The sequence below is a fragment of the Neorhizobium sp. SHOUNA12A genome (assembly GCF_023006505.1).
Lineage (GTDB): Bacteria > Pseudomonadota > Alphaproteobacteria > Rhizobiales > Rhizobiaceae > Neorhizobium.
In genome coordinates, this window is sequence record NZ_JALBGV010000012.1 from 1 (window position 1) to 57671 (window position 57671).

Here is a 57671-nt window from a genome sequence, read left to right on the forward strand (position 1 = left end):
CGGCACGCTTTCCGGCGGCGAGCGGCAGATGCTGGCACTCGCCCGCGCCCTGATGAGCCGGCCGCGGCTGCTGCTGCTCGACGAACCGAGCCTCGGCCTCGCGCCGAAGATCGTCATCGACATCCTCAACATGGTCTCGGAACTGCGAAAGACCGGCGTCTCCATCCTGCTCGTCGAGCAGAATGCCCGCGCCGCGCTCGAAATCGCCGACGAGGGTTACCTGGTCGAACTGGGCGAGGTCCGCCTTTCCGGCCCGGCAAGCGAAATGGCGGTCAATCCGGCGCTGATGGAAAGTTATCTCGGCACCCATTCCTGATGAGGCAACTCGGCCTGACACGGTCGATCAATCGAAACTCTCGACGAGCTTCCGGCGGAATTCGTCCATGCGATAGACCGAGGTGGATGGCAGCGGGATCATGCCCTTCTGCCAGTTCCAGCCGTCGAGGCGTTTCAGGAGGTCCGGGTTGCCGCTGACGATATGCATCGGCACGTCGCGCGAGGCCCCTTCACCGGTAACGATAGACGCCGGCTGGTGGTCGCCGAGCAGGATGAACAGCGTGTTCTTGCCGTAACGCGCCATGTAGGAGCCAAGCGTCTCGATCGTGTAGTCGATCGAGGTGAGATATTGCGCCCGGACGCGATCGGGATCGGCCCAGACGATTGAAGGCGGATCGCCGCTTTCCGCCTGCGCGTTAAAGACGGCGCCATCGCCGATCCGGTCCCAGTCGACCAACGAGGGAAGCGGCGTCCAGGGTGCGTGGCTGGAGATCAGGGCCATTTCCGCCATGACCGGTTTATGGCCGGGCTCGTCACGTGCCTGCCGCTCCAGCCTCTCGAAGGCCTCGAGCGTAAACTGATCCGGCATCGTCACCCAGTTGAAGGGTTTGCCGCGATAGCCGAGCCCCGCGGCGGCATGGATGCTGTCGTAGCCGAAATAATCGGCTTCCGGCCAGTCGAGCGTGATCGCTGGCATCACCGCCGTGGTGCGCCAGCCGGAGGAGCGGAAGAGGTTGTTGAGGCTCATCCGCTCGCTGGTAATCAGCCGGTCGTAACGACCCTGATTGTCGACCCAGAGGCCGGAGAGCAGCGTGCCATGCGCCAGCCAGCTGATGCCGCCGACCGTCGGCGAAGTCAGCCACCCGCTGCGCGCCTCCAGCCCCGCCGCCTTGATCTCCTTCTCCACCGAGGTCAGCCGACTGCCGGTGCGTGCCGCGTAACGCGGATCTTCGATCGCGCTGCGGCCATAGGATTCGACGAACACCAGCACGACATCGGTGCCGGCAAGCGCCGAGAAATGCGGCCCGGCGGCGACCGGATCCTGCTTCAGTTCGTCCTCGAACCGGGCGAGATCGGCAATCGAATCCTTCACCATGGCGATGCGGTTGACGAAATAGGAAGCGGCATCAGCCTCGACGCCGAGGCTGCGTCGATCGTCATTTTGGACCGCAAGCGCCACCAGGCCGATCAACAGAACCACACCGGAGACGAGAGCGGACTTGCGCCGGGCTCCCCCCGAAAGGCGCCGGAAACCGCCAAGCGACCAATAGAGGACGGCGGCGACAACCAGCCATGCCAGAAGACCCGCACAGATGATTCCGGCCGCCTCCGTAAGGCCGGCGGAACCGCTTAGGAGATTCCAGCCGTCGGTGAGGATCTTGAGGTCGAGATAAGGATTGAACGGTCGCTGGAAGGCGGTGCCAGTGCCAATATCTGCAAGCTTCAGGAACAGCATTGCCGCCAGCAGCAGGGTGACTGCAATGCGCAGAAGGGAAAACCCGAGACCTGCCAGCACGGAAGCCAGCAAAGCAACTGCGGCCACTTCCAGCGGAAACCTGATCTCGGAAAAATCGGTGAAATCGGAAGGAAGCGCCAGGATTGCAGCAACGATCGCCAGCGCAATCGTGATCCTCAGAAATGGCAGTCTATTTGCCTTGCGTTGCGCGATATGCCCTATTCTGTCGGTGTCACTCTGGCGAAAAGGCCGAAACTCGTTCATGCGCTGCTCCTGCAAAACCTTCGGCCCATGCGTTTTCTGAAACTTATAGGCTTATCTGCGGCCTTCGCACTTCTCATTGCCGTGATCCTGCGCTTCGATCCGCAGCGGATCGCCACAGGCCTCGCCTCAGCGGACCCAAGCCACGTAGGCGCCGGACTTCTTCTGGCGCAGGTGCAGATCGTTCTTTCCGCGCTCCGCTGGCGGTTCACGGCGGCGCGGCTGGGCCAGCACTTGGGCGTCGGCCAGGCGATCGGCGATTATTATCTCGGAACGTTGATCAACCAGCTTCTGCCGGGGGGTGTGGCCGGCGATGCCGTGCGCGCCATCCGCAACCGGGCTCATGGTGATGGCGGCTGGAAAGTGCCGGCGCAGGCCGTGATCTTCGAGCGGATCGCGGGGCAAGGTGTATTTTTTCTCATAGCCACCATCGGCGTCATGCTCTGGCCGCTTCTCGGCGGAGCGATGATTCCGGAGGAGCTGCGCCACCTTCTCTCCTGTTTCGCGTTTATCGTCGCCGGGTTGGTCTTCGTGTGTCTGTTGCTACTCCGCTTCCCGCCGCGCCGCATCCGACCTCAGCTTGGAAGGCTGAGGTCCGCGCTGGCGCAAGTCTTCCTGCAGGACGGAGCCTGGATAATGCAGACGCTATTCAGCATTGTCATCGTCGCAAGCTATATCGCCATGTTCATGCTCGCTTCAGCAGCCGTCGGCTCGCCTTTGCCGGCGCTCGCGGCGGTTACCGCAATTCCGCTCTGTCTGCTGATGATGCTGATCCCTGCGACCATTGCCGGCTGGGGCGCCAGGGAGGCGGCAGCGGCGGCGCTCTGGCCGCTCTTCGGTTACCCCGCCTCCAATGGCGTCGCCGCCAGCATCCTCTACGGCATTCTGGCGCTTGTCGGCGCAGCACCCGGCCTGGCGTTCATTTTCGCCGCGCTGCTCAAGAGGCGAAAACGCTGAAATCGTTAAGACTTCAGCCGTGCATAGATATCGCCGGAAGACGTCTGGCCGGAAAGGCCGGCAATCTCCGCCAGCATCGCGTCGGCGGTAATCCATTCGTGATGGACGAGCCGATGCCGCTCGCCCTCGACACGGTTGAAGCGATAGGGACCAAGCTTCCGCAGATGCCCGACTGCCTCCTCGGCGATTTCCATCGTCGCGGGGATATACTCGAAGGCGATCAGTGGGATGGGATGATGCAGCCCGGCGATGATATCCGCTTCCGCGCCCTCCACATCAATCTTGCAGAAGGCCGGCAGCCCGTATTCTTCGATCAGCGCATCGAGCGTCGTCATCTCCACACGTTCGACCCTATCCCAGGTGACATTGCGAAAACCGGAGGTCTTTCCGACTTTCGAAATCCAGGACGAGGAGATGCTCGTCACGGTCGGGTGGCGGCTGGAAATATGCAGGTCGACATTGCCTGGTTCCTTGCCGACTGCCTTGCGCAACAACGTCAATTCTTCGCCGGCAAAGGATCTGGCGATGAAGTCCGCAAACAACGGCTGCGGCTCCAGCGCGACGATCCTGGCACCGAGCGACAGAAGCGTGCGGCTTCGGCTGCCGGCATGGGCGCCGATATCGAACACCAGATCGCCCTTGCGGATAAGGTCCGCATAAAGCCGCTTCAGTGAAGAACGCCGCCAAGGCTGGCCGTAATAGATCAACAGCGAGCGCGTGAGGCCAAGGAAAGCGGAAAAATCAGGTCGCGGCATGGTGGTTCTTGCTTGCACTCACCAGGAAGATCACGTCGACGGCGAAGGAATAGGTGAGCGAGGCAAGAGCCCCGGCCGCAAGCAGTGTGGAGACCGGCATCGTAACGACCGGAAACAACATCAGACAGAGCGCCACGCCCTGCACGACGCAGATCGCCTTGCGGCGCATCGAATGAGGCAGTTCGCCCTTGAGCGCCGGAAACACCGCCTGCGCCCCGACATAGGCATAACGCATCAGGCCGATCAGCAGGACCCAAAGTCCCGCCTTGCCCAGCAACACTGCCGCGAGCGAGAGAAAAAAGATCAGCAGCGCATCCACTTCCATGTCGAAACGGGCACCGAATTGCGAGGCCGTGCCGGTCTGGCGGGCGAGAAAACCGTCGACGCCATCCAGCGCCAACGCGAAGGCAACCACGAAGCCGAGCAGCCACAGTGCGCTCTGGTCGAGATCCACGCCGAATTGCGGCGACGCCAGCACCATACCGCCCAATACTGCCGTGAGCGCGGCACGGATCGTCGTCACGATGTTGGCAAAACCGAAACGGCCATGGCTGTGGGCGTGGAGATTGCCGAGAGCGATGGCGGAAATCACTGCATAGACGATGAAGGCGCAGCCGGCAGCGGCCGTGTCGATGCCGAGCCAGTCGCCGAGGAAATGCATCGCCGCAACGAGCGCGGCAGCGACGGTCATGGTCACCGCATAGGCATCCAGGGAGAGCAAGCGATAAGCCCTGCGCGCCGCCTGGCGATCCAGCGGCCCGGCATTCATCCAGTCAGCCATCGGACATGCCTTCCTCGTCCCAGGGATGATATGAAACATTCATGACGCTCTCCTCACAGGCACTACATGGAGAAGAATACGGAGCGCAGCAAAGGCCGGATCCGCAAAACCGGTGTCAAATAAACGTGATAGCGATGTCGACCTCTCGCACAACGACTCCCTTGCCGTCATCGTTGAAGCCTCTAGGTCTGGATTGTTGTGGCGTGAAAGGTGTGATGCGTGACAAGGCGTGAGACAGCCCCCAATGCGGCAACGCAAAAGGACGGAAGAGCCCTCTGGATCGAGGAGACAGGCCGTTGCGCGCTTCGGCAGGAGAAATTGCCGGCGGAGTGCGAAGGCGAGGTTGTCGTCCGCACGCTTTATAGCGGCATCAGCCGCGGCACCGAATCGCTGGTCTTCGCCGGACAGGTGCCGGAAAGCGAATACGAGCGCATGCGCGCACCGCATCAGGCAGGCCGGTTTCCCTTCCCGGTGAAATACGGCTATGCCGCCGTCGGAATTGTCGAAGAAGGGCCGGAACGTCTCGTCGGCAGAACTATCTTCTGCCTGCATCCCCATCAGGACCGTTTTCGGGTGCCCGTTTCGGCTATTCACCCGCTTGCCGACGATTTACCCCCGCACCGTGCCGTGCTGGCTGCCAATATGGAAACCGCGCTCAATATCACCTGGGACGCGGGCATCCAGCCGGGTGACCGCGTGGTCATTTTCGGCGCCGGCGTCGTGGGGCTTCTGGTCGCCTACCTTGCGTCGCGGATCATCGGCACTGAAGTGGTGATCTCCGATATCGAACCGGAGCGTGCCGAAACCGCTAAGGCTCTCGGTCTTCGATTTGCGTCTGCCGATGATGTGCCCCATGATTGCGACGTGCTGGTCAATGCTTCCGCTTCGGCCGACGCTCTGGCAACGGCGCTCGATCATGCCGGTTTCGAAGCCCGGGTTATCGAAGCGAGCTGGTATGGAGAAAAGCACGTGGAGATCCCGCTTGGGCATGCTTTTCATGCCAAGCGCCTGTCCATCGTCAGCTCGCAGGTCGCCTCGCTGCCGCCCGGGCGGCGCGCCCGCTGGGACACGAGGCGCCGCATGAGCAAGGCACTCCAGCTTCTCGGCGACGACCGGCTCGACCATCTGATTTCGGGCGAAACACCGTTCGAAACCATCGCCGCCGATTATGCCGACATTATCGGCTCGGCCGCCACGCTCTGCCATCGCATCAAATACTGAAGGAAATCCCGCATGTTCGCCGTTGAAGTCCGTGATCACATCATGATCGCGCATAGTCTTCCCCGCCCGGTTTTCGGCCCCGCCCAAGGCATGCATGGGGCAACCTTCGTGGTCGACGCCGCCTTCTTCACCAGCGATCTGGACGAGAACGGGCTTGCGGTGGATATCGGGCTGGCGTCCGAGGTGCTGAAGGACGTGCTGGCGCCGCTCAACTATCAGAACCTCGACACGCTGGAGATTTTCGCCGGCAAGGTGACGACGACAGAATTCCTCGCCAAGCACATTTTCGACCGCATCGCCGATGCCATCCGGAACGGCCGGCTCGGTGAGGGCGGTGCGCGCATCCGCAAACTGCGGGTCATGCTGCACGAATCACACACCGCCCGCGGCTGGTTCGAGGCCGAGCTGTGAGCCGCGATCTTGTCCTTGCCTATCCCGGCGACCTCGAAACCCGCACCGGTGGTTATGGCTATGATCGGCGTGTCGTCGCGGCCCTTACCGATCTCGGCTGGAATGTCGAACTGATCTCCCTCGGCGACGGCTTTCCAGATCCGAACGCGAAACAGCTCGACGATGCCGGGCGGATGCTCTCCGGCCTTGCCGATGACAGCCTCGTGCTGATCGACGGCCTGGCCTTCGGCGTGATGGACGAATGGGCCGGGCGCGAGGCGAAACGCCTGAAAATCACGGCGCTCGTGCATCACCCACTGGCCCTGGAGACGGGGCTCGACGGCGAACGACGACAGGCTTTAGCCGCCCGCGAAAAGGCCGCGCTGGCGCAGACCCGCGGTGTTGTCGTCACATCGCATGCCACCGCCGCCGAACTCGCCGCCAATTACGCCATTCCTGCGGAAAAGATCACGGTCGCCATCCCGGGCATGGATCCGGCGCCGCTGGCTGTCGGTGGCGGCGATCCGCCTCTGATCCTCAGCATCGGCACGCTGACCCACCGCAAAGGCCACGACATACTGATCTCTGCGCTCGAAAAGCTCCGCGATCTGCCATGGACCTGCCGCATCGTCGGCAGCAAGGTGCTCAATCCCGGCGTCGCCGCGGAACTCGAACGCCAGGTTGCCCAATCCGGGCTCGGTGACCGCATCGAGCTCGCCGGCCAGATCGACGACACACGCCTGGAATTCGCCAAGGCCGACATCTTTGCGCTGGCGAGCCGCTACGAGGGTTACGGCATGGTGTTTGCCGAGGCGCTCGCCCAAGGGCTGCCGATCGTCGGCTGCGCGGCGGGGGCTGTGCCGGATGTCGTGCCGGAAAGCGCCGGCTTTCTTGTGCCACCGGACGATCCGGACGCTTTTGCCGCCGCTCTGCGACGGCTGCTGCAGGAGCCCGAAACCCGCATTTCGATGGCCGATGCCGCCGCAATCGCCGGTGCCAGGCTTCCCTCCTGGCGGGACACCGCCGCCGTCATCTCCGATTTTCTGGAACGAGCGTCATGAGCGGCTTCGACAGGGATTGGCTGGCGCTGCGCGAACCTGTGGATGGTCGCGCACGGGACGCGGATTTGCTGGCAGCGACGATCCAATCCCTCCAAAGCGTCTCTGCCCCGACGATCCTCGATATCGGCTGCGGTACCGGCTCGACCTTCCGCGCGCTTTCGCCAAAACTTCAAAAACCGGTGCGGTTTCGGCTTTTCGACGACGATCAGCGGCTTCTGGACGAAGCAAATCGCCTGCATGGCGAGGCCATCGAGATTGTTCGGGGCGACCTCAACGAGATCGAAGCTCTGCCGCTCGCCGATGTCGGCCTCGTGACCGCCTCCGCTCTCTTCGATCTCTGTTCCGAGCAGTTCATTCGCCGTTTCGTCGCCCACATTTCGCAAAGAGGCGCCAGCCTCTATGCCGCGCTCAACTATGACGGCCGGATACGCTGGTCGAAACCACACCCGCTTGACGAGACCGTGGTTGCGAACTTCAACGCACACCAGTTGAGCGACAAGGGTTTTGGACTTTCGCTTGGGCCCCGGGCGTGGGCGACGCTGGCCGATTGTCTCGGGGAGAGCGGGTATACGGTGACGACGGCTGAAAGCCCTTGGGCAATGACCGCAGGCGACCGCGACCTACAGGGTCTGTTCCTCGACGGTGTGGTGCGCGCGGTCTATGAATACGGCCAGCTCGACGAGAGCGAACTCCGCGACTGGGCCGATTTCCGGCGAAAAATGGTTGATCGCGATGGCAGCCTATGCCAGGTCGGCCATCAGGACATCCTCGCGATCCGCTGAGGCGGCCACTTCAATGCGGAAATTGCAGTCGAATACGATATCCGTGCCTATATTGTAGACCTGAACCTCCGGACGGCGGGCCTCCGACAACCGGTCGATCGGCGAAAGCCGGATACCCGCGGGGCCCGAGCCGATGATGATCGGCGCGACCGAGACATGCAGCCGGTCGATCAGGTGTGCATCGACGAAGCGGGAAATCGTAGTTGCGCCGCCTTCGACCAAAACGGTCGTCAGGCCGCGTTCGGCGAGCGCGGCAAGAATATCCCGCGGAGCAAGTCCTCCATCCGCCTGGCGCGGCAGCCGGATGGTCCGATACCGGGCGTTGCGGAGAGGAACGTCGTCGGCCTGCATGACGTGCACGGGCGCGCCGCCGTCATGCAGCATCTTGGCCCGCTCGGGCATGCGGCCATTGCAATCCACCACGATGCGCACCGGGTTCCTGCCGCTGACGGCACGAACCGAAAGACTGGGATTGTCGGCAACGACCGTCCCGACCCCGATGATCACTGCATCCACCAGCGCCCGGCACCGGTGCAGATGGGCAATCCCATCACAGCCGGACACATCCTGGGCGTCGCCGGTCGGCGTTGCGACGCGGCCGTCCAGAGACTGGCCGACCTGGGCCAGAACCAGCGGCCCGCCACGGACCGCGATCGGCCTGTAGAGCGAGAGACCGGAACCATCGACATCGGCGGAAAGCGCCACCGGGCGCAGGGATCCTTCGCGAAGCGAAAGCAGATGCTGCCACAGTTCCTCGGTCATCCTCACTGATCGCATGTCCGCCTCGTCTTCCGGCCGAAAATGAAGAATGCCGGCACCTTCAAAAGGTTCCCCGCCCGCCCATTCTCCCGTAACTGTAATACGGCGAAAAATTTCACCGGATCAACATTCCGTCAATGCTCCGCTGAAAATTGCTGCCACCATGATCGATAGCCTCTCGAGAGAGCTTTTGGAGGCTTCCGTTATTCCTGGATTGCCGCCGCCTGATCCGATCTTGCCCAACAAAAAACCGCCGGATCCTTCGACCCGGCGGTTCCTCCGTCCCCATGTATGGGTCCATGTGTGGGATTGGCGTCAGCTGGCGCGGCGCATCTTCTGTGCGACGCGGTTGAGGCTGCCGGCGCCGGCATTGTAGCCGGTGTCCTGATGGGCGTTGATGCGGAAGCTGCTGATCAGGTTCAAGAGTTCGTCGGTATCGGCGGCAAGCGCCTCGGCCGAGGCGGTGGTCTCTTCCGCCATCGCCGCATTGTGCTGGGTCGCCGCGTCGAGCTGGTTCAGCGACGACGAGATCGAGCGCAGCGTGGTGTCCTGTTCGGAGGCCGAATGGGCGATCTTGCCGACGATGTCGCTCGCCGCCTTCACCTGGTTGGAGATCCGCTTCAGCGCTTCGCCGGCCTCGCCGACAAGGCGCACGCCGTTCTGCACCTGGCCGGAAGAGCGCGAGATCTGATCCTTGATCTCCTTGGCGGCTGCGGCGGAGCGCTGGGCCAGTTCGCGCACTTCCTGGGCGACGACCGCAAAACCCTTGCCGGATTCCCCGGCGCGGGCCGCTTCCACGCCGGCATTCAAGGCCAGCAGGTTGGTCTGGAAGGCGATGTCGTCGATCACTCCGATGATCTTGGAGATCTCTTCCGACGAATGTTCGATACCGCCCATCGCGTCGATCGCCTGGGCGACGATCTGGTCGGAGCGGTTGGCCTCGGCACTGACCGAGGTGACCCGCTGGGCGGCCTCATGCGCACCTTCTGCCGTCTGGCGGACGGCGACGGCGAGTTCGTCGAGGGCGGCCGACGTCTCTTCGAGATTGGCGGCCTGGCGTTCGGTGCGCTGCGACAGCTCGTTCGAGGCGCGGCGGATTTCCTCCTTGGAACCGCCGATATCGATGCCCTTGGCATTGACCTTGCTCATCGCGGCCTCGAGGTGGACGAGCGCCTCGTTGAAGTTGTGGCGCAGCGTTTCGTAGCGCGCCCCGAGATCGGCGCAGCGAACCGTGAGGTCGCCATGGGCCAGCGCTTCGAGCGCTTCGCCGATGGTGGAGACGACGCGGGTCTGCAGCGCTGCTTCCTGCTGCTGCATGTCGAGGTTCTGCTGGCGCTCGCGGTCGAGCTCGGTCTTCTGCTTTTCCTCGCGGGCGGCCATCGCATGCCGTTCGCGGATCTTTTCCTGCAGCGCCTGGGTGGCCTTCGCCATCATCCCCACTTCGTTCGACATGTCCGTATGCGGGATCGTCGCGGTGACATTTTCGTCGGCGACGGCTTCCAGCGCACCATGCACGGCAGCAAGCGGTTTGGTAATCCCGCGGATCACCACATAGGCACCGGCAAGGGCGATGATCAACGCAAGTGCGCCGATAGCGAGCGCGTCCAGCACCATTCCGCGGATCTGCGCCTGCAGGTCGTCGGTGTAAACGCCGGTCGCAAGGACCATCTGCCAGGGTTCGAATGCCTTCGCATAGGAGCTCTTCGAAAAATTGCCATCAGGCAGGCCGGGCTTGGTCGTGCTCATATAGTCGACAATTCCGCCGCCGGATTTGCCAACGGAGACCATTTCGTCGCGGAACAGTTTTCCGGCGGAATCAGGTTTGCCCTTGCCGCTCTCGCCGACCTTCTTCGGATCGGGATGCATCAGCATCTTCACGTCGTAGTCATAGGCAAAGAGATAGCCGTCGGGCTGGAAGCTCATGGCGGAGACTGCGACGAAGGCCTGTTTCTGGGCTTCTGCGCGCGTCAGCTCACCGGCCGCCTCACGCTGCTGAAACTTCTTGAGGATGCCAATGCCCGACTCCACCTGGGTTCGCAGCATTCCATACCGTTCGGCATAGATAGCCCGCGTCGAGGCCTGGAGTTCGAAATAGGTCACGACGGCGAATCCCGTGATCAGAGCCAGAACCAGCAGCACGAGTTGGTTTGAAATCCTCAGATTTTTCATGTTCGTTCCAAGGGTGAGTGAGACGCATCAAGCGACCGGGAGAAATGATTCTGAATGAAAAAGCGCGTCCTGCGCGTGGAAATGTGCGGCACTGCACACTTGCTAGAATGCGGGACAATATTTGAATAAAAATTTAATAAATGATCACGCGCATTTAAAAATTAATAACAATTGGTAGTTGCGAATACTTCATGTGGCCCGAATATTAATCCCGGCGCATGAAAGTAAGTTTATGGAAATACGCCATCTACGCAATGGTCCCTGCAGTCTACCCGATCCGGAATGCAAACGGGCGATCAGCTAAGAGGAGCCCGCGCTCAGGGAAAGGGTGATCCAGAACGGGCACTGGAAGGATTGACGGATCGCTCGCGGCGTCCTTAACGGCGCGCTTCGCAAGCCGCATTCAGTCCTAGCGTACTATGACAAGGTCTAAAAAAGGTTGGACCTAAGCGAGGATTCGGCACCCCGTCCCCCACTTGAAAAAGTGCTGCAGAAATATGGCTTTTCCTCTATTTATGGTTGAAATGTACTTCCCGTCCACGCAAATTCCTGCGAAGTTATAAGCTGTCATGGAGGAAGCGTTTTGGACATTGACGAGGCCATCGAAGAGCATTTGTTCCCGGGAAACCAAGCCGCATTCTCGGCGCTGTGTGCGTCAATCGCTGGTGATGAAATTTGCGCGTTTGTCGGGGCAGGCGTTAGTATACCACTCGCGCCATCTTGGTCCGGCTTGTTAAACGGATTAATAAGCGATGCGTTGAATCAAGGAATAATTTCTGTAGAGGATGGCGCAGAGCTAAAGGCGCAGGTATATACAGACCCACTTGAAGTAGCGTCCGCCTTAGAAGAAGCAAACAGTTCGTTAATTTTTAGGTCGTCACTTTCAAAATTGTTCGATGTCGGAGATGAATTTACCGATAGCCACGGCCTAATACTTGATCTTCCTCTCAGGGGAGTGGTCACAACAAACTATGATGCGGGGTTATCCAACGCGTTTGTATCAAAATTCAGTAAGATGCCAAATATCTTGACCTCTGCCAGTTCGGCAGATTTGGTCAAATGGGCACAGGGTGAACACTACGCTTTGGAGAAGAAGCCTGTTCTCCACCTTCATGGGCAAGCGTCGCATCCCGACGCGATGGTTCTTACTGCTGAAGATTACAATCGATTTTACTCAGATAGTGCCAGAGTAAATTTTGTGAGAAATCTTTGGGAGAGCAACCGCCTGCTGTCTATAGGGTTCAGCTTTACCGACCCCTTTCTTGTTAGAGCTGCCGAGGCAGCGCTTCGTACGCTTCCCACTGAAAGTCGTCATTTTGGGTTGATTTCGCACCGGGGGGAGGTGCCTGTTTCGACCCTGAGAAGGCGTCAGAGCGCGAAAAAATTCAGATTAACACCCATTTTTTACCGCGTCCGCCTTCTTGCAACAGGGGCCGAGGACCATTCTGCGTTAACAGTAATCCTGCGAGAGCTCACTGCGCGTACCAAGCGTGTCGGGACAACGGTGGCAATCAGTACGTCTTCAGTCAAAGTTCCGGCTGGTGGAGAGACAGCAACTCAACTTGCGAAACACATTTTCGAAAGCTCTCTTTTTCAGAGTTCAAGCGGAGCGCTGCTTTACGCTGAACCAAAGCTTTACGTCCCAGAGGCGCAAGAAGCGCCTGTCGACAATCGCCCCCCTCCGTTTTCATCAGTGCAAGAATTGGTTGATTCGCCCGCCTCTTTTCTTATTACGGCTCCTCACGAGTATGGGACGACGTCACTTGGACGACGGTTAGCCTACCTTTTTTCCGAGCAAGGCTTCACAGCGAGGATCGAAGATGCGTCTTCACTTCCGAACTACCAAAAGAAATTGCAGCAGCATTTTGCTGGCACTTTACATCCTGAAGTATCTAAAAATATACTGATAGTAGATAACTTCACTCCCGAAACGGATGAGCGGCTGATCAAGGAGCTTACAGGGCTAAACCTTTTCAGTCGTATTATTTTGTTTAACCGCGGCGCAAGAGCACATATTTCAAACAGCTACGACTGGGGCGGCGTTTCGTTCCAGACATTGTCGCTCGCAAATTTTGACCGAACCGACATTCGTACTCTAGCGCGACAATTTTATGAAACGGCTGATGAGGATCTGATCTCAGCGGCAGTTGATAAAATTTACGGCGACTTGCTTTCTCTGTCTATCCCGCTTACGCCAACAAATATTATTATGTATATGTCCGTCATGCATCGTGAAGGGGGGTTCATACCGCTGAGTCGCCTTCAGATTATAGATCGCTATATACACGAATTGATGAGGAGGCCGGGCGATCTATATCTAGATTCATTTAACAGTATTAATAGAATCGACGTAATTTCTGCGTTTTCTCTATTTTTATACCGTAAAAAGACGGCTGAATTTAGCGAGGCTGACTGGGCAAACTTCTGCTCGTCGTATATGGACTACGGACTTTTGCACTTTAATTCGGCAGAATTACTTACGGACCTTACTCAGGTTCGGATATTTCAGAAATTCGGCAGCAGATTCACTTTCAAATATCGTCTGTTTTTTTGCTACTTTCTTGGAAGATACATCGCAAACAGGCCAGACGAACTCACCCACTTTTTGCAAAATGAGGAGCATCTTGCGGTAGAGGGCCTAGTTGAAGTCATAAGCGGGTTGGCCACGAGCAGCAATCAAATTGTGGAAGACCTCGTTGGTAGGCTGGAGACGTCAATCGCTGAATTTTACAAGGAGTACGCGATAAAAGATTTCGATCCATACAAGAAGCTGCCTTGGCTATCTAGCAAAGAGGAAGAAGCCAGGATTTGGCAGCCGGTGGCAGAGGCCCTAGATCAGGGGCCTGCAAAAGTCGAGGAGATCGACAAAGTCAAAAGGTCGTATCAAGCGGAAAAGCGATCAGAATCCCAGTTAATAATAATCCAGAACTTTGAGCAGATCGAAAGATCTATCACTCAGAATACAAGGTTTTTGGTTGGCGCCGTGGCGAATGCCAACGAACTTCAGGGAACGATTAAGCTGAGGTCCTTACGGGCATTAATTGAGTCCACATCGGTAGTATTTCGGATAGGCGTGATATTTTCATCTTTTATTGCTAGCTCGAAATACTTCGTTTGGAATGACATTGTGTTTACGAATATGCTTAAGTATTCCGAGGAAGAGAAGGTGGATTCGATGCGAGCTACTCAAGTAGTTCTTCAAGCGCTGCCACCTTCCATCGCGTCGAAGACGGTTGAGCGTCTTGGCTCGAAGAAGCTGGGCGAAGCCTATAAAGTCCTCGCTAAAGAAGATCCCTCCGGTTTTCAGGAATATCTGCTGTTTTCACTTATCATTCGCAGCAAGCCGTCCGGATGGGATGATGTTGCTCGAAAACTAGTAGGCGCCGCGGACCGCCAATCAGTTTACCTGTTCTACATGACAATGGCTGCGCTAGACGAGTTCAAGAACGAAATTAACACGTCATCGGAGAAAGGTTCTCTGAAGCATATTATAGCCACCATTCGCGCGAAACGTGATAATAATAAGGATAAGCCTAGCAGTCAGTCCGTCCTAGAGACCCTCAAGTTTCTGGAGAAGGGCAGGTATTTTGAAAGGCAAGTTGAGCTTACCGATAAAGAATAACGCTAATTTAATAGGCCGCGTCGGCCTGTAGCCGACTTACCCAAAATCCCGCGTCTTTCCCCGATCTGCCGATGTCACCGTAGGGATCAACGATGTCGCGCACCTTTGGCATTCCCCTCGGATCAGGCAGGCGCGGGGCTTCCATGATAAAGCTGATCGCCTTGGCCATGCGTTAACGGAAACGCCGCATCTCGCTCGCCGTTGCCTTGCCGATGGACCGGAACGTGTTTTCGGCGAGTGGTGGAAGCGCGACAAGGAGTTCGTTGCCGCTCAGTGATTATTTTGCCGTCGAGAACGAGCAGGCGAACGGTTTTGGATCTACCGGCACATCTCACCACGTGGCGAACACCTCGCCACGTGAAGTTGACTGGCCGGTGGTTTCGTAGCAAAGCCAAGCACTGAATAGGAACGGGCGCGAAGGCGCGGCGCACCTCGATAGCGTCCGGCGGGCGAATAGGACCGATTGGTTCAAAACCGCGGCCCAAAGGGCAGCGCGAGCGGACCCGCTGCGCCTTGCTACCCCCAATAAATTTAGGCACAGCTAAATGTGGGGTAATTTGAGGGACGGCTAAGGCGCTAAAGCCAAAACAAAAAATAAAACAATAGCTTGCGAAATTTAATGGCGGAGAGGGTGGGATTCGAACCCACGATACGGTTGCCCGTATGCCGCATTTCGAGTGCGGTGCTTTCGACCACTCAGCCACCTCTCCGCTTAAGACGTGATGACGCGTTGGTCAGCGCGGGCGTTCTCATAGCGGGCAAACATGGGGCTGGCAAGGGGCGAATATCAAGTCTTTATATCCTTTCGTCTTGACAGTTTTTTGCCGCTCGCGTATGTCCGCTCGCGATCAGGCGTGGAAAAGTATCCATGCCTCTTTGTTTGTGTGGAGGTTGTTGGAACAGCCACACGAATTCCACCGGCAGCAAGTTCCAGAAGATCGTCTCTTTCGAAACCCTGCTAGAGCCCGACTGATAAAAAGACGGCCGCCTTTTATGAAGGCAGAGCCGGAACGAACATGAAAGGATAAAAAATGTTCGCAGTCATCAAGACCGGCGGTAAACAGTACCGCGTGGCAGCCAACGACGTGCTCACCATCGAAAAGCTGGAAGCCGAAGCTGGTTCTGTCGTAGAATTCAACGAAATCCTGGTTGTCGGCGTTGGCGCCGATGCCAAGTTCGGCGCTCCCTTTGTTACGGGTGCGACGGTCAAGGCCGAAGTGGTCGAGCATAATCGCGGCAAGAAGGTTCTTTCCTTCAAGAAGCGTCGCCGTCAGAATTCCAAGCGGATTCGCGGCCATCGCCAGCATCACACGGTCGTCCGCATCACGGACATCTTGGCTTAACAACGGGTTTCGAAGGGTAAAGGAGAACTCCAATGGCACATAAAAAAGCTGGCGGTTCGTCGCGCAACGGTCGCGATTCGAATTCCAAGCGCCTTGGCGTGAAGAAGTTCGGCGGCGAAGCCGTCATTCCGGGCAACATTATCGTGCGCCAGCGCGGTACGCAGTGGCATCCGGGCCAGAACGTCGGCCTCGGTAAGGACCACACCATTTTTGCGCTTACCGCCGGCAACGTGAATTACCGAACCAAGGCCAATGGTCGCGTGTTCGTGTCCGTAATGCCGAAAGCCGAAGCAGCAGAATAAAGCCGGTAAGCGTTTTAAGCAGCCGGTGTCACATCGACCCGGCTGAACGCCCAAAGGTTCAGTCAGAAAAAGGGAAGATGGGACACCACCATCTTCCCTTTTTCTTTTCCCTAATAGGAGGACTGAACATGCAAGGCGAACTACTGAGGGCGAGCCAATCCCGGCCGCCAGAGGAACGGTTAAGGCCCGACCGGCCGAGAAGCGATTGCCCCGTCTTACTGTCGCAGAGATTAGTTCTGCGCACGCCCCACGAAGAAGACATCGACGCACTTGCCCATCTCGCCAACAATGCGAATATCGCGACCATGGTGTCGCGTATGCCGCATCCCTATACGGCTAAAGACGCAGCCGATTTCGTGCGACGCACGAAGGCCGGCGAGATTGGCAAATGCGTCTACGCCATCACGCGAGGAGACAACGGCGCCTTTCTCGGTTGCTGCGCGCTCGAACCGCAACAGGACGAAAGAACGCTCGAACTCGGCTATTGGCTGGGCGAACCCTATTGGAACAGGGGTTATGCCACGGAAGCCGCCCATGCCCTGATCGACATGGCCTTCCGCACCCGCAACAACATCGACCATATCGATGCCCGCTGCCGGGTGACCAACATCGCCTCCCGGCGGGTGATCCAGAAATGCGGTTTCCAGTTCCAGGGCACCGGCATGATCGATTGCCTGGCGCTCGGCGGCATGGTCGCCGTCGAGTGGTTCCGGCTCGACCGCAAGACCTGGATGTCCTTGAGAAGCTGGGGAGAACTGCGATGAACGCCGCCGTCCTCCAGAAGACCAGCACGACCGTCACGATGCCGGGCCCTTGCCCGGTCATCACCACCGAAAGGCTGGTGCTTCGCCCGCACAAGATCACCGATGCGACGGCGATTGCCGAATCGCTCGGCGATTTCAAGGTGGCCCGCATGCTGGCGCGGGTGCCGCAGCCCTATGACCGTCAGGACGCGCTGGATTGGTTGGTTCCGAACGCGTCGGGCATCCTGCCGGACTGGACGCTGGCGATCACCACCGGCGACGACGCCCATATCGGCGTCGTCAGCCTGGAATTGAGGCGGGGCCGGTGGCATCTCGGCTACTGGCTGAACCGGCTTTACTGGGACCGGGGTTATATGACGGAAGCGGCGGCCGGGACGCTGGAGCGTTTCTTCCGGCGTATGCCGGAGGCGCAGGTGTTTTCCGGCGCCTTTGCGGACAACCTTGCTTCGCTGAACGTCCAGAAGAAGCTCGGTTTCACCATCGTTGATGCGAACCAGCTCTTCAGCCTGTCCCGCAATAGGATGGCGCCGCATATCGAGACCATGCTGCTGCCCGAGGATTTCCGGCGGCCGGCCCGACCGTGACGCTCCCATAACAAAGGCCCGGCGGAGGAAACTCCGCCGGATCATTCACTCGACCTCGACCCAGAGCGGAAAGTGGTCTGAACCAGGCGCCTCGTTATCGACCCAGGCGTTTTTCAGCCGCGGCACCAGCCCGGCATTCACGAAGCAATGATCGAGATGCATCTTTATCGGCCCGTCGCCCGGCGGCTTCGCCCAGGTATAGCTCTCCGGCGTCAACGATCCGGAGCGGTCCAGCACGTCGACGGGTTCGTTGGCGCGCAGGATGCGGCCGTAATAACGGTCCCGCTGGCCGGCCATGGCGATATACTCGGTCGATTCCGGCTCCATGTTGAAATCGCCCATCAGCAGGAAATCCTCCGGCAGCGGCAGATCGGGGAAACCCTCTTCGGCGCCGCCGGTCAACGAGCCGCCCTCGGAGACGAAGTTCAGCACCCGCTCCTTGAGATAACGGATCTGGCCGAACCGTTCATCGGCAGAAACATGATCGAGGTGGACGGAATAGACCCGAAGCGGCCCGCCGGGTGCGACGATGACCGCTTCCAGCGCGCCGCGCTGCAGGTTGAGCATCTCGACGGTGCGGCTGCGGGGCAGCAGAAGATGGCGGGTGGCAAGGATCGGCCAGCGCGACAGGATCATGTTGCCGAACTGGGAACGGCGCTCGATGCGGCGGCCGTTCTCGATAGATACGTCGAGCAGCAGGTCGCAAGGTGCGCCATAGACATGGAAGTGGTCCGGAAACAGATCCGAGAAACGGGTAACGAGATCGACATGGCCATTCCTGGGGAAACCGCGGGTCACTTCCTGAAGCGCGATGACATCCGCTCCCTCGATACTCGCGGCGATGCGTTCGGGATCGAACACACCATCCATGCCGATCCCGTATTGAATGTTATAGCTGACGAACTTCATGATATTCTTTGACCTCCGCCCCAACCGACGATATCGAAACCCCTATCGACATGCACTGAGCGCCCGACCTGAAGCGACAGGCATCCCGACTAACACAAGACTGACGGCGACAAGATGAAATTTCTCGACGAGGCAAAAGTCTATATCCGCTCCGGCGACGGCGGCGCGGGCGCGGTCTCGTTCCGGCGGGAAAAGTTCGTCGAGTTCGGCGGACCTGATGGCGGTGATGGCGGGCGCGGCGGCGATGTCTGGGTGGAGGCCGTCAACGGCCTCAACACCCTGATCGATTTCCGCTTCCAGCAGCATTTCAAGGGCCAGACCGGCACCCACGGCATGGGCCGCAACCGCACCGGCGCCAATGGCGGCGAGGTGACGTTGAAAGTGCCGGTCGGCACCCAGATCTTCGAGGAAGACAACGAGACGCTGATTATCGACCTGACCCGCGAAGGCCAGAGGTTCCGGCTCGCCAAAGGCGGCAATGGCGGCTTCGGCAACACCCATTTCAAGAGCGCCACCAACCAGGCGCCGAACTGGGCCAATCCCGGTCTCGAGGGCGAGGAAAAAACCATCTGGCTGCGGCTGAAGCTGATCGCCGATGCCGGCCTCGTCGGAATGCCGAATGCAGGCAAGTCGACCTTCCTTGCCAGCGTCACCCGCGCGCGCCCGAAGATCGCCAACTACCCGTTCACGACGCTGCATCCCAATCTCGGCGTCGCCACCATCGACGGCCGGGAATTTATTCTGGCGGATATTCCGGGCCTGATCGAAGGCGCCCATGAGGGTGTCGGCATCGGCGACCGGTTCCTCGGCCATGTCGAACGCACCCGCGTGCTCCTGCATCTGGTCTCCTCCGTCGAGGAAAAGGTCGGAAAGGCCTACAAGACCGTCAAGCACGAACTCGAGGCCTATGGCGGTGGCCTGATCGACAAGCCGGTCATCGTGGCCCTGTCGCAGATCGACGTGCTCGACGACAAGGAACTGAAGAAGAAGGCGAAGGAACTGGAAAAGGCCTGCGGCCAGACACCGTTCCTGATCTCCGCCGTCACCGGCAAGGGGATGACCGAGGTGCTGCGCGCGCTGCGCGACGTCATCGTCGAGGCGAGCGGCGTCAACGAAACCGCGCTGCCCGATCGCTCGACCCCCATCCAGGATTTCGATGAGGGTGAGGATGCATGACGGCTACCCGTAAACCGCTCGCCAGTCATCGCCGCATCGTCATCAAGATCGGCTCGGCGCTGCTCGTCGACCGCAAGACGGGCCTGAAATCGCAATGGCTCGACGCCATCTGCGCCGATATCGCCGCATTGAAAGCGAGGGGCATCGACGTTCTGGTCGTCTCTTCGGGCGCCATCGCCATGGGCCGCACCGTGCTCGACCTGCCCTCCGGCGCATTGAAGCTCGAAGAGAGCCAGGCGGCGGCAGCGGTCGGCCAGATCGCGCTTGCCCGCGCCTGGTCGGAAAGCCTGTCGCGCGATGGCATCGTGGCCGGCCAGATCCTGCTGACGCTCGGCGACACGGAAGAGCGTCGCCGTTACCTCAACGCCCGTGCCACCATCAACCAGCTTCTGAAGATCGGCGCCGTGCCGATCATCAATGAGAATGATACGGTCGCCACGACCGAAATCCGCTATGGCGACAACGATCGCCTCGCCGCCCGCGTCGCCACCATGACCAGCGCCGATCTGCTCGTGCTGCTGTCCGATATCGACGGCCTTTATACCGCCCCTCCGCATCTCGATCCCGACGCGAAATTCCTGGAAACCGTCCCGGCGATCACGCCGGAGATCGAGGCCATGGCCGGCGGCGCTGCGTCCGAATTGTCGCGCGGCGGCATGCGCACCAAGATCGATGCCGGCAAGATCGCCACCGGCGCCGGCTGCGCCATGATCATCGCCTCCGGCAAGGCGGATCATCCGCTGCGCGCCATCGAGCAAGGCACTCGCTCCTCCTGGTTCGCGCCCTCCGGCACGCCGGTCACGGCGCGAAAAACCTGGATCGCGGGCCAGCTTCAGCCGGCCGGCGAACTCTTCGTCGACGAGGGCGCCGAAACCGCGCTCGGCACCGGCAAGAGCCTTCTGCCGGCCGGCGTGCGCCGCATCGACGGCCAGTTCCATCGCGGCGACACAGTCGCGATCATTGGCGTCGACGGTCGCGAGATCGCCCGAGGCCTTGTGAGCTATGACGCAGAAGAGGCCCGCCAGATCACCGGCCGCAAGTCCGGCGAGATCGAGGCGATCCTCGGTTATGCCGGCCGCGCCGCCATGGTCCATCGCGACGACCTGGTGATGACCGGGCCGGCGAAACGTAAAGACAAAAAAGAAGATCGCAAGGAGGATGCCGCCCATGCTTGATATGGTTGCGAAGACCGGCGACATCGCCGTTGTGATGGACCAGATCGGCCGCAATGCAAGGGCTGCGGCACGCCAGCTTGCAACGGCTTCGACCGACGCGAAGAACAAGGCGCTCCACGCCATGGCGGACGCGATCCTTGCCGCCAAGGACAGGATCCTTGCCGCCAATGCCGCTGACCTGAAAGGCGTCGAGGGCAAAGACCTGCTGCCGTCCTTCATCGACCGGCTGACGCTCACCGAAAAATCGATTGCCGGCATGGCGCAGGCGCTTCGCGAGATCGCCGAGTTCAAGGATCCGGTTGGCGAAGTCATCGCTGCCTGGGACCGCCCGAATGGCCTTCATATCGAGCGCGTCCGCACGCCGCTCGGCGTCATCGGCGTGATCTATGAAAGCCGCCCGAACGTCACCGCCGATGCCGGCGCGCTCTGCCTCAAGGCCGGCAATGCCGTGATCCTGCGGGGCGGTTCGGATTCGGCCCGGTCGTCGGAAGCGATCCATGATTGCCTTGTGGCTGGTCTGAAAGCTGCCGGACTTCCGGAACATGCAATCCAGATCGTGCCCACTACCGACCGCGCCGCCGTCGGCGCTATGCTGTCGGGCCTGAACGGCGCGATCGATGTAATCGTGCCGCGCGGCGGCAAGAGCCTCGTCGCGCGTGTCCAGAACGAGGCGCGTGTGCCGGTCTTCGCCCATCTCGAAGGCCTCTGCCATATCTATGTGGACGCCTCCGCGGACTTGGAGATGGCGAAAAAGATCATCGTCAACGCCAAGATGCGCCGCACCGGCGTCTGCGGCGCGGCCGAGACGCTGCTGATCGACAGTGCCGGGATCGGCACGCATCTGATGCCGATCCTCGAAGCGCTGACGGAAGCCGGCTGCGAAATCCGCGGCTCGGCCACCGTTCTCAAGGTGTTTCCGGGCTTCAAGCCTGCAACGGAGGAAGACTGGCGCACCGAATATCTCGACGCGGTGATCTCGGTTGCGATCGTCGACGGTATTTCCGGCGCCATCCGCCACATCAACACCTATTCCTCGAACCATACGGAGGCGGTGATCGCCGAAGATCCCGAGGTCGTCTCCCGTTTCTTCAACGAACTCGATTCGGCCATCCTGCTGCACAATGCCTCCACCCAGTTTGCTGACGGCGGCGAGTTCGGCATGGGCGGCGAAATCGGCATTTCGACCGGCAAGATGCATGCGCGCGGCCCGGTTGGCGTCGAGCAATTGACCTCGTTCAAATACCGGGTGCACGGCACCGGCCAGATCCGGCCCTGACCGCGCGTGACGGAAGAGACGATCGATCGCCGATATCGGGTCATGCCGCATGCCGAACGGGGCATGGCCGTCGGCCTGTTCGGCGGTTCGTTCAATCCGCCGCATGAGGGCCATCTCCTGGTCGCCGAGATCGCGCTTCGCCGGCTCGGCCTCGACCAGCTCTGGTGGATGGTGACCCCCGGCAACCCGCTGAAAAGCCGCTCCGAACTTGCTTCGCTCGACGACCGGCTGGCGATGAGCGAAAAGCTGATCGACGACCCCCGCATCAAGATCACAGCCTTCGAAAAGACGCTCGGCGGCTCCTATACCGCCGATACGCTTTCCTTCGTGAAGGCCAAGAACCCGCTCGTGCACTTCGTCTGGGTGATGGGCGCCGACAGCCTGAAGACCTTTCACTTGTGGCAGAAGTGGCAGTCGATCGCCTCGACCTTCCCGATTGCCGTCATCGACCGTCCCGGGGCGACATTGTCGTTCCTGTCATCGAAAATGGCCCGCACCTTCGATTACGCCCGGGTGGACGAGGATGACGCGGGTACGCTCTGGAAGAGGCGCGCGCCGGCCTGGACCTTCATCCACGGTCCGCGTTCGGCACTGAGCTCCACGGCGATCCGCGCCGCAAACGATCGGAAATCGGACTGACATCGGCCAAGCCGTTGCGACCAAAGGGGTCTATATCTTTCTATCACCTTTTCGGGCGCTCTCTTGAAAGATTAAGAATTCGATGCCACCTTAAACCCAGCGGCCGAGCGTGAATCGGATTCGCTTCAAGTGCCTGTTGCTGTTACCCGGATGAAAGGACAAACCCTGACAACAGTACACGCCAAGGGCAGAACGGCCTCCGTTCTCCCGCAGAGCCTGGAACGTGGCGCCGATGCCGCCGCCCGTGCTCTCGAACTGGTCCTCGCAAGTCTCGAGGACTCCAAAGCTGAAGACATCGTCACCATCAACATTGCTGGAAAATCAGCGCTCGGGGATTACATGGTCGTTGTCTCCGGACGATCGAACCGGCATGTCATGGCCATCAGCGATCACCTGATTTCCGACCTGAAGGACGAGGGGCTTGGCAACGCCCGCGTCGAAGGGCAGGAGACCGGCGACTGGGTGCTCATTGACACCGGTGACATCATCGTCCACGTGTTCCGGCCTGAAATCCGCGCGTTCTACAACATCGAAAAGATGTGGGCGACGCCGGATATCGAAGAAGGCACGCTGCTGCACTGACGGGTTCGGGCATGTTCTGAACCGGTCGGACTGAGGTCGAAATCACGCGGCTGAGTGCCAACTCGCCGCAGGGTGAAATTTTCGGCCGCAAAATCAACGGATCAGGACATGCGAATAAGCCTTTTCGCCGTGGGACGGCTGAAGACCGGACCAGAGAAGGAGCTTGCGTCCCGATATCTCGACCGCTTCGCCAAGACTGGCCCGGCGGTGGGTCTTGAATTGTCGAAACTGATCGAGATCCCGGAAAGCCGGGCGGCGAATGCCGATACCCGCAAGCGCGAGGAAGCCGGTGCACTCGAAAAGGCGCTTCCCGAAGGCGCGGTTCTCATTCTTCTCGACGAACGCGGCAAGGCACTCGACAGCGAGGCTTTTGCCGGAATGATCGGCCGATATCGCGACAGCGGCAAACGTGACCTGATGCTGGCGATCGGCGGTGCCGACGGGCTGGATCCGCAACTCCGCGACCGGGCCGACATGGTGCTGAACCTCGGCTCAATGACTTGGCCGCATCAGCTGGTGCGCATTCTGATTGCCGAACAGCTTTACCGCGCGGTCACTATTCTTTCGGGCCATCCCTATCACAGAGCTTAAGCGATCGTTTACCTTCAAACACGATGTTGTTTGTGGCCTCGTCGGGCAAATCAGCTTAGGCTTTCTCGATCCGACGATGAGCGGAGCGGGAATGCGGACAATCAGGATCACATCGTACCGGCGCGCGCTGCTTCTGGCGGCAGCTCTCGGTTTTGCGCTGGTCCCGCCCTTGCAGATCTCCAATACCGCCCGCGCCCAGAGCGCAACGTCGCCAATGGCGCCCCAGGCCGCCCCTTCAGCCGCAGTCGATCCGACAGCCGATCTGCAGCGCCGACGCAACGAAACCCGCGGCGAGCTTGAAGTTCTGACCAAGAGCATGAAGATTTCGGGCGACCGTGCTGCCGCCATTGAAAAAAACATCGCCGATATCAGGAAGAACACCGCCGATGTCCGCCAGGCGCTGATCGATTCGGCGGCACGCCGCAGAGGTCTGGAAACCAAGATCCTCGGCAGCGAAAAGAAGATCACCGAACTGAAGCTCAAGGAGGACGGTATCCGCACCTCCCTGCGTGGTCGCCGCGCGGTGCTGGCCGAGGTGCTCGCAGCCCTGCAACGCATGGGCCGCAACCCTCCTCCGGCACTTCTGGTGACGCCCGACGATGCACTCGCCTCGGTTCGAAGCGCGATCCTGCTCGGCGCCGTCGTTCCCGGCATGCGCCACGAGGCGGACAAGCTCGTTACCGACCTTCAGTCGCTGGCCTCCCTACAGGCTTCGGCGATGACCGAGAAGACGACCGTTTCCAGCACCATCGCCGCGAGCCTCGAAGAGGACCGGCGCATGGATCTTCTGCTTGCCGAAAACGAAAAGTTGAACAAGCGCAACGCGGCCGATCTCGACGCCGAGCGCCGCCGCTCCGAGGAGCTTGCCGGCCGCGCTACCACGCTTGAAAACCTCATTCAGACGTTCGAAGGCGACATCGCCTCGGTGCGCGAGGCCATCGACCGGACGCGCGCCGAGGAAGAGCGCCAGCGCATGATGTCTGACGCCGAGCGCGAAAAGGCAAAGCAGCTGGCCCAAAGCGGCGTGCCCGACAAAAACCGCATTGCGCCCGCATACGCGTTTTCAAGCCTCAAGCAGAAGCTGGAGCTTCCGGTTGCCGGAGATGTATTGCGGTGGTTCGGCGACGCCGATGGGACGGGGCACACGGCGAGAGGCATGACTGTTGCTTCGAATGCGGGGGCAGTGGTGACGGCGCCGGCTGACGGCCTGGTGGTCTTCGCCGGAGCCTTCCGGAGTTACGGCCAAATGATCATCCTCAATGCCGGAGACGGATACCATCTGGTTCTGACCGGCATGGATGTAGTGAATGCGCGGCAGGGCAAGTTCGTTTTCGCAGGCGAACCCATCGCCGTGATGGGTGAGAAAAGAGTGGCAAGCGCAACTGCATTGGCGCTGGAAACAGATCGTCCAACGCTTTACATTGAATTCCGAAAAGATGGCACACCGGTCGATTCCAAACCGTGGTGGACCTCGAAAGAAACTGGAAGGGCACGAAATGATTCGTAGGGCTTCTCTTGTCATCGTCGGTGCACTCTTGGGTGCGACCGCGATGAGCGTGATTTATTCGGCCGGTGTGCCGGCGCAGGCCGCCGGCCCTTCGACCTACAGGGAATTGTCGATCTTCGGCGACGTCTTCGAGCGGGTCCGCGCCCAGTACGTGACGCCGCCGGATGAAGAAAAGCTGGTCGAGAACGCCATCAATGGCATGCTGACCTCGCTCGATCCCCATTCGAGCTTCATGAATGCCAAGGATGCCGAAGACATGCGCACGCAGACGCGTGGCGAGTTCGGCGGCCTCGGCATCGAAGTCACGATGGAAAACGAGCTCGTCAAGGTCATCGCGCCGATCGACGACACGCCCGCCTCCAAGGCCGGCATTCTGGCAGGCGACCTCATCTCCGAGATCGACGGCGCACCGGTGCGCGGTCTGAAGCTCGAAGACGCCGTCGAAAAGATGCGCGGCGGCATCAACACCCCCATCAAGCTGACCATCATCCGCCAGGGCGCCGATAAGCCGCTCGACATCACCGTGGTACGCGACATCATTGCGGTCCGCGCCGTGAAGTCCCGCGTCGAAGGCGGCGATGTCGGTTATGTCCGCGTCATCTCCTTCACCGAGAAGACCTATGACGACCTCGAAAAGGCGATCAAGAAGATCAAGGCGGATGTCCCGGCCGACAAGCTGAAGGGTTACGTGCTCGACCTGCGCCTCAACCCGGGCGGTCTGCTCGATCAGGCGATCAATGTTTCGGACGCCTTCCTCGAACGGGGCGAAGTGGTTTCCACCCGCGGCCGCAATGCCGAAGAAACCCGCCGCTTCAATGCCGGCCCGGGCGACCTGACCGATGGCAAGCCGGTCATCGTGCTCGTCAACGGCGGTTCGGCTTCCGCTTCGGAGATCGTCGCCGGCGCGCTCCAGGATCTGCGTCGTGCGACGGTTCTCGGCACGCGATCCTTCGGCAAGGGTTCGGTTCAGACAATCATCCCGCTCGGCGATGCCGGCGCGCTGCGTCTGACGACCGCGCTCTATTACACGCCGTCGGGCAAGTCGATCCAGGGCACCGGCATCCAGCCGGATATCAAGGTCGATCAGCCGCTGCCACCGGAACTGCAGGGTAAAATCAGGGCTGAAGGCGAATCCAGCCTACGCGGCCACATCCAGGGTTCTGCCGAGACCGACGAAGGTTCCGGTTCCGCAGCCTATGTGCCGCCGGAAGCCAAGGACGATATCCAGCTCAACTATGCGCTCGACCTCTTCCGCGGCGTGAAGAAGGATCCGTCCTTCCCGCCGAGCCCGGATAAGGCCGCCGCCGCCACGATCAAGAAGTAAAGACATCATCGGGCCGGCCAGCGTGACGCGTCGAAAAGACGCCGCGCTGGCCGGTTCTTCGTATCTGCAGGAAAAGCGCGGACTAGACCTTGGGCACCGATCTCCATGCACCGCTCGGACAGAACCGGCCGGCCGCTCGACGACGGAGCCGAAAGTTTTCCTTCGCAATCGTTTTTGCCGCTTTCGCGGTTGCCGGCATCCTGGGACTTTCGCTCTACGCCATGCGCGGCGATGATGCCCTGAAGCAGGTTGCTTCCAACGTTCCACCCGCCTCCAAGCCCGAACAGACCCAGCCTCCTTCGAAACCCGACCAGAACGCGGCGCAGCAATCTGCCGGCATGCCTCGATCGGATCCCAATTCCGGCGCTAATATCGAGCGGACGCTCACCGATGATGGGTCGGTCGTGACCAAATATACGCCCCGCTCACGCGATGGCAGCGGGCCGGTGATGATCGGCACTCAGCGGATCGGCCAGGATCCCCGCATGGCTGCCCAACCCAATGATGCGCTTCTGGAGAATTCTCCCCATGGCCGGCTGCCGATTGTCGGTCCCGGCGGGCAGCGTCCGATGGACCAGTACGCGCGCCCCTGGTCCGGCGCGCGCGGCACCCGCATCGCAATCGTCGTCGGCGGTCTTGGCCTTAGCCAGACAGGCACCCAGCGGGCGATCCGCGACCTGCCGCCCACGGTGACGCTCGCCTTTGCCGTCAGCGGCAACAGCCTGCAGCGCTGGATGCAGGATGCCCGCCGTGCTGGTCACGAAATCCTGATCCAGGTGCCATTTGAACCGTTCGATTATCCGGCAAACGATCCGGGCCCCGGCACTTTGCTGACCAAGATGTCCCCCAAGGATAATCTCGGCCGCCTCCATCAGGCCATGGGTGAGATCACTAACTATACCGGCGTCATGAACTATCTCGGCGGCCGCTATCTCTCGGATGCCGGCGCGCTGGAACCGGTGCTGCGCGATATTTCAAAACGCGGGCTGCTTTTCCTCGACGACGGGACATCGGCGCAGTCGAAGACTGCGGTCGTTGCCAAGGCGATCGAACTGCCCCATGCCTTCGGCGATCTGACCCTTGATGGACAATTGCAGAAGGACGCGATCCTCAAGAAACTCGATGAACTGGAGCGCATCGCCGGCCGCAAGGGAACGGCAATCGGCATCGCCTCGGCTTTCGACGAAAGCATCGATGCGATAAGGCAATGGAGCGAAGAAGTCTCGCAGCGCGGGATCGAGATTGTCGGCGTCTCGTCGCTTGCAAGCGAAAGCGTCGAACCGTGATCGATCGGAGTTATCCATGAGCAAGAAAGACAAACGCTCGGTCGTCGCCGAGGAACTTCCCTATCGCCCCTGCGTCGGCATCATGGTTCTGAACCGCGCGGGCCTTGTCTGGGCCGGTCGGCGCATCAGCGAAGGCAATAGCGAATATGATGGGTCGCCACAGCTTTGGCAGATGCCGCAGGGCGGCATAGACAAGGGCGAGGCCCCCCTTCCCGCCGCCTATCGCGAGCTTTACGAGGAGACGGGGATGCGCTCCGTCACCTTGCTTGCCGAGGCGCAGGATTGGATCAATTACGATCTGCCCGCGCATCTGATCGGCATCGGGCTGAAGGGAAAATATCGCGGCCAGACCCAGCGCTGGTTCGCCTTCCGCTTTGATGGCGACGAGAGCGAGATCGCCATCAACCCGCCGCCTGGCGGACACGCGCCGGAGTTCGATGCCTGGGAGTGGAAGCCGATGGCGGACCTTCCCGACCTGATCGTGCCCTTCAAGCGTGCCGTCTACGATCGGGTTGTCGCCGAGTTCACCCATCTGGCCAAGGTGGCGATCGAACGGCTCTGACTATCGGGGCAGCTGCCATCTGAAATGGCTTTGTGGCTGCAATGAAAAAACCCGGCGAAGCGGATGCTTCGCCGGGTTTTTATGTTCAGGTACAGCTGATTATTCGGCGGAGTCGGCGGATTCCGCGTTGAGGAGGCCGTAGCGTTCCTCGCCGATCTTCGCCAGCAGGTCGAGTTGGGTTTCGAGGAAGTCGATATGGCCCTCCTCGTCCATCAGAAGCTCTTCGAAGAGCTTCATCGACACGTAATCGCCGGCCGCGTGACAGATATCGCGAGAGGCTTTGTAGGCTGTGCGGGCATCATATTCGCCGGCAAGATCGGCCTCAAGGACTTCCTTGACGTTCTGGCCGATGCGCAGCGGGGCAAGCGTCTGAAGGTTGGGGTGGCCTTCGAGAAAGATGATGCGATCGATAAGACGATCGGCATGGTGCATTTCCTCGATCGACTCCGCCCGCTCTTTTTTCGCGAGCTTCTTGAATCCCCAATCCTCCAGCAGGCGATAATGCAGCCAGTACTGGTTGACGGCGCCTAGCTCGAGAAACAATGCCTCGTTAAGCCGCTCGATGACCTTTGAGTCGCCTTTCAATGTCCGCTCTCCTGTTTTCTTCATGGAACTGTCTCAGGCGGGACATATATACGACCACTTCGTCTTCCGTCGAGTGGTGGTGGGCGTGATATTCTTCGGTCGTGCGGATGATCAGGTCGACAACGCTTGGGAAGCAGCCGCAGCAGCGGCCGCGTTTCGCCATGGCATGATAGACCTTGGATGGTACGATGAGCTGCCAACAGTCTTCATCAAGGAGCTGCGTGATGACGTCCTTGATTTCCCTGTCGGTGATGTAATTGCAACTGCAAACCAGCATTCTCGGTCGACCTGCCAAACATGACCTGTAACATCTTCTTTTTGCGAAAGCGGACAGGCGATGTCAAGAAAGAATCGACATATATGAGTCACTTCTTAAGGGAGGCTGCCATAGCCACGACTTCTTCCTTTGTATCATGGCATCGGTAATTAGTGGAAATTGCGGCCCTTCGGCATGACGCTCCCTGGTCCGGCTTCGTAGGAACCGCCAGGCACCGCCTCTTTTGCACTTCCCCTTCCTGCCTCCTCCATACCATTCGAACGCCTCTTCTGCCGGTGGTCTCCGCTCGATTGCAGCGCCTCGTCCGAGCGGGCCGACACGCCGAACCGTCTCGCCTCTTTCTGCAGCAGACCCAGCATCGGGGTAATGTCCTCGATATGCTCGACCACGGTATGGATGACGCCGCTCTGGCTTTGCAGTCTCCCCCGGATTTTCACCAGCCGCGCGCCCATCACGACCGGCCGATAACGTTCGAAAATCTTCGACCAGACGATCGCATTGGCAACGCCGGTCTCGTCTTCCAGCGTCATGAAGATAACGCCCTTGGCCGAGCCCGGCCGCTGCCGGACAAGAACGATCCCGCCGATCGTCACCCTCTGCCCGTTCGGGACCGCCAAGAGATCGACGCTGCGGGTAATCCCCATCGCCTTGAATTCTTCGCGCAGAAACGAAACCGGATGCGCCTTCAGCGAAAGCGAGAGATAGCGGTAATCCTCGATCACCTGTTCGCCGGGCAGCATTTCCGGCAGCGTCGCTTTCGCCTCGGGCCGGAGATCCGCATTGTCCCCAACGTCAAATAGAGATCGGCTCTCGGTCGTCTTTTTTGCATCGAGACCACGAACTGCCCAAAGTGCTTGTCGGCGCGATAACGCAATATCTCCAAAGGCATCAGCATCAGCCAGCCGCTCGATAACCGATTTGTCGAGACCAGACCGGATCCTTAGATCGTGGACGGACTCATATCCCTGCCCGCGATTGGCGATCAATTTCTTGATCATGTCCTCTTCTGCCAAACCTTTGACCTGGCGGAAACCCAGTCGCACAGCATATCTCGTCCTGATGACATCCCGCATGGATTCGTGACGCTTATCGATCGCGGTTTTGTCGAAGGCGGTTTCTTCCAAGGTACAGTCCCATTCTGACCTGTTGACGTCGACGGGAAGAATCCTGACACCGTGCTCGCGTGCATCCCGTATCAGCTGGGCCGGCGCATAAAATCCCATTGGCTGGGAGTTCATCATCGCCGTGCAGAAGACATCCGGGTAATAGGCCTTGATCCAGGAGGATACGTAGACAAGCAAAGCGAATGACGCCGCATGACTTTCTGGAAAACCGTATTCGGCAAAGCCCTGTATCTGGCTGAAGCAGCTTTCTGCAAATTCCTTGGAATAACGCTCGTTTTTTAGCATACCTGCAACAAAATCGTTCTTAAATTCCTCCACTCTTCCCGATCGCTTGAACGTTGCCATCGATCGACGTAGCTTGTCCGCTTTTTCAGGAGAAAAACCGGCTGCAGTTATTGCAATCTGCATTGCCTGCTCTTGAAAGAGAGGTACGCCTAGCGTGCGTTCAAGAACCTTTTCCAATTCAGGACTGGGATATTCGATCGGCTGTTTGTTCCGTTGGGCTTCGCGCCGTTTTAGATACGGATGGACCATGTTTCCTTGGATAGGGCCAGGTCTGACAATCGCCACTTCGACAACAAGGTCATAGAACTTTTCGGGTCTCAGCCTCGGCAGCATGCTCATCTGCGCCCGGCTCTCGATCTGGAAAACCCCGATCGTGTCCGCACGGCAGATCATGTCGTAAACCGCCGTCTCAGGCTGCTTCTGCAATCCCGCCAATGTCTCATTGACCTGATAATGCCGCTGCATCAGATCGAACGCTTTTTTGAGGCAGGTCAGCATGCCGAGCGCCAGCACGTCTATCTTCAGGAGCTTCAGGGTGTCGAGATCGTCCTTGTCCCATTCAATCATGTAACGGCCCGGCATGGCCGTTTTCATGATCGGCACGATTTCGTCAAGCCGGTCGCGCGTGATCAGGAAACCGCCGACATGCTGGGTGAGATGGCGCGGGAAACCCATAAGTTCCTGCGCATGCGAAAGAACCTGTTTTGTCACAAAGTCGGCAGTGTCGAGACCCGCGGCTTTTGCGTCTCTTTCCGACGTGCCTTCATCCGACCAACCCCACACCGTGCTCGAAAGTGCCGCCTGTACATCCTCTGAGAGCCCAAAAGCCTTGGCAACCTCACGGCCGGCCATTCGGGTCCGATAACTCGTAACCGCCGCCGTCAGGCCGGCATGGCGAAAGCCATAATGCTGATAAATGTACTGGATCACTTCCTCGCGCCGCGCATGTTCAAAATCGACATCGATATCCGGCGGTTCGTTTCGTTCGGTCGAAATGAAGCGTTCAAAGAGCAGTGTCGTGGATGTCGGATCGACTTCGGTAATACCGAGACAATAACAGACGCTGGAATTGGCCGCTGAGCCACGCCCCTGGCAGAGGATCTTCAACTCATAGCGGGCATGCCAGACGATGTGGCGAACCGTCAGGAAATAAGGCTCGTATTGCATCTCCTTGATGAGATTGAGCTCATACCTGATCTGCTTGGAAACCTTCTCAGGGATCTTATCCGGATAACGCCACCTGGCGCCCTCCCAGGTAAGACGCTCCAAGGTTTCCGATACGGTTTCACCCGGAACGCTCTCATCCGGATAATTATGGCTGAGTTCATCGAGCGAAAACTTCAGCCGGCTGAAGAACTTTCCCGTATTGTCGATCGCGTCGGGATACGCGCGGAAGAGCCGCGCCATTTCGGCAGGTTGCTTGATATGCCTTTCTCCATTCGGCGCGAGCCGGAATCCGGCTTCCTGGATCGTCACATGTTCGCGGATTGCCGTGACCACATCCGACAGGGATCGCCGATAAGGGAGATGGAAAAGAGGCAGGTTGGTCGCGACCAAGGGCACCCGGTTGCGCGCGGCAATCCGGGCAAGCAAGTTGAAAACAAAGACATCTCGTCCATCATAGGTCGGCGACAGAACCAGATAGATGTTCTTTTTGAACCGCTCTCTGTATTTACCGAGACAGGCTCCGAGGTGTCGCTGATAGGCCATCTCTTCCACGCGGGAAAAATCCGGCACGACCGCCAGCATCATCTCGTCGCACCATTCCAGAAGATCCCATTCTTCCAGAATGCAGGACCCTTTGTTGGCCCTGAGATTTCCACGGCTCAGCAGGCGGCAGAGATTGGCCCAGCCCTTCCGGTTCTGCGGATAGGCGAGAATATCCGGCGTGTTGTCGGAAAAAACGAGCCGCGCTCCCGGATAAAACGCACAAGGGAGGATGGCTGCTTCCTCGTCTTTCTTTCTGCCCTGCTTCTGCTGAAGCTCGTAGGTTTCCTTCATGTTTCTGACTTGGCTATGCGCTCTCACCACGCCGGCAACGGAATTCCTGTCGGCTATACCAAGGCCGGATAGGCCGAGCACGCTTGCCGCCAAGATCATCTCCTCCGGTTTGGCAGCCCCTTCCAGGAAAGAGAAATTGGTCTTCGCGCCGATCTCGAAAAAAACGGGGGCATCCGTCATGCGAAAATCCCATGCACGCGCCAGGTCGGCGCAGTTTTGCCGGCAACGTAATGACCGGCGCGGAAAATCCAGAAGCGGCGGCCCGCCTCACTCTCAAGCCTGAAATAGTCGCGCTCCTCGACATCCTCCTCGTCATTCCACCATTCGGGCGAAATCCGCTCCGGCCCCTCCGCACGGATGACTTCATGGACGATGCGGCGCCAGCGGAAACGCTGCGGAGGGCCATCCGGCACCGTTGCCGCAAAAGCCTCCATCAGTTCCGGATGACGGAAGAGCCGCAAGGGGCGGTCACTTTTCGGCGCGAAGGTAAAAATCTCCTCGGTCTTTTCCCGGACGATCCGCGAGGCAATCGCCGGCACGAACACTTCCGCGCGCTCCGGCACGTGGCTCTGCTTCGGTTCGGCGATCTGTAGACAATCGGCCCCGAGCCGGGCCGAAACCCGATCGACAAAATCGGCAAGCGAGATTTCGCTATCGCCATTGCCGGTGAAATCACCCTGGGAAATCCTGAAGACATCGTATTGCAACACGTTGAGGCGCAGGAGCTCGAAACCAAAGCCTGCATCGAGGTCATCGTGCACGGCGTTCAGGCGCTCGGAAAACAGCAAAGAGATCCGTTTCGGATCCTGCAATGGCTGCGAGGCACCGGCGGCGATGCGAAACACCCGGCCATCGACCCGGAAAAGCACCAGTTCGAAAACACGCCCCCCGACACCACGGGCTTCCAGTTCCGATTTCAACGAAATGGCAATCTGGCCGGCCAGCTGCAGAATATGTTCTTCCGCCTGGATCGGTTCGGCGAGCCGTCGCTCGGCGGAAAGGGCCGCCACGGGACGGCGAGGCGAGATGACTTCCTCATTGTGCCCGAGCGCCTGATCCAGCCGAAGCAATAGATGAATGCCAAAACGGCGAGCCAACGGCGCACGCGGCATCGGCAGAAGGTCGCCGATCCTTTTCAGTCCGAGCTTGTAGAGCGCTGCGATGGTGGCCTCATCGATACGCAGAGCGTTGACCGGCAGCGGCGCCAGTACCGCCTCCGTCACCTGGTCGGCAATCACGCCGCCGCGGCCGAAGCGACAGGCGGCCCAGGACAGGCCTGGCGACGAGGAGATCGCCCCTTTGACATCGAATCCCATCTGCAAAAGTCGGCCAAGGATGTCCTTGAGCAGAGCCTCCTCGCCACCGAAGAGGTGGGTGCAGCCGGTTATGTCGAGAAACAGACCTTCGCGGCCGTCCAGCGCCACCAGCGGGGTGTAACGGTCGCACCAATCGGCGATCGCCTCAAGAAGGCCCTGGTCCGCCGCGCCATCCTCGTCCACCACGTCGATCTTCGGAAACATGGCGCGCGCTTCCGCCAACCCCTGCCCACGCTTCAGCCCGAGACGTTCGGAAACCTCGTCGAGCGCTGTGAGCCGCATGGCGTTTTCGCGCCGGCCGGCACAAAGGATCGGCGGATGATGTTCAGGACGCCCTTTCGAACGCCACGACAGTCCCCAGAGCCGGCGCGCGATCCTGTCGGTCGGCAGATGCGGGAAGACGAGCGCCAGGATGCGCTGGCGGGTTGCGGAAAGAGAAAGCCTCTCCTGCCTCTCGGCCGAGGGAAAATTGACGGTCATGGGGATTCCACTCCAGAAGTAGGGATAGCGGAGCCGGGATACGGCTCTTCTCCAGGGTCAGCCTGAAAACGGGATGACCGATGCTGCCGCCAAGCTCGGATCCCTCCGGAAGATGCCGGCGAGCCGCCGGCGCCGGTTCGACAAGGAAGCGGAACGAGGCGCTGCTTGCCTCCTCCTCTCCCGCATGCCGCAACAGAAAGAGCGGCCGTCCCGCCGCCTTTGCCCTCAAACCCAGCCTGCGGCTTTCGGTGAGACCGAAATGCCTGGGGTTGCCCCGGATTTCGAGAATGGTGGCAACGACAGCCCCGCTGGCCACCGCGGTCTCCGCAAGCCACAGGGCATCGTCCAGCTTGCGCGGAGAGGCGTAAAGAACATCCCGCTGGCTCAATCCGAACTGTTTGAGGCCGACGGAATAGGGAATTCCGGCCTCCTGCGTGGACACGACATCGCCGATCCACAGAACCGGCGCGTCGCCTGGCTGTCTCGCTTTCAGGTGAGAGGCCAGCGAGAGAGCAAAGCCGCTTGCTGCTCCGGCATCTCCCATCAGCAGCGAGCGGATTTCCGTGATGCCGTCGAGCGGCAGGCCACCTTCCAACGCGGTATCCATCGGCGGTATGCCGAATGGCAAACGCGGTTGATTATTCCTGGCTTTCTGGCCTTCCGGATCAGCGGCCAAGTCCGCCTGTTCCGCCGCGGCAAGCGCCGGGAGAGGTTTTCCTTCCAATCTGGCGATCTGTTCGCGCAGGGCAAAAAGCGTCTCCTGCGCCGTGGCGTGCTCGGCCATGGCGTCAGCTCCATTCGTACATGTTCTCTTTATGTTCTTATGAATTCCAGAGCTGGCCGAAAGAGTCAACAGCCAAATCCTGGGAATCTTTTCCTCGGATCCTAGGCCAATGATTCTTCACTCGAAAAATATCGCGGGAGGTACTATATGGGCCTGATCAGAAGGAGAGCCTATGGCCCGCATCGACCAGACCGACGATTGGCAGGATCGCCACGCACCGACGATCAGCACGTTCGAGTCGCTGGCAATCGAGGCCTATGGTCATTTACCGGAGGAATTCCGGGCTCTCACCGTCAACCTGACGATCGAGATCGAGGATTTTCCGGACGACGACGTTTTCGAGGATATGGCACTCGAGACGCCTTTCGACCTGCTCGGCCTTTTCGAAGGCCGCGGCATTTCCGAGCGGTTCAACATGGAAACCGGTGAATTGCCGAACCGCATCCGGCTTTATCGCCGGCCGATCCTGGATTACTGGGCGGAAAACGAGGAAACCCTGGGCGATATCATCACCCATGTGCTGATCCACGAGATCGGCCACCATTTCGGCCTCAGCGACGACGATATGGAGCGTATCGAGGCCAGCGCCGACGAAGCTGCTCAGCGCTGATCCTCTCCGACTGGAGCTTATTGCTCGCCGAGCTTCATCTCGGGATCGTATTCCTTGCCGTGAACGGTTTTGGTCACCGCCTGGCCGCACTGCATCTCGCCGGTCGTCGCGTTGAAGGCATAGGTCGGCGAACCGGAAAGTTCCCAGCCCTTGTTCAGCGCCGCCGTCACCTTGTGGCAGAAGGAAGAATCGTCGGGACCGCTGAGGAAGCGATAAAGTTTCATGGCGTTTTCTTTCGTTCGGCGATGATGCGTGCCTTGGCGGCAAGCTTTTCAGCCTCCACCAGGTGCAGCCGCTCGATCATCTTGCCGTTGAGGTTGATGACGTTGAGATGTTGCGCGTCCGGTCCCGCAAAGGCGGTAATCACCGCTTCCGCCTCTTTCACGGCCTGAGGATCCGGCCCGAAATGCCGGTTGGCAGGTTCGATCTGGGCCGGATGGATCAGCATCTTGCCGGAAAAGCCCATGGCGCGTCCCTGGGCGCATTCCGCCTCAAAGGCTTCTGCATCCTTGAACTCGTTGAAGACGCTGTCGATCACATCGATCCCATGGGCGCGGCCGGCAAGCACGATCTGCATCAGCCAGGGCACCAGATAGGCCCGACCGGGCTGCGGCAGCACGCCCGTTTCCTTGCGCAGGTCGTTGAGGCCGACCACGAAACACTGGAGCCGCTCGTCGACAGGGGCAATTGCCGGCGCATTCAGGACGCCCTTCGGCGTTTCGATCATCGCCCAGATGGCAAGATCGTCCGGAGCCCCGGCCTCGGACAGGATATCCGCCACCGCCTGGACCTGCGACATGTGCTCGACCTTCGGGATCAGCACAACGTCGGGAGAGACCTCGGTCACCAGGTCCATATCCGCCTTGCCGAATTCGGTTTCGAGCGGGTTGATGCGGATGACCGTTTCCCTGCCCCGGAGCGGATTTTCCTTAAACAACCGGCGCAGGTTGTCGCGGGCCTCCGCCTTCTTTTCCGGTGCGACGGAATCTTCCAGATCGAAGATCGCCGCATCGCAATCGAGGCCATGCACCTTTTCCAATGCCCTCGCATTGCCGGCCGGCACGCTCAGGATCGAGCGGCGAATACGAAAGGAGGCGGATTTGATATCAGTCAAGGCGATCATCCGCGCTTTGTGCCAATCTTTTTGGTCTGCGGCAATACTGCATGCCCAAAGCCCCTTGCAAGACAGGGCGGAAGGCTCCACATTCCTTGATGAGAAAGGTATATACCATGCAAAACATTCGCGTATTCTTCGTCATCATATCGGCCATTGCCGTGCTCGCCATGGCAGCACTTCTGACGGCTTCGCTGACCGTCGCCTTTGCCGGCATTCTCGCAGTTCTGTCCATCGGGCGTGCGCTTTCGGCGCGGCTGAAGCCGGTTCCGGTACGGGCCAAGGCGAGCAAGCGCGAGATGCGCGTCTGGAACGACGGCCGCGGCACGATCATCGACCTCTGATCGCGCCGAAGCGGTAAAGAGACGAATGCGCCGGTTTCCGGCGCGTGGGCGTACCGGTTCACGCCAAACAGCCCTTCAAATCCGCGTCAATATGCTTTATGGCAGCTTCCGCAGATAAGTCCACGTGGAGGCAGATCATGGAAAAGTTCACCAAGCTCACAGGCGTTGCAGCGCCGCTGCCGGTCGTCAATATCGACACGGACATGATCATTCCGAAGGATTATCTCAAGACGATCAAGCGCACCGGCCTCGGCAAGGGCCTGTTCGCGGAAGCCCGTTACAATGACGACGGCTCGATCAACCCGGATTTCGTACTGAACAAGCCCGCCTATCAGAACGCCAAGATCTTGGTCGCCGGCGACAATTTCGGCTGCGGTTCCTCGCGCGAACACGCGCCGTGGGCGCTTCTCGATTTCGGCATCCGCTGCGTCATCTCGACGAGCTTCGCCGACATTTTCTACAATAACTGTTTCAAGAACGGCATCCTGCCGATCGTCGTTTCCCCGGAAGATCTTGAAAAGCTGATGGACGATGCCGAGCGCGGCTCGAACGCCATCCTTTCGATCGACCTGGAAGCCCAGGAAATCACCGGCCCGGATGGCGGCTCCATCCGTTTCGACATCGATCCCGGCCGCCGCCATATCATGCTCGAAGGCCTCGACGACATTGCCTCGACGCTGAAGAGCGATGCGGCGATCAGCACGTTCGAAAACAACAACCGAGCCGCTCGCCCCTGGCTCTGATTTCCGGAGCATCCTGATGGTCAAGCGGATTTCCTCCGGATCGCCCTTCGAAGCGCGGATCGGCTATTCGCGCGCCGTCGTCGACCGCGACATGGTCTATGTCTCCGGCACCACCGGCTACGACTATGCCAGGATGGAAATGCCCGAAGACGCTGCCGCCCAGACGCGCAACACGCTCGGCACGATCGAAAAAGCGCTGAAAGAGGCCGGCAGCGGCCTCCAGGATATCGTCCGGGTGCGCTACTACCTCACCGACATGGCCGATTACGATGCCATCGTGCAGGTTCTCGGCGAGACCTTCTCCGAGATCCGGCCTGCGGCCACCATGGTCGTGTGCGGCCTCACCACGCCAGAAATGAAGATCGAGATCGAGGTGACCGCCCGCATCGGCGCCGGCAGTCCCTAAAACCTTTCCAGCCTCGTCCTTTGGCAGGCTCGGACGAGGTTATGCCAGGCGCGGAGAACCCGCGCGGGAGGACGCGAGCCTGCGAAACCGCAAGGACACCAAACGATATGGCAAAGAACCTCTTCCTCCTTCCCGGCGACGGCATCGGCCCCGAGGCCATGGGCGAAGTCCGCAAGATCATCGCCTATATGAACAGCGCCATGAAGGCCGATTTCGTCCTCGACGAAGGACTGGTCGGCGGCTGCGCTTATGATGCCCATGGCGCCGCCATTTCCGAAGAGGATATGAGCAAGGCCATGAATGCGGATGCCGTGCTTTTCGGCGCCGTCGGCGGCCCGAAATGGGACCAGGTTCCCTATGAAGTCCGTCCGGAAGCCGGCCTGCTTCGCCTGCGCAAGGACATGGAACTGTTTGCCAACCTGCGTCCAGCCATCTGCTATCCGGCGCTTAGCTCCGCTTCCTCCCTGAAGCCGGAACTGGTCGAAGGCCTCGATATCCTGATCGTCCGCGAATTGACCGGCGGCGTCTATTTCGGCGAACCGAAGGAAATCGTCGACCTCGGCAACGGCCAAAAGCGCGGCATCGATACGCAGGTCTACGATACGTATGAAATCGAGCGCATTGCCGGCGTCGCCTTCGAGCTTGCCCGCACCCGTAAGAATGCCGTCTGCTCGATGGAAAAGCGCAACGTCATGAAGTCGGGCGTGCTCTGGAACCAGGTGGTCACCGAAACTCACAAGGCGAAATATTCAGACGTCAAGCTGGAACACATGCTGGCCGATGCCGGCGGCATGCAACTGGTCCGTGCTCCAAAACAGTTCGACGTGATCGTCACCGACAACCTGTTCGGCGACATGCTCTCCGACGTCGCGGCGATGCTCACCGGCTCGCTCGGCATGCTGCCGTCCGCATCGCTCGGCGCACCCGATGCCAAGACCGGCAAGCGCAAGGCGCTTTACGAGCCGGTCCACGGTTCGGCGCCTGATATCGCCGGCACCGGCGTTGCCAACCCGATTGCGATGATCGCTTCGTTCGCCATGTGCCTTCGTTACTCCTTCAACATGGTCACGGAAGCCGACAACCTCGAAAAGGCCATCGCCAACGTGCTGGATCAGGGTATCCGCACCGGCGACATCATGGCCGAAGGCGCCCGCAAGGTCGGCACCGCCGAAATGGGCGATGCGATCCTCAAGGAATTCGTAAGCCTTTCCGCCTGATAACACCGATCGGTGCCTTTCCGCCCAAGGCGGAAAGGCACCTTCATATTTGGCGTTCGGCATCCTGCTACCCATATCGCGGAATCTATGGGAAAAAGCGGCGCGGGATCGATCCCGCGCCACGGACAGAGGCCGATGAAACGGACAATCGAAAAACTGAAACATCGGCGGTATCGCCATCCATCCGGGCCGCCGTCGCCGCGATGGCTGCCTTATGCGCTGGTCACGATCAACCTGATCCTGATCGCTTTTTTCCTGCTCGATGCCCCCGTCGGCTCCTATGCCGCCCATACGCCCAACGTGCTGCTGCCGGTCGGCAAGGCGATCACCGATTTCGGCACGTCCGGCTGGATCCTTTTTGCTACCGCGCTCCTGTTTTTCGAAGCGCTCGCCGTTATCCGGCTCGCACCCGGCCTGAAAGCCCGCTTCCAGGCGATGCTGGTCAGCCATGTCGCGGCTTATATCTTTGTGGCCGTTGCCGGTTCCGGCCTTCTCGCCAACCTGGTGAAGCGTATCATCGGACGCGCCCGGCCAGGACTTTACGAGCAATGGGGTTTCCACGGCTTCAGCCCTTTTTCCGGCTCTCGGTTCGAAAGCTTCCCTTCCGGCCACGCAACCACGGTGGGCGCGTTCCTGATGGCACTGGCGCTGCTTGCTCCGCGCTACCGCCTGTTCTTTCTGATCATCAGCTTCTGGCTCGGTTTTTCGCGCGTCATCGTCGGAGCCCATTATCCGAGCGACGTGATTGCAGGCCTCTCCTTCGGCGCCTGGTTCTCGGTGATCATGGCAATCGTCTTTTCCCGTTACGGGCTGCTTTTCCGGCAGGAGCCGGACGGCTGGCCGGTTCTGCGCCGGGCGATACCCCTGCTGATACGTCCCGACTGGAAAAACACACCCTTCCCGCCGCGCGGCATGCCGCCGAAGCGGGAGACGGACGTAAAACAGCAATGACCCCTTCATGAAAAAAGCCCGGCGCAGTTGCCTGCGCCGGGCTTTTTCATTTTAGCGGGGTTGCTGACGCAAACCCGAACAGGGAACGAAACCCTTATTCCGCGTGGATATCGCGATCCTTGGTTTCCGGCAGGAAGAGCAGCCCGATCACCAGAGTGATGACTGCGAAAACAATCGGATACCAGAGGCCATAGTAGATATCGCCCGCGGCCGCGCTCATCGCAAAAGCCGTTGCCGGCAGAAGGCCGCCGAACCAGCCGTTACCAATGTGGTAAGGCAGCGACATGCCGGTATACCGGATGCGGGTCGGAAAGAGTTCGACCAGCAGGGCCGCGATCGGGCCGTAGACCATCGTCACATAGATGACCAGAACGAAGAGGACGGCGATCGTGCCGATCCAGTTCACCCGGGCCGGATCGGCCACCATCGTGAACGCACCGCCCTTGGCGATCGAATAGACCGGCATGTCGGTGACGCCCTTCGCTTCGTCCGCAGTCAGCAGCTTTTGGCTGACGAGGTCCGCCGCAGGAACGCTCGCCTTTTCGCCGCCGCGAACGGAGGCAGCATTGAGAGCAAGTTCCGGATTGGCGGCGATGAAGGCGTCGAGCTTGGAATCCGCCACCTTGATCGCACCGCGGCTTAGCGGGTAACCGGCATCGTGAAGCGCAACATTGACGCCCTTTTCGAAGGCGCGCTGTTTGGCTGCGGCATCGGCACCGGCAGCAACCGAGTCAAAGCTGGTGACGCTCTTGCCGGCGATCTTCACCGTAGCCGGCTGGCCGGTGGGACCGACGACAACTTCGTAAGGCACCGAGTTACGGGTCAAGAACGACGTGGCGATATCGCAGGAGCTGGTGAACTTCGATGTGCCGGTCGGGTTGAACTGGAATTTGCAATCCGCCGGATCGGCCGTGACAGTCGCCTTGATCGTCGCCTGGGCTTCGGCAAGCGCCGGGTTCGCCATCGAGGTCATCGCCTTGAAGAGCGGGAAGTAGGTGACCGCTGCAATCAGCAGGCCGGCCATGATGATCGGCTTGCGGCCGATCTTGTCGGAAAGCCCGCCAAAGATGACGAAGAACGGTGTGCCGAGGAAGAGCGCGATCGCGACCATGATATTGGCCGACAGGAGATCCACCTTCAGCACGTTCTGCAGGAAGAACAGTGCATAGAACTGGCCGCCATACCAGACGACGGCCTGGCCCATGGTCGCGCCGAGAAGCGCGATGATGGCGATCTTGGCGTTGCGCCAGGTGCCGAAGGCTTCCGTCAGCGGAGCCTTGGAGCCCTTGCCTTCGGCCTTCATCTTCTGGAATGCCGGTGACTCGTTCATCTTCAGGCGGATCCAGACGGAAACCCCGAGCAGGATGACGGAAACGAGGAACGGAATGCGCCAGCCCCATGCCGCAAACGCGGTGGCACCCATGAGCCACTGGACGAAGACGATGACGATCAGCGACAGGAAGAGGCCGAGTGTCGCGGTCGTCTGTATCCACGAGGTGAAATAGCCACGTCGCCCATGGGGCGCATGTTCGGCCACATAGGTCGCGGCACCGCCATATTCGCCACCAAGCGCAAGGCCTTGCAGGAGGCGCAGGGCGATCAGGATGATCGGGGCTGCGATGCCGATCGTGGCGGCACCCGGCAGGATACCGACCAGGAAGGTCGACATGCCCATGATCAGAATGGTCACAAGGAAGGTGTATTTCCGGCCGACGAGGTCGCCCAGGCGGCCAAATACCAGCGCGCCGAAGGGGCGGACCAGGAAGCCCGCAGCGAACGCGAGCAGCGTGAAGATGTTACGCGTTGCTTCCGGATACTGGGTGAAAAAGGTCGCGCCGATATAGGTGGCGAGTGAACCATAGAGATAGAAATCGTACCATTCGAATACGGTGCCGAGCGAAGAAGCGAAGATGACTTTCTTCTCCTCCCGCGTCATCGGTCCGGCCTTCACGCCGACCCCCGTTGCGACATTTGCCATTATCGTCCTCCCTCAAGATAAAACTCGCGTGCCGACTCCGGGCCCGTTCCTCCTGGGCTTGGGCACGGCGACGCATTGTCGCAGATTGACAGAATTCAAGGCTCAAGAAGAGGGATGCTTTGGGATTATGACTTTCGTCTAATATCGCGCGCACCGTGCACCACGGATGCCGCAGCGCGGCATGAGGTCAATGCAGCGCAGCAATCGGGTTAGCATCGCTTGACTCATTGCAAAAATCTTTTAAACACCTTCGCGAACGGGAAGACACCCACATGCGCGCCTGCGAATTCCATATCGCTGCCTCCGCACTGCCGGCTATCCAAGCTGCGCAGCGGGCGTGTTTTTCCGCTTTCTTCAAAACCAAGGCCAAAACGACGACGAAAACCGTCTGACGTCTCTGGCCGCCGCTCTCTCCCCGGATGGCCGGGGACAAGGAATTCCGCGACTTCAACCGCGGCTTCCCCCTCACCGGAAACGAGGAGAGACAGAAAGAGAGCAAAAAAAATGGGTTTCAAAATCGCAGTCGCCGGTGCAACCGGCAATGTCGGCAGGGAAATGTTGACGATCCTTTCCGAGCGCGGCTTCCCGGTCGACGAAGTCGTGGCGCTGGCATCCGCCCGTAGCCAGGGAACCGAAGTTTCGTTCGGCGACCGGACGCTGAAGGTTTCCAACCTGGAAAACTACGACTTTTCCGACACCGATATCTGCCTGATGTCGGCAGGAGGCGAGGTTTCCAAGAAGTGGTCGCCGAAGATCGGCGCCCAGGGCTGCGTCGTCATCGATAATTCTTCCGCCTGGCGTTACGATCAGGACGTTCCGCTGATCGTTCCGGAAGTAAACCCCGATGCGATCTCCGGTTTCACCAAGCGCAACATCATCGCCAATCCGAATTGCTCGACCGCGCAGCTCGTCGTTGCCCTGAAGCCGCTGCACGACTTTGCCAAGATCAAGCGTGTCGTCGTCTCGACCTACCAGTCGGTTTCCGGCGCCGGCAAGGAAGGCATGGACGAGCTCTTCACGCAGACCCGCGCCGTCTTCGTGGCCGATCCGGTCGAATCCAAGAAGTTCACCAAGCGCATCGCCTTCAACGTCATCCCGCATATCGATAGCTTCATGGAAGACGGCTATACGAAGGAAGAGTGGAAGGTTCTCGCCGAAACCAAGAAGATCCTCGATCCGAAGATCAGAGTGACCTGCACTGCCGTGCGCGTTCCGGTCTTCATCGGTCATTCGGAAGCGGTCAATATCGAATTCGAAAACGAGATCACCGCCGATCAGGCCCGCGACATTCTCCGCGAAGCTCCGGGCTGCCTCGTCATCGATAAGCACGAGAACGGCGGTTACATCACGCCCTATGAATGCGCCGGCGAGGACGCCACCTACATTTCCCGCATCCGTGAGGATGCGACGGTGGAAAACGGTCTCAACATCTGGGTCGTTTCCGACAACCTGCGCAAGGGCGCGGCGCTCAACGCCATCCAGATCGCCGAGTTGCTTGTCAATCGCGGCCTGATCAAGCCGCGCAAGGTTGCTGCCTGATAGATAATAAATTTATTAAGCATGTTCCGATAGAAACCCCGTCAGAAATGGCGGGGTTTTTCTGTCGAATCACCCATATCACGAACTATTCATGAACGGATGAGTTGCGATTGTTTGCAACCGCCGCCATAAGGCCGAAACAATGCACATTATCCGGACGCTTCTGGCCGAGCGATCCGGTTCTCGGGGACGGGTTTGACCGCATGAAGAAGATTTTGCTGGCAGGATTGATCGCAACCGGTTTCATGACCGCTAGTCCGGCGCTTGCCGCGCTCCAATGCGGCAACGATTCATCCGGCTTCGCCCGCTGGGTCGAGGAGTTCAAACGGGTTGCGCCGTCGAACGGCGTCAATCCTTCGGTCGTCGAAAAGGCCTTTTCGGGCGTCTCCTACAATCGCCCGACCATCAGCGCCGATCGCGGTCAGAAAAGCTTCAAACTCTCATTCGACGACTTCATGAAGAAGCGCGGCGGGGCTGCCATCATCTCCCGCGGCAAAGGCATGAAGTCCGGCAATGCCGCGCTTTTTGCGCAGATCGAGCGCCGCTTCGGCGTGCCGGCCGGCCCGATCATCGCTATCTGGGGCATGGAAACCGGCTTCGGCAGCTTCATGGGTGATCAGCATACGCTTTCCGCTGTCGCGACGCTCGCCTACGATTGCCGCCGCTCCGCCTATTTCACCGAGCAGCTCTATGCCGCGCTTGAGCTGGTCGGCCGAGGTGATCTGAGCGTCACCGCCCGTGGCGCTGCCCACGGCGAAATCGGCCAGACCCAGTTCCTGCCGCTGAACGTTGTCCGCTACGGAGCCGACGGCGACGGCGACGGCCATATCGACATGGTCCGTTCGCGTGCCGATGCGCTTGCCTCGACCGCCAACTTCCTTAAAGGACATGGCTGGAGAGCCGGTGCCGGTTACCAGCCGGGTCAGCCGAACTTCGTTGCTATCCAGGGCTGGAACGCCGCAACCGTCTATCAGCAGGCGATCGCCTATATGGGCGCACAGATCGACGGCCAATAAGCCCGCCGGCAGTGAAGTTTCGCTTCACCTGAAAAATTCAGGCCGACGCTTGTTCGGCCTGGACGGGCAGTTCGGTAAGGTCCGGACGGACGAAGTCGCCCTTGCTGTCCATAATCCACAATTCGCCGCTCGAGATGTCGAACCAGGCGCCGTGAACGCTGAGTTCGCCTTTCTCTCCGCGTTTTTTGACGAACGGGAACGTTTCCAGGTTGGCGATCGAATTGCGGATCGACACCCGTTCCAGCGCTGTCTGCCGCTCGGCCTGGGTCATGAACTCGTTGCTCTGGATCTGTTCGGCGGCCGGTTTGACCAGCGCCATCCAGCGGCCGATGAAATCGCCGGGAGAAAGCGGCGACATGGTCGGATCCAGTGCCGCTCGGATACCGCCGCAACGGCCGTGACCCATCACCACGATATTGTCGATTTCCAAAACCTCGACCGCATATTCCAACGCCGCCGAAGTGGCATGGAACTGGCCGTCCGGTTCAAAAGGCGGGACCATGTTGGCGACGTTGCGGACGACGAAGAGTTCGCCCGGACCGCAGTCGAAAATGGTTTCCGGTGCGGCACGGGAATCGCAACAGGCGATGAGAAGGGTGTGGGGGTTCTGCCCGGTCTCCGCCAACACGCGGTAGCGCTCGCGTTCATCGCTATAGCGCCCGCTCATGAAGTTGCGGTAGCCCGCCAGAAGTTTGGCTGGAAAGTCCGTCATGGAACAACGATTATAGCGCCGCCGAGCGAAGATCAACGGCCATTGTGCATCTGCGAACTTCCGATGCCGATTACCGCTTGGTGCGCTGCAACGGATGCACGAGCCGGCGCATCTGGACCATCGCCATGGGAGTGGAGAGGCTGGACGCGTCGGTCTCCAGTGTCAGCTCGTCGCCGCCGCGCTTGGCCGTGCGCGCCAAGACCTCGAAAACGCTCGCGGTAGCCAGCTGCAGCGCCTTTTCCTCGTCCATGCCGGCAAGGATCCGCCCCAGGAACAGGGCTCCCAACAGGTCCCCCAACCCGTTTGGCGGATTGTCTATCAGCCGGTGTTCGGCAAGCAGCGCGTGTTTGCCCGTCAGGTAAAGATTGCCGGTACCGCCCGCCATCATCGGCACGGCCGAAGTCACCAGGATGCGCGGCGGCCCGAGCGCGATTGCGGCATCCATGATATCGTTGTTGGTTTCAAGCGGCGCGCCGGAAAGCCAGGCGAGTTCGTAACGGTTCGGGGTGGCGATCGTTGCCAGCGGAATGAGTTCGTCGCGGATCGCCTCTGCCGTCGGCTGCGGGATATAGAGACCGCCGAGATCGCCCATGACGGGATCGCAGACATAGAGAAGGTCCGGGTTTTTCTCCTTCAGCGCCCTTATCAGCCGCGCCACCGAACGCGGCTGGGCGGCGTTGCCGAAATAACCGGTCAGCACCGCCTTCACTTCTCCGAGCCATGGCGCGCGAATAAGATCGTCTATAGCCTTGTCGAAATCTGATTCGGGAAAGGTCAGCCGCGTGGAAGGTCCGTGACCGGGATGCCAGGGGAGGACGACGGTCGGCATTGCCCAGACGGGGAACCCCAGCGTCTCGAGCGCGAAGACGGCGGCACGATTGCCGACCGAGCCGCGCACGACATGGCTGGAGATGACGAGGACGGCACTGCTGGTATCCTGCATGAGATCGGTTTCCGGCTACGATGGCCCTGTTGATCGTTTCTTCGCCGCCGCATGTCAACAAGGCTTCACGGAAGAATGAAACGTGTAGTGTCGCTTGACATGGATCAGCCACGTTGCCGCGTGATGACACAAAGCTAATTTATTCCGTCCGGGCACGGAAAAGGGGAGAGGGACATGGCCGTCAGGCAGAATCCGAAACGGGAAAAACAGATCGAAAGCGCACGCAAGATCGTTGCTGCGAGCAAGGGGCCGCATCTCGACCCGCTCATCCTGTTCGCCCGGGCCAGCACTGACGACCTCGAAAGCTATACGCCGGAAATGCTGGCGCTTTCCGCCAATCATGCAGCCGAGCGGCTGATGGCCTGGACCCGGATTCGGGCCGATATCACGGTCGAACCGATCGCCGGTGTCGCGCCGGACGGTATTCCGGTCTCGGTGCTGACCGTCGTCGACCGCAACATGCCCTTCCTCTTCGACTCGGTCATGGGCGAGGTGACCGCAACCCACCGCGATCTTACCATGGCGGTTCATCCGATCCTGGTCGTGGAGCCCGGCAAGGACCCGGCGCTCCGCTCCAACGAACAGCCCGGTAACCCGGCTCATCATGTGAGCCTCATCCAGATCCATCTGTCGCCGCTCAACGAGGAACAGGCGGCTTCGCTCACCGAGCGTATTCGTTACATCCTCGACCAGGTGCATCTGTCGATCACCGACTGGGGCTCCATGCTGGAAGTCCTCGACGGCGCCGCCAAGCAGCTCAACAACTCGACAAGCCGCCGCAAGGCCGACCGCGACGAGGCGCTCGCCTTCCTGGACTGGCTGCGCGACGACAACTTCACCTTCCTTGGCATGCGCGAATACGTCTATTCCGGCAAGGGCACTGAGGCCAAGGTCGAACGCGGCAAGGGCCGCGGTCTCGGCATCCTCTCCGATCCGGATGTTCTGGTGCTGCGCCAGGGCAAGGACGCGGTGACGACCACCCCGGAAATCCTCGAGTTCCTCGACGGCCCCGATTTCCTGATTGTCACCAAGGCGAACGTGAAATCCGTGGTGCACCGCCGCGCCTATATGGATTATGTCGGCGTCAAGCGCTTCGACGAACAGGGCGAAGTTGTCGGCGAACTTCGTGTCGTCGGCCTTTTTACGGCAACCGCCTATACTCACTCCGTCCGCGACATCCCTCTCCTGCGCGCCAAGACCGGCCGGGTCGAAGAGCAGTTCGGCTTCGACCCCGACAGCCATTCCGGCCGAATGCTGGAAAACACGCTCGAATCCTATCCGCGCGACGACCTTTTCCAGATCGATGTCGATCTGCTCGCCCGCTTCTGCGAGCAGATCATGGCATTGAGCGAGCGTCCGCGCGTCCGGGTCCTGCCGCGCATCGACCATTTCGACCGTTTTGTCTCGGTGATCGTCTACGTGCCCCGCGAGGACTACAATTCCCTCGTCCGCGAAAAGGTCGGCGACTACCTGACCAAGGTCTATGATGGCCACGTCTCTGCCTATTATCCGGCTTTCCCGGAGGGCGGCGTCGCCCGCGTCCACATGATCATCGGCAGGCGCGGCGGCAAGACCCCGAGGATAGCGCAAGCCAAGCTCGAGGAAGCGATCCGGCTCATCGCCACGCCCTGGGAAGACCGCTTCGCAGCGCTTGCGGAGAAGGGGCCGCGGCTCACCGTCACCCAGGCCTTCCAGGAAGCCTTCTCGCCCGAGGAAACCTTCGCCGACCTGCCCGACATCGCCGCTTGCGCCGCCGGCGAAACGATCCGCATCGCCTTCTATCGCCGCCCGGGCGACCCCGCCAGCACCGTGTCGCTGAAGATCTTCCACAAGGACCGGCATCTGTCGCTCTCCCGGCGTGTGCCGCTCCTCGAAAATCTCGGGTTCCACGCCGTCAGCGAGCAGACGTTCGAAATCCAGGTGGGGCCGGAAAACGACCGCAGCCAAGTCGTCCTCCACGACATGGAACTGCAGCTCGGTGATGGGCGTGAGGTTGACCTGTCGCGTGAAGGCTTGGCTCTGGAAGAGGCCTTCCTCTCAGCCTTCGAAGGCCTGATCGACAATGACGGCTTCAACCGGCTGGTTCTGCTGGCCGGCCTGTCAGCTCGCGAAGTCACGGTGCTGCGTGCATATTCCCGTTATCTGCGGCAGACCGGCATCGTTTATTCGCAGGCCTATATCGGCGATACGCTGGTGAAATACCCGGCCATATCCGCCGCCATCTTCCGCCTCTTCCGCGATGGTTTCGACCCCAAGATCACTGAGAAGGCCCGCGTCAAGAAACTCACCGACCATCATGCGGAGATCGAGGAAGCGCTCGGCAACGTGCCGAACCTCGACGAGGACCGCACGCTTCGTCGTTTCGTCAATGCGGTCGATGCGACGCTCAGGACCAACTACTTCCAGCGCGACCCCAATGGGGCTCCATACCGGATGTTCGCCTTCAAGCTCGATCCGAAGCTGCTGGACGGCCTGCCGGAACCCCGGCCCTTCCGTGAAATCTTCGTCTACGGCACCGAGGTCGAAGGCGTGCATCTGCGCTTCGGCAAGGTCGCTCGCGGCGGGCTGCGCTGGTCGGACCGCGGCGAGGATTACCGCACCGAAATCCTTGGCCTTGTAAAGGCACAGCAGGTCAAGAACGCCGTCATCGTGCCGGTTGGCGCCAAGGGCGGCTTCTTCCCGAAGATGCTGCCGCCGGCAAGCGCGCGTGACGCGTTCTTCAATGCCGGCCGGGAAGCCTACAAGACCTTCATCCGCACCCTTTTGTCGATCACCGACAATATCGTCGGCGCCGACATCGTCGGGCCGCCGGATACGATCCGCCTCGATGGCGACGACCCCTATTTCGTGGTTGCCGCCGACAAGGGTACGGCGACCTTCTCCGACACCGCCAACGGCCTGGCGCAGGAAGCCGGCTTCTGGCTGGACGATGCCTTCGCCTCCGGCGGTTCGGTCGGTTACGACCACAAGAAGATGGGCATCACCGCCCGCGGCGCCTGGGAGGCCGTGAAGCGGCATTTCCGCGAGAAGGACATCGACATCCAGACGACGCCATTCACGGTCGCCGGGGTCGGCGACATGTCCGGCGACGTCTTCGGCAACGGCATGCTGCTGTCGCGCAAAATCCGCCTCATCGCCGCCTTCGACCACCGTGATATCGTCATCGATCCGGATCCGGATATCGAAAAGTCATTCGCGGAACGCGAACGCATGTTTGCCCTGCCCCGCTCGAGCTGGCAGGATTACGACAAGTCGGTCCTTTCCGAAGGCGCAATGATCATTTCCCGCTCGGAGAAGTCGGTCAAGCTCACCAAGCAGGCGGCGGCCGCGATCGGCATCGACAAGACGACCGCAACGCCTTTCGAGATCATGACCGCGATCCTGAAAAGCCCGGTCGACCTTCTCTGGTTCGGCGGCATCGGCACCTATATCAAGGCGGCCTCCGAGACCGATACGGAAGTCGGCGATCGCGCCAATGACCCGATCCGCATCACCGCGGCTGAAGTGCGCGCCAGCGTCATCGGCGAAGGCGCCAATCTCGGCATGACCCAGAAGGGCCGTATCGCCTACTCCCTGAATGGCGGGCGCTGCAATTCGGATGCGATCGACAATTCCGCCGGCGTCAACTGCTCCGACGTCGAGGTCAACATCAAGATCGCCCTCAATTCGGCCATGCAGGACGGCCGCCTGACCCGCGACAAACGCAACCAGCTTCTCGCCTCGATGACCGAGGAAGTCGGCCACTTGGTTCTGCGCAACAACTATCTGCAGCCGCTGTCGATCTCGCTGACCGAACGCAAGGGTACCGGCAACCGCGAAGAGCTTTCACGGCTGATGTCCGTGCTGGAATCGCAAGGCCAGCTCAATCGCAAGGTCGAAACTCTGCCCGACGACGCGGAGCTTGCGGAGCGTTATTCCTCCGGCAGACCGCTGACCCGACCGGAAATCGGCGTGTTGCTCTCCTATTCGAAGATCGTCCTGTTCGACGCCCTGCTCGACAGCAGCCTGCCGGATGACCCCTATTTCTCGGCTGTCCTGAAGGCCTATTTCCCGGCCAAGATGCAGAAGGCTTACACGGGAGATATCCAGTCCCACCGCCTGCATCGAGAAATCGTCGCCACCACGCTCGCCAACGAGGCGATCAACCGCGGCGGCCCGGGTTTCATACAGCAGATGAGCGACATGACCGGTGCCACGGCGGCAAATGTCGTCAAGGCTGCCTTCCTTGCCCGCGACGGCTTCGAACTTCCCAAGCTCTGGGCCGAGATCGATGCGCTGGATGGAAAAATCCCCGGCCAGCTGCAGAACGATCTCTACGCCCGCACCACCGAGACCTTCGCGGAAGCGACCCACCTCATCCTGCAGACGCAGGTCGGCAGCGGTGATGTGGACGGCGCGATGAGCCGCCTCAAGGCCGCGATCAAGGGGCTGCGCTCGTCGCTCGCGGGCGAAGATTTCGTGGAAACCGCAGCCCGCGCCTCGGAACTCGAAGCGCAGGGCATACCGGCATCGCTTGCCCGTGAAATCCTGTTGCTGTCGACGCTGGTCCTGGTGCCGGAGATCATGCTGATCGCCGACCGCACCGGCGAAACCATGGCGCGCGCCACCGAAAGCTATTTCACCGTTACCGAAACCTTCCGCATCAACCGGCTGATCGGCGCAGGCGAACGCATCAGCACCTCGGAACACTATGAGAGCCTGGCGCTCTCCCGTAGCCTGCAGCAGCTCGCCTCGGCGCGCCGCGATATCGTCATCGCCGCGATGACTGCCCATCCGAAGGAGAAAAAGCCGCTGGAAGCTTGGGTCGGCGGCGATCGGGTGCGAGTGAACCGCATCGGCGCCGAACTGGTGACCTTGAGCGAAAGCGGTGAACTGACGCTTCCCAAGATCACCGTCGCGGCCGGCCTCCTGAGCGATCTTGCGCACGGTCGGGCGATGTAGGACAACGGACCGAACTGGCTGATCCGGGGGAAAAATGGCCGTTATTGATGTGGACGATGCGCCGGTGAAAACGAGCCGGCGCGGCATCTGGGGCTGGATGTTCTTCGATTGGGCAGCCCAGCCGTTTTTTACCGTCGTCACCACCTTCATCTTCGGTCCCTATTTCGTTGCGCGGCTGACCGAGGATCCGGTTTCCGCACAGGCGGCGTGGAGCAACATGGCGACGATCTCGTCGCTGGTCATCGCCGTCTTCTCCCCGGTCCTCGGTTCGATCGCCGACCAGGCCGGTCCGCGGAAACCCTGGATCGCCTTTTTTGCGGTGATCAAGATCGTTTGTGTTTCGGCCCTCTGGTTCGCGGCGCCCGGCTCGCCGATCATCTGGCCGATGATCTTCATGATCTTCGCGTCGATCGCCGCGGAATTTTCGACCGTCTTCAACGATTCGATGATGCCGCGGCTGGTCTCCAAGGACGATGTCGGCCGCATTTCCAACGTCGCCTGGGGGCTCGGTTATCTCGGCGGCATGATCGTACTGATCGCCGTCGTGGCGCTGCTCGCCGCCAATCCCGAAAGCGGCAAAACGCTGATCGGCATCCCCCCGCTTTTTGGCCTCGACCCGCATCTCGGCGAAGACGCGCGCATCACCGGGCCGATCTCGGCCTTCTGGTATTTCCTCTTTATCCTGCCGATGTTCTTCTTCACGCCCGACGCCAAGAAAGGTCTGCCGCTCGCCGCGGCGGTCCGCTCCGGCATAAGGGAGCTCAGCGGCACGCTGCGGGACCTGAGGCAGCGTACCGGCATCACGAAATTCCTGGTCGCCCGCATGCTTTACCAGGACGGCGTCAACGGCCTGCTGATCCTCGGCGGCACGTTCGCAGCCGGCATGTTCGGCTGGGCGACGATCGAGATCGGCATCTACGGCATCATCCTGAACGTCGTGGCGATCTTCGGCTGCATCGTCGCCGGCTGGCTCGATCGCCTGCTCGGCTCGAAGATCGTCGTGATCATCAGCCTCGTTCTGTTGCTGGTGGCAACCCTCGGCATCATTTCCACCGGCCCCGGCTTCGTCTTTTTCGGCCTTCTGCCGCTCTCGGCAGAGGACAGCGGCGGCCTGTTCGGCACCGCAGCCGAAAAAGCCTATATCCTGTTCGGATTGCTGATCGGCCTCGCCTTCGGCCCCGTCCAGGCTTCGTCCAGGTCCTATCTCGCCCGCAGCGTCAGCCTTTCCGAGACCGGCCGCTATTTCGGCATCTACGCGCTCTCCGGCCGCGCAACGAGCTTTCTCGCCACCCTGTTCTTTTCAGTGATGACCTATGCCAGCGGTTCAGCCCGGCTCGGCATGGCGACGCTGCTGATCTTCCTCGTGGCCGGGTTGCTGATGCTGTTTGCGACGCCTTATCCGGCCAACAGGAAGTAGGCGGGTAGCTTTCTGGTTGGGATGTGGATCCTCGGGTCGAGCCCGAGGATGACGGAGTATGCGGAAGCGCATGGCGAAAACAGGAAGCGTTACAGCTGACCCAAATGCTGCTTTGGGTGGCTCTCAAAAACCTCCCCGCCGTCATCCTCGGGCTTGACCCGAGGATCCACGCCGCACGCTCAGAGCATACCATCCAGCAACATCAGTGCCGGAAATGCCGCATTCCGGTAAACACCATCGCCACGCCATGTTCGTCGGCAGCGGCGATCACCTCGTCGTCACGCATCGAACCACCCGGTTGGATAACCGCCGTGGCGCCAGCCGCAATCGCCGACAGCAGGCCGTCCGCGAACGGGAAGAACGCTTCCGAGGCGACCGCGGAACCCTTGGTCATCGGTTCGGCCCAGCCCATCGCCTTTGCCGCTTCTTCCGCCTTGATGCCGGCGATGCGGGCGGAATCGATGCGGCTCATCTGGCCAGCACCGATGCCGGCCGTCTGGCCGTTCTTGGCGTAGACGACCGCATTCGACTTCACGTGCTTGGCGACCTTGAAGGCGAACTTCATGTCTTCGAGTTCGGTCGGCGTCGGAGCGCGCTTGGTGACGACGCGCAGGTCGATATCCTCGACCATGCCGTTGTCGCGGGTCTGGACCAGCAGGCCGCCTGAAACGGTCTTCGCGGTCAGGCCGCGCGAGCGCGGGTCCGGCAGGCCGCCGGTCACCAGCAGACGCAGGTTCTTCTTGGCGGCGATGATCGCCTGAGCCTCGTCGGAAACCGCTGGCGCAATGATCACTTCCGTGAACAGCTTGACGATCTCTTCGGCCGTCTCGGCGTCCAAAAGCTGGTTGACCGCGATGATGCCGCCGAAGGCCGAGGTGGAATCGCAGGCGAGCGCCCTGAGATAAGCTTCCTTGAGGCTCGGACCCGTTGCCACGCCGCAGGGGTTGGCGTGCTTGATGATCGCGCAGGCCGGCGCCTTTTCGGGCGAGAACTCGGCGATCAGCTCGAAAGCGCCGTCGGTGTCGTTGATATTGTTGTAGGAGAGCTGCTTGCCCTGCAGCAGTTTTGCGGTCGCGACACCGGGGCGGTTTTCACCGGTCACGTAGAAGCCGGCGCTCTGGTGCGGATTCTCGCCATAACGCATCTCTTCCTTCAGCACGCCGCCGATTGTGCGGTAGCGCGGGATCTCGATGTCAAGCGCTTCGGCGAACCAGTTCGAGATCGCCGTGTCGTAGGCGGCGGTGCGGGCATAGGCCTTCGCCGCGAGCTTCTGGCGGAAGGCATAGACCGTCTGGCCATCGTTCGAACGCAGCGCCTCGATGAGGGCAGGATAGTCGGAAGGATCGGTAACGGTGGTCACATAGGCATGATTCTTGGCCGACGCGCGGATCATCGCCGGACCGCCGATATCAATATTTTCGACCGTCGTCGGGTAGTCGCCGCCAGCGGCGCGCACTTCCTCGAACGGGTAGAGATTGATGACGGTAAGATCGATGCCCTCGATGCCGTGTTCCTTCATCGCCGCGACATGTTCCGCATCGTCGCGGATCGCCAGCAGGCCACCATGTACCGTCGGATGCAGCGTCTTCACCCGGCCATCCATGATTTCCGGAAAACCCGTGACTTCGGATACGTCGGTAACGGCAAGACCGGCGGCAGCGATCGCCTTGTGGGTACCACCCGTCGACAACAGCTTCACGCCCTGCTCGGTGAGCGCCTGGGCAAGCTCGATGATACCGGTCTTGTCGGAGACCGAGAGCAGTGCGGTGCGAATCCTGATGCGATCGGGAGCGGGGATTTTCTTGGAAACGACGGCCATCGGTCTCTCCTGGAAACGCGCCGCGGAACCCGGCGCAAAGGTAAGATGGCCGCCCGTTAGCACAGCTTGGCAGAAGAAGAAACGGCCTATTCGCCGCGTCTCAGCATCCAGCGTATTTCCGAGGTCTCCGGCGGAGAAAACTCGATGACCAGCTGCTGGCTCGGCCGCACCCCGGAGACGTCCGCAAAGAAGATATCTTCATCGATCATTACCTGAAGCCCCGGTGCCGCAAAGATCCAGGTCTCGCCATCCGGCGCACGCATGGTGACGCTTTCCTCGTCCCGCCGCGAGAGCGTGATCACGGGATGGATGTGGAAACGTGCAACCGCGAAGAAAGCCTCGTTATCGGGCGCCTCGCCCTCGGGCAGGAAAAGCCGGTCATGTCCCTTGATCTTGTTGCCCTTCGCATTGAGGCCGATTTCACGCTCGTGGAAATAACCGAACTGATGGACGTAGCCGTCATGGCTGGCGCGCAGCCAGTCATTGCCATGCATGTCGTCCCAGCGCTCCACCTCCACCTCCGAAACGCCGCCGAGCAGCATGGAGCCCGCGAAGCGGGACCGGATGATACGGCTGGACGATGTCTCGTTGAGCGTCACAGTCGAATGGGCAGGCGTCGAACGCGCCATATGCCGGTAGTTTCGTCCGGCATATTTCGGCGAGCCGCAATTGACGATGAAACGATGCCGGCCGGCCGACATCTCGAAGGAAAGACAACCCGCATGCGCGCCGCGGGAAAGCCCGGGGGACAGCGGACGACCGGTATCGACGATCAGCGTCGTGCCGTCCGCCGAGAGGCGATGATAGTTCATGTGCGGCAGCGCCTTGAACGGCTTGCCCGCCGTTTCGTCATAGCGCAGCACCGACATCAGCTCGCTCGCGGGCGTCGAGCTCGCACCGTTGAACAGCGCCAGATCGCCATCCTGGTGCCGGAAGAAGCGGAGCGCCGGATACATGCGATCGATCGTCGGGATGAGTTTTTGCGGCAGGTCGTGGCCGAGATTGATATAGGTCTGGCGAAGCGGCAGGAGATCGATCAGCAGGTCGAGCACCGCACGTGGATTGCGCGACACATGCCCGCCATCGGCAAGGATCTGGCGTTCCAGCTCCCGATCCAGCCGCCTGCCCTCACGACGGATATAGGCAGCCCGCGTCGGCATCGAGATCGAGGCCATGGCAAGCGCGATCCGAAGCCTCAGCCGCGTATCGCCCTCCGGCGTGCAGCCGGCTATCTTTCTCAGATAACGGACCTGGTAGGCGAGGCTTTTCATGAAGCGGCGGTAGAATCCGGCCTCTGCGCCCTGCAGCACCACCGTGGAATGCGAAAGCCAGGCGATCACCCGTTCCGCCGCGACATGCGCCTCCCAGGCAATGCCTTGCGGATCTCGGCCATAAAGCGCGATCCAGTCGGCGACCACCTGGCGGGCGCTGGCACAGGCAGCTTCCGTCTTGTTGGTGCGGATATGGCGCAGCCAGGCAAACGAATGCAGCCGCTCCGCCGCCGCCCGGGACGGCAGCTCGACGGAGAATGGCGATTGGCCATAGGTTTCGAGAATCCGCCCCGCGAGAGGGAACCGACCTTCCAGGATTTCCTCCGCCACGAACGGGTCGAGTGCGCGCAGATCCGTCGGCGCGACAATCAGCCGATCCGGCACCTGCATGGAAAACGAGGTCACGGCCAGGCGAAATCCGGCGGAACGCCGGCAAAGGCGCCGCCAGATTTCCCGCAAGCCGAAGGACAAAAGCCTCCGGCGATCCGCGAGCCGCATCTTCAATCTGGACACTCCGCAGGAATCAGCCTCCGCCCCGCCGGCGGGAATCAACTATTAGATTGTTCGAAAGTATCGGTCCGTATGGTGAAGAAAGCCTTACCGGACCTGGAGCACGCTTGCGAAGAAGCCATCCATGCCGCCCACAAAATTTTCGCTGGCGGGCAGCATGGCCGGCGTAGTGCGGAATTCACCGAGCGGCGAGATCGCCCCTTCCAGCCCCGGCCAATCGTTGGGATCGACGGCCAGGCGTTTCAATTCCGGATGGTCCTTCAGCACGCGCACGACCAGTTCCTCCCCCTCCAACGAATCAAGCGAGCAGTTGGAGAAAACGATAAGGCCGCCCGGTTTCACCAGCGTGACGGCATGGCGCAGCATCTTTTCCTGCAGAGCCGCAAGCTTCGCCACATCCTCCGGCCCCTTGGTCCAGAGCACGTCCGGATGCCGGCGCGTCGTGCCGGTCGAGGAGCAGGGCGCGTCCAGCAGCACGCCATCCAGCAGTTCCGCCGGCTTGAATTCGAAAAGGTCGCCGCCGACCAGCTCCGCCTCGTAGCCGAGCCGCCCGAGATTTTCCTTGAGCCGTGCCAACCGGTTGACCGATTGCTCGACCGCGATCACCTTGGCACCGGCCGCAATCAGCTGCGCGGTCTTGCCACCGGGCGCCGCGCAGAGATCCGCGACCTTCTTGCCCTTCAGATCGCCGAACAGCTTTGCCGGAATGCTGGCCGCAACATCCTGCACCCACCACACGCCATCTTCGAACCCTTCGAGCGCAGAAACCGCACCGTCA

General features: G+C 60.4%; 50 protein-coding genes, 1 tRNA gene and 2 pseudogenes (1 of these 53 running past the window's edge). 32 read left to right on the top strand and 21 right to left on the bottom strand.

Translation table 11 applies throughout. From position 1 onward, the window contains the following. The coding region (locus MOV63_RS07955) for an ATP-binding cassette domain-containing protein (protein WP_247033179.1) at nucleotides 1-316 on the top strand (316 nt) is incomplete at its 5' end. A 27-nt stretch (nucleotides 317-343) separates the two neighbouring features. Here MOV63_RS07955 and MOV63_RS07960 read toward each other — a convergent pair. Further along, on the bottom strand, nucleotides 344-1996 hold the full coding sequence (locus MOV63_RS07960) for a sulfatase-like hydrolase/transferase (RefSeq protein WP_247033180.1): 1653 nt from the start codon (nucleotides 1994-1996) through the stop codon (nucleotides 344-346). Nucleotides 1997-2023: 27 nt separating this feature from the next. On the opposite strand from MOV63_RS07960, the gene MOV63_RS07965 reads away from it, so the two are divergent. Next, on the top strand, nucleotides 2024-2950 hold the full coding sequence (locus MOV63_RS07965; RefSeq protein ID WP_247033181.1) for a lysylphosphatidylglycerol synthase transmembrane domain-containing protein: 927 nt from the start codon (nucleotides 2024-2026) through the stop codon (nucleotides 2948-2950). A 5-nt stretch (nucleotides 2951-2955) separates the two neighbouring features. On the opposite strand, the gene MOV63_RS07970 is transcribed toward MOV63_RS07965, so the two are convergent. Beyond that, the gene (locus MOV63_RS07970; RefSeq protein ID WP_247033182.1) at nucleotides 2956-3705 is read right to left on the bottom strand and encodes an FkbM family methyltransferase; all 750 of its coding nucleotides are present in this window, start codon (nucleotides 3703-3705) and stop codon (nucleotides 2956-2958) included. After that, nucleotides 3692-4486 (bottom strand): CDP-alcohol phosphatidyltransferase family protein, encoded by a 795-nt coding sequence (locus tag MOV63_RS07975; protein ID WP_247033183.1) that lies wholly within the window; start codon nucleotides 4484-4486, stop codon nucleotides 3692-3694. The genes MOV63_RS07970 and MOV63_RS07975 overlap by 14 nt, the downstream gene beginning before the upstream one ends. A 219-nt stretch (nucleotides 4487-4705) precedes the next feature. Here MOV63_RS07975 and MOV63_RS07980 point away from each other — a divergent pair, with 219 nt between their 5' ends. The 4 genes from MOV63_RS07980 to MOV63_RS07995 are packed head-to-tail and all read left to right on the top strand — an operon-like array spanning nucleotide 4706 to nucleotide 7940. After that, nucleotides 4706-5707 (top strand): zinc-binding alcohol dehydrogenase, encoded by a 1002-nt coding sequence (locus MOV63_RS07980; protein WP_247033184.1) that lies wholly within the window; start codon nucleotides 4706-4708, stop codon nucleotides 5705-5707. Between the two features lie 12 nt (nucleotides 5708-5719). Continuing rightward, a complete protein-coding gene (locus MOV63_RS07985) occupies nucleotides 5720-6118 on the top strand; it encodes a 6-carboxytetrahydropterin synthase (protein WP_247033191.1) in 399 nt (132 codons plus the stop codon). Continuing rightward, nucleotides 6115-7158, top strand: coding sequence for a glycosyltransferase family 4 protein (locus MOV63_RS07990; RefSeq protein WP_247033193.1), 1044 nt, complete (start codon nucleotides 6115-6117; stop codon nucleotides 7156-7158). The genes MOV63_RS07985 and MOV63_RS07990 overlap by 4 nt, the downstream gene beginning before the upstream one ends. Then, nucleotides 7155-7940 carry a class I SAM-dependent methyltransferase gene (locus MOV63_RS07995; RefSeq protein ID WP_247033195.1) on the top strand — a complete coding sequence of 262 codons (786 nt, stop codon included), beginning with the start codon at nucleotides 7155-7157 and terminating at the stop codon, nucleotides 7938-7940. The genes MOV63_RS07990 and MOV63_RS07995 overlap by 4 nt, the downstream gene beginning before the upstream one ends. Here MOV63_RS07995 and MOV63_RS08000 read toward each other — a convergent pair. Together MOV63_RS08000 and MOV63_RS08005 are read right to left on the bottom strand one after the other, a co-directional pair. Continuing rightward, nucleotides 7899-8717, bottom strand: a complete 819-nt coding sequence (locus MOV63_RS08000; RefSeq protein ID WP_247033197.1) for a dihydrofolate reductase family protein — start codon at nucleotides 8715-8717, stop codon at nucleotides 7899-7901. The two genes, MOV63_RS07995 and MOV63_RS08000, sit on opposite strands and share 42 nt — an antisense overlap. Before the next feature lie 297 nt (nucleotides 8718-9014). Continuing rightward, nucleotides 9015-10868 carry a methyl-accepting chemotaxis protein gene (locus MOV63_RS08005; protein WP_247033199.1) on the bottom strand — a complete coding sequence of 618 codons (1854 nt, stop codon included), beginning with the start codon at nucleotides 10866-10868 and terminating at the stop codon, nucleotides 9015-9017. Between the two features lie 583 nt (nucleotides 10869-11451). On the opposite strand from MOV63_RS08005, the gene MOV63_RS08010 reads away from it, so the two are divergent. Together MOV63_RS08010 and MOV63_RS32765 are read left to right on the top strand one after the other, a co-directional pair. Continuing rightward, the gene (locus MOV63_RS08010; RefSeq protein ID WP_247033201.1) at nucleotides 11452-14490 is read left to right on the top strand and encodes an SIR2 family protein; all 3039 of its coding nucleotides are present in this window, start codon (nucleotides 11452-11454) and stop codon (nucleotides 14488-14490) included. A 208-nt stretch (nucleotides 14491-14698) separates the two neighbouring features. Next, nucleotides 14699-14851, top strand: a pseudogene (locus tag MOV63_RS32765) (DNA polymerase Y family protein); the annotation flags it as partial. 259 nt (nucleotides 14852-15110) lie between these two features. Here MOV63_RS32765 and MOV63_RS08015 read toward each other — a convergent pair. Further along, nucleotides 15111-15200 (bottom strand) — tRNA-Ser (locus MOV63_RS08015). Between the two features lie 321 nt (nucleotides 15201-15521). On the opposite strand from MOV63_RS08015, the gene rplU reads away from it, so the two are divergent. The 4 genes from rplU to MOV63_RS08035 all read left to right on the top strand — a co-directional run bounded on the left by rplU (nucleotide 15522) and on the right by MOV63_RS08035 (nucleotide 17483). Beyond that, on the top strand, nucleotides 15522-15833 hold the full coding sequence (rplU, locus tag MOV63_RS08020; RefSeq protein ID WP_038547207.1) for a 50S ribosomal protein L21: 312 nt from the start codon (nucleotides 15522-15524) through the stop codon (nucleotides 15831-15833). Between the two features lie 32 nt (nucleotides 15834-15865). Then, nucleotides 15866-16135, top strand: a complete 270-nt coding sequence (gene rpmA, locus MOV63_RS08025) for a 50S ribosomal protein L27 (RefSeq protein ID WP_007757411.1) — start codon at nucleotides 15866-15868, stop codon at nucleotides 16133-16135. 128 nt (nucleotides 16136-16263) lie between these two features. Then, nucleotides 16264-16899, top strand: coding sequence for a GNAT family N-acetyltransferase (locus MOV63_RS08030; protein WP_038547209.1), 636 nt, complete (start codon nucleotides 16264-16266; stop codon nucleotides 16897-16899). Then, nucleotides 16896-17483 carry a GNAT family N-acetyltransferase gene (locus MOV63_RS08035; protein WP_247033203.1) on the top strand — a complete coding sequence of 196 codons (588 nt, stop codon included), beginning with the start codon at nucleotides 16896-16898 and terminating at the stop codon, nucleotides 17481-17483. The genes MOV63_RS08030 and MOV63_RS08035 overlap by 4 nt, the downstream gene beginning before the upstream one ends. Nucleotides 17484-17528: 45 nt before the next feature. Here MOV63_RS08035 and MOV63_RS08040 read toward each other — a convergent pair whose 3' ends face one another. After that, entirely contained in the window at nucleotides 17529-18392 is an 864-nt protein-coding gene (locus tag MOV63_RS08040; protein WP_247033205.1) for an endonuclease/exonuclease/phosphatase family protein, read from the bottom strand. A gap of 114 nt (nucleotides 18393-18506) precedes the next feature. Between MOV63_RS08040 and obgE the strand changes: the two genes are divergently transcribed. From obgE to MOV63_RS08090, 10 genes are all read left to right on the top strand, one after another. Further along, nucleotides 18507-19568, top strand: a complete 1062-nt coding sequence (obgE, locus tag MOV63_RS08045; protein ID WP_247033207.1) for a GTPase ObgE — start codon at nucleotides 18507-18509, stop codon at nucleotides 19566-19568. Further along, a complete protein-coding gene (gene proB / locus MOV63_RS08050) occupies nucleotides 19565-20743 on the top strand; it encodes a glutamate 5-kinase (RefSeq protein WP_247033209.1) in 1179 nt (392 codons plus the stop codon). The genes obgE and proB overlap by 4 nt, the downstream gene beginning before the upstream one ends. After that, complete coding sequence (locus tag MOV63_RS08055) at nucleotides 20736-22019, top strand: glutamate-5-semialdehyde dehydrogenase (protein WP_247033211.1); 1284 nt, start codon at nucleotides 20736-20738, stop codon at nucleotides 22017-22019. Before proB ends, MOV63_RS08055 begins: the two co-directional genes overlap by 8 nt. Nucleotides 22020-22061: 42 nt before the next feature. Then, nucleotides 22062-22658, top strand: a complete 597-nt coding sequence (locus MOV63_RS08060) for a nicotinate-nucleotide adenylyltransferase (RefSeq protein ID WP_247033273.1) — start codon at nucleotides 22062-22064, stop codon at nucleotides 22656-22658. 150 nt (nucleotides 22659-22808) lie between these two features. Then, entirely contained in the window at nucleotides 22809-23240 is a 432-nt protein-coding gene (gene rsfS, locus MOV63_RS08065) for a ribosome silencing factor (RefSeq protein WP_037086221.1), read from the top strand. 108 nt (nucleotides 23241-23348) lie between these two features. After that, nucleotides 23349-23831: a 23S rRNA (pseudouridine(1915)-N(3))-methyltransferase RlmH gene (gene rlmH, locus MOV63_RS08070; RefSeq protein WP_247033213.1), complete on the top strand. Its 483-nt coding sequence runs from the start codon at nucleotides 23349-23351 to the stop codon at nucleotides 23829-23831. 91 nt (nucleotides 23832-23922) lie between these two features. Beyond that, on the top strand, nucleotides 23923-25338 hold the full coding sequence (locus MOV63_RS08075; RefSeq protein WP_247033214.1) for a murein hydrolase activator EnvC: 1416 nt from the start codon (nucleotides 23923-23925) through the stop codon (nucleotides 25336-25338). Then, entirely contained in the window at nucleotides 25328-26662 is a 1335-nt protein-coding gene (locus tag MOV63_RS08080; RefSeq protein WP_038547237.1) for a S41 family peptidase, read from the top strand. Before MOV63_RS08075 ends, MOV63_RS08080 begins: the two co-directional genes overlap by 11 nt. A gap of 89 nt (nucleotides 26663-26751) precedes the next feature. Then, complete coding sequence (locus MOV63_RS08085; RefSeq protein ID WP_038547240.1) at nucleotides 26752-27948, top strand: divergent polysaccharide deacetylase family protein; 1197 nt, start codon at nucleotides 26752-26754, stop codon at nucleotides 27946-27948. A 16-nt stretch (nucleotides 27949-27964) separates the two neighbouring features. Next, nucleotides 27965-28510, top strand: coding sequence for an RNA pyrophosphohydrolase (locus tag MOV63_RS08090; protein ID WP_247033215.1), 546 nt, complete (start codon nucleotides 27965-27967; stop codon nucleotides 28508-28510). Nucleotides 28511-28609: 99 nt separating this feature from the next. On the opposite strand, the gene bfr is transcribed toward MOV63_RS08090, so the two are convergent. From bfr to MOV63_RS08115, 5 genes and pseudogenes are all read right to left on the bottom strand, one after another. Continuing rightward, complete coding sequence (gene bfr / locus MOV63_RS08095; RefSeq protein ID WP_038547247.1) at nucleotides 28610-29095, bottom strand: bacterioferritin; 486 nt, start codon at nucleotides 29093-29095, stop codon at nucleotides 28610-28612. Continuing rightward, nucleotides 29061-29464 (bottom strand): annotated as a pseudogene (locus MOV63_RS08100) ((2Fe-2S)-binding protein). Before MOV63_RS08100 ends, bfr begins: the two are co-directional and overlap by 35 nt. A 57-nt stretch (nucleotides 29465-29521) precedes the next feature. Beyond that, nucleotides 29522-32962: an error-prone DNA polymerase gene (locus MOV63_RS08105; protein WP_247033217.1), complete on the bottom strand. Its 3441-nt coding sequence runs from the start codon at nucleotides 32960-32962 to the stop codon at nucleotides 29522-29524. Further along, on the bottom strand, nucleotides 32959-34512 hold the full coding sequence (locus MOV63_RS08110; protein ID WP_366518549.1) for a DNA polymerase Y family protein: 1554 nt from the start codon (nucleotides 34510-34512) through the stop codon (nucleotides 32959-32961). Before MOV63_RS08110 ends, MOV63_RS08105 begins: the two co-directional genes overlap by 4 nt. Further along, entirely contained in the window at nucleotides 34424-35362 is a 939-nt protein-coding gene (locus tag MOV63_RS08115) for an ImuA family protein (RefSeq protein WP_247033221.1), read from the bottom strand. Before MOV63_RS08115 ends, MOV63_RS08110 begins: the two co-directional genes overlap by 89 nt. A gap of 172 nt (nucleotides 35363-35534) precedes the next feature. Here MOV63_RS08115 and MOV63_RS08120 point away from each other — a divergent pair, with 172 nt between their 5' ends. Then, nucleotides 35535-35972 carry a metallopeptidase family protein gene (locus tag MOV63_RS08120; protein ID WP_038547261.1) on the top strand — a complete coding sequence of 146 codons (438 nt, stop codon included), beginning with the start codon at nucleotides 35535-35537 and terminating at the stop codon, nucleotides 35970-35972. 17 nt (nucleotides 35973-35989) lie between these two features. Here MOV63_RS08120 and MOV63_RS08125 read toward each other — a convergent pair whose 3' ends face one another. Further along, nucleotides 35990-36196: a DUF1737 domain-containing protein gene (locus MOV63_RS08125; RefSeq protein ID WP_007764402.1), complete on the bottom strand. Its 207-nt coding sequence runs from the start codon at nucleotides 36194-36196 to the stop codon at nucleotides 35990-35992. After that, nucleotides 36193-37095 carry a CoA ester lyase gene (locus MOV63_RS08130; protein WP_247033223.1) on the bottom strand — a complete coding sequence of 301 codons (903 nt, stop codon included), beginning with the start codon at nucleotides 37093-37095 and terminating at the stop codon, nucleotides 36193-36195. The genes MOV63_RS08125 and MOV63_RS08130 overlap by 4 nt, the downstream gene beginning before the upstream one ends. A gap of 107 nt (nucleotides 37096-37202) precedes the next feature. On the opposite strand from MOV63_RS08130, the gene MOV63_RS08135 reads away from it, so the two are divergent. From MOV63_RS08135 to lpxE, 5 genes are all read left to right on the top strand, one after another. After that, nucleotides 37203-37430: a hypothetical protein gene (locus tag MOV63_RS08135; protein ID WP_038591495.1), complete on the top strand. Its 228-nt coding sequence runs from the start codon at nucleotides 37203-37205 to the stop codon at nucleotides 37428-37430. 137 nt (nucleotides 37431-37567) lie between these two features. Beyond that, nucleotides 37568-38173, top strand: coding sequence for a 3-isopropylmalate dehydratase small subunit (gene leuD, locus MOV63_RS08140; RefSeq protein ID WP_038547271.1), 606 nt, complete (start codon nucleotides 37568-37570; stop codon nucleotides 38171-38173). Between the two features lie 16 nt (nucleotides 38174-38189). After that, on the top strand, nucleotides 38190-38579 hold the full coding sequence (locus MOV63_RS08145) for a RidA family protein (protein ID WP_046636724.1): 390 nt from the start codon (nucleotides 38190-38192) through the stop codon (nucleotides 38577-38579). 107 nt (nucleotides 38580-38686) lie between these two features. Continuing rightward, nucleotides 38687-39796, top strand: coding sequence for a 3-isopropylmalate dehydrogenase (leuB, locus tag MOV63_RS08150; protein ID WP_247033226.1), 1110 nt, complete (start codon nucleotides 38687-38689; stop codon nucleotides 39794-39796). A gap of 135 nt (nucleotides 39797-39931) precedes the next feature. Further along, entirely contained in the window at nucleotides 39932-40747 is an 816-nt protein-coding gene (gene lpxE / locus MOV63_RS08155) for a lipid A 1-phosphatase LpxE (RefSeq protein WP_038547280.1), read from the top strand. 94 nt (nucleotides 40748-40841) lie between these two features. On the opposite strand, the gene MOV63_RS08160 is transcribed toward lpxE, so the two are convergent. After that, nucleotides 40842-42725: an MFS transporter gene (locus MOV63_RS08160; RefSeq protein ID WP_038547283.1), complete on the bottom strand. Its 1884-nt coding sequence runs from the start codon at nucleotides 42723-42725 to the stop codon at nucleotides 40842-40844. Nucleotides 42726-42949: 224 nt separating this feature from the next. Continuing rightward, entirely contained in the window at nucleotides 42950-43240 is a 291-nt protein-coding gene (locus tag MOV63_RS08165; RefSeq protein WP_247033228.1) for a hypothetical protein, read from the bottom strand. Here MOV63_RS08165 and MOV63_RS08170 point away from each other — a divergent pair. Continuing rightward, nucleotides 43230-44264 (top strand): aspartate-semialdehyde dehydrogenase, encoded by a 1035-nt coding sequence (locus MOV63_RS08170; RefSeq protein WP_038549857.1) that lies wholly within the window; start codon nucleotides 43230-43232, stop codon nucleotides 44262-44264. The two genes, MOV63_RS08165 and MOV63_RS08170, sit on opposite strands and share 11 nt — an antisense overlap. Nucleotides 44265-44467: 203 nt before the next feature. Next, nucleotides 44468-45280 (top strand): lytic transglycosylase domain-containing protein, encoded by an 813-nt coding sequence (locus MOV63_RS08175; RefSeq protein WP_038547286.1) that lies wholly within the window; start codon nucleotides 44468-44470, stop codon nucleotides 45278-45280. 37 nt (nucleotides 45281-45317) lie between these two features. On the opposite strand, the gene MOV63_RS08180 is transcribed toward MOV63_RS08175, so the two are convergent. Both MOV63_RS08180 and pdxY read right to left on the bottom strand, forming a co-directional pair. After that, on the bottom strand, nucleotides 45318-45992 hold the full coding sequence (locus MOV63_RS08180) for a carbonic anhydrase (protein ID WP_038547289.1): 675 nt from the start codon (nucleotides 45990-45992) through the stop codon (nucleotides 45318-45320). A 70-nt stretch (nucleotides 45993-46062) separates the two neighbouring features. Then, nucleotides 46063-46935: a pyridoxal kinase PdxY gene (gene pdxY, locus MOV63_RS08185; protein ID WP_038547291.1), complete on the bottom strand. Its 873-nt coding sequence runs from the start codon at nucleotides 46933-46935 to the stop codon at nucleotides 46063-46065. A gap of 174 nt (nucleotides 46936-47109) precedes the next feature. Here pdxY and MOV63_RS08190 point away from each other — a divergent pair, with 174 nt between their 5' ends. After that, the gene (locus tag MOV63_RS08190; RefSeq protein ID WP_247033230.1) at nucleotides 47110-51876 is read left to right on the top strand and encodes an NAD-glutamate dehydrogenase; all 4767 of its coding nucleotides are present in this window, start codon (nucleotides 47110-47112) and stop codon (nucleotides 51874-51876) included. A 34-nt stretch (nucleotides 51877-51910) separates the two neighbouring features. Beyond that, nucleotides 51911-53293, top strand: a complete 1383-nt coding sequence (locus MOV63_RS08195) for an MFS transporter (protein WP_247033231.1) — start codon at nucleotides 51911-51913, stop codon at nucleotides 53291-53293. Between the two features lie 202 nt (nucleotides 53294-53495). Here the strand turns inward: MOV63_RS08195 and purH are convergent, their stop codons facing one another. The 3 genes from purH to MOV63_RS08210 all read right to left on the bottom strand — a co-directional run. Continuing rightward, a complete protein-coding gene (gene purH, locus MOV63_RS08200; protein ID WP_247033234.1) occupies nucleotides 53496-55112 on the bottom strand; it encodes a bifunctional phosphoribosylaminoimidazolecarboxamide formyltransferase/IMP cyclohydrolase in 1617 nt (538 codons plus the stop codon). 86 nt (nucleotides 55113-55198) lie between these two features. Continuing rightward, the gene (locus tag MOV63_RS08205; protein ID WP_247033275.1) at nucleotides 55199-56881 is read right to left on the bottom strand and encodes a heparinase II/III family protein; all 1683 of its coding nucleotides are present in this window, start codon (nucleotides 56879-56881) and stop codon (nucleotides 55199-55201) included. 99 nt (nucleotides 56882-56980) lie between these two features. Then, nucleotides 56981-57671, bottom strand: the 3' end of a protein-coding gene (locus MOV63_RS08210) for an RsmB/NOP family class I SAM-dependent RNA methyltransferase (protein ID WP_247033277.1). It continues 728 nt past the right edge of the window; 691 of the gene's 1419 nt are visible here — the last part of the coding sequence; the start codon falls outside the window, past its right edge — the gene reads right to left on this strand; the stop codon is at nucleotides 56981-56983.

Bases quoted from the DNA above. Each gene is read 5' to 3' on its own strand.
- MOV63_RS07960 (WP_247033180.1), bottom strand. From the start codon at position 1,996: ATGAACGAGTTTCGGCCTTTTCGCCAGAGTGACACCGACAGAATAGGG.
- MOV63_RS07965 (WP_247033181.1), top strand. From the start codon at position 2,024: ATGCGTTTTCTGAAACTTATAGGCTTATCTGCGGCCTTCGCACTTCTC.
- MOV63_RS07970 (WP_247033182.1), bottom strand. From the start codon at position 3,705: ATGCCGCGACCTGATTTTTCCGCTTTCCTTGGCCTCACGCGCTCGCTG.
- MOV63_RS07975 (WP_247033183.1), bottom strand. From the start codon at position 4,486: ATGGCTGACTGGATGAATGCCGGGCCGCTGGATCGCCAGGCGGCGCGC.
- MOV63_RS07985 (WP_247033191.1), top strand. From the start codon at position 5,720: ATGTTCGCCGTTGAAGTCCGTGATCACATCATGATCGCGCATAGTCTT.
- MOV63_RS07995 (WP_247033195.1), top strand. From the start codon at position 7,155: ATGAGCGGCTTCGACAGGGATTGGCTGGCGCTGCGCGAACCTGTGGAT.
- MOV63_RS08000 (WP_247033197.1), bottom strand. From the start codon at position 8,717: ATGCGATCAGTGAGGATGACCGAGGAACTGTGGCAGCATCTGCTTTCG.
- MOV63_RS08005 (WP_247033199.1), bottom strand. From the start codon at position 10,868: ATGAAAAATCTGAGGATTTCAAACCAACTCGTGCTGCTGGTTCTGGCT.
- rplU (WP_038547207.1), top strand. From the start codon at position 15,522: ATGTTCGCAGTCATCAAGACCGGCGGTAAACAGTACCGCGTGGCAGCC.
- rpmA (WP_007757411.1), top strand. From the start codon at position 15,866: ATGGCACATAAAAAAGCTGGCGGTTCGTCGCGCAACGGTCGCGATTCG.
- MOV63_RS08030 (WP_038547209.1), top strand. From the start codon at position 16,264: ATGCAAGGCGAACTACTGAGGGCGAGCCAATCCCGGCCGCCAGAGGAA.
- MOV63_RS08035 (WP_247033203.1), top strand. From the start codon at position 16,896: ATGAACGCCGCCGTCCTCCAGAAGACCAGCACGACCGTCACGATGCCG.
- MOV63_RS08040 (WP_247033205.1), bottom strand. From the start codon at position 18,392: ATGAAGTTCGTCAGCTATAACATTCAATACGGGATCGGCATGGATGGT.
- obgE (WP_247033207.1), top strand. From the start codon at position 18,507: ATGAAATTTCTCGACGAGGCAAAAGTCTATATCCGCTCCGGCGACGGC.
- proB (WP_247033209.1), top strand. From the start codon at position 19,565: ATGACGGCTACCCGTAAACCGCTCGCCAGTCATCGCCGCATCGTCATC.
- MOV63_RS08055 (WP_247033211.1), top strand. From the start codon at position 20,736: ATGCTTGATATGGTTGCGAAGACCGGCGACATCGCCGTTGTGATGGAC.
- MOV63_RS08060 (WP_247033273.1), top strand. From the start codon at position 22,062: ATGCCGCATGCCGAACGGGGCATGGCCGTCGGCCTGTTCGGCGGTTCG.
- rsfS (WP_037086221.1), top strand. From the start codon at position 22,809: ATGAAAGGACAAACCCTGACAACAGTACACGCCAAGGGCAGAACGGCC.
- rlmH (WP_247033213.1), top strand. From the start codon at position 23,349: ATGCGAATAAGCCTTTTCGCCGTGGGACGGCTGAAGACCGGACCAGAG.
- MOV63_RS08075 (WP_247033214.1), top strand. From the start codon at position 23,923: ATGCGGACAATCAGGATCACATCGTACCGGCGCGCGCTGCTTCTGGCG.
- MOV63_RS08080 (WP_038547237.1), top strand. From the start codon at position 25,328: ATGATTCGTAGGGCTTCTCTTGTCATCGTCGGTGCACTCTTGGGTGCG.
- MOV63_RS08090 (WP_247033215.1), top strand. From the start codon at position 27,965: ATGAGCAAGAAAGACAAACGCTCGGTCGTCGCCGAGGAACTTCCCTAT.
- MOV63_RS08105 (WP_247033217.1), bottom strand. From the start codon at position 32,962: ATGACGGATGCCCCCGTTTTTTTCGAGATCGGCGCGAAGACCAATTTC.
- MOV63_RS08115 (WP_247033221.1), bottom strand. From the start codon at position 35,362: ATGGCCGAGCACGCCACGGCGCAGGAGACGCTTTTTGCCCTGCGCGAA.
- MOV63_RS08120 (WP_038547261.1), top strand. From the start codon at position 35,535: ATGGCCCGCATCGACCAGACCGACGATTGGCAGGATCGCCACGCACCG.
- MOV63_RS08125 (WP_007764402.1), bottom strand. From the start codon at position 36,196: ATGAAACTTTATCGCTTCCTCAGCGGTCCCGACGATTCTTCCTTCTGC.
- MOV63_RS08130 (WP_247033223.1), bottom strand. From the start codon at position 37,095: ATGATCGCCTTGACTGATATCAAATCCGCCTCCTTTCGTATTCGCCGC.
- MOV63_RS08135 (WP_038591495.1), top strand. From the start codon at position 37,203: ATGCAAAACATTCGCGTATTCTTCGTCATCATATCGGCCATTGCCGTG.
- leuD (WP_038547271.1), top strand. From the start codon at position 37,568: ATGGAAAAGTTCACCAAGCTCACAGGCGTTGCAGCGCCGCTGCCGGTC.
- MOV63_RS08145 (WP_046636724.1), top strand. From the start codon at position 38,190: ATGGTCAAGCGGATTTCCTCCGGATCGCCCTTCGAAGCGCGGATCGGC.
- leuB (WP_247033226.1), top strand. From the start codon at position 38,687: ATGGCAAAGAACCTCTTCCTCCTTCCCGGCGACGGCATCGGCCCCGAG.
- lpxE (WP_038547280.1), top strand. From the start codon at position 39,932: ATGAAACGGACAATCGAAAAACTGAAACATCGGCGGTATCGCCATCCA.
- MOV63_RS08160 (WP_038547283.1), bottom strand. From the start codon at position 42,725: ATGGCAAATGTCGCAACGGGGGTCGGCGTGAAGGCCGGACCGATGACG.
- MOV63_RS08170 (WP_038549857.1), top strand. From the start codon at position 43,230: ATGGGTTTCAAAATCGCAGTCGCCGGTGCAACCGGCAATGTCGGCAGG.
- MOV63_RS08175 (WP_038547286.1), top strand. From the start codon at position 44,468: ATGAAGAAGATTTTGCTGGCAGGATTGATCGCAACCGGTTTCATGACC.
- MOV63_RS08180 (WP_038547289.1), bottom strand. From the start codon at position 45,992: ATGACGGACTTTCCAGCCAAACTTCTGGCGGGCTACCGCAACTTCATG.
- pdxY (WP_038547291.1), bottom strand. From the start codon at position 46,935: ATGCAGGATACCAGCAGTGCCGTCCTCGTCATCTCCAGCCATGTCGTG.
- MOV63_RS08190 (WP_247033230.1), top strand. From the start codon at position 47,110: ATGGCCGTCAGGCAGAATCCGAAACGGGAAAAACAGATCGAAAGCGCA.
- MOV63_RS08195 (WP_247033231.1), top strand. From the start codon at position 51,911: ATGGCCGTTATTGATGTGGACGATGCGCCGGTGAAAACGAGCCGGCGC.
- purH (WP_247033234.1), bottom strand. From the start codon at position 55,112: ATGGCCGTCGTTTCCAAGAAAATCCCCGCTCCCGATCGCATCAGGATT.
- MOV63_RS08205 (WP_247033275.1), bottom strand. From the start codon at position 56,881: ATGCGGCTCGCGGATCGCCGGAGGCTTTTGTCCTTCGGCTTGCGGGAA.